Below are 56,939 nucleotides of genomic sequence, written 5' to 3' on the forward strand. Positions count from 1 at the left end.
ATTGCTTTTCGTTTTGGTCGCGCGCCTAAATTTGAAAGTGAGTATTTTACGCAATTTATTGGTTGTGATGAGCCGAAGGCGGCGGCCAAAGAAACTCGTAAGTTGGTGGATTTAACCTCGGCGTTTTGCCAATCCGAAGGCTTGCCATCAAAGCAGGCAAATGATTTTAAGCGTGTGGTATCAGAGCATTGTCAAAGTAAAGCGGAAGAGCGGGAGCCGTTGGAGATTAAGGACATCGCCCATGAAGTGGAAACGCGCTTTTCTGTAGAACAGGCCAATAAGTTTTTGGAGATCGCTGATTCAGACAGTTTTAAAATGGAAAAAGAGATTTTCGTGGAGAAGGCTGGGTTGAAAAAACTAACGCGCCTTTCAGGGAGTTCACGAGCACTCACCATGAGTTTTGACAGTGATCTGCTTGGTGAGACGGTTCACTTTGATGCAGACACTGGCACTCTTACTATTAAAGAGTTGCCAAAGAGTCTGCTAAAGCAATTAAAATCCATGAGCTAGTCGGTCTTGTTACTGGTTTGGCGAGCAATAATCGCTGTCAAGCTAGTGCAAACCGAGCAGCTTTTCGAGTTCTTCCATGGTATCAAAACAAACCGTTGCGCCAGCGGCGGTTTGTTTGTCAGCGGATAGCGTTTCGCTAAAGGCAAAAACACGCATACCGGCGCCCCGCCCTGCGGTAATCCCCGCAATCGAGTCTTCAATGACAATGCAATCTTCTGGGGCAACCCCCAATGCTGCAGCGGCCTTTAGGTAGAGGTCGGGAAAGGGTTTGCCTTTGCTCACGTCATCAACGCTAAAACGGGTTGCAAAGCGTTCCGCTAGGCCAATTTTGTGGAGTTTGAACTCCATTTCATCCCGTCTTGCGTTTGTTGCCATGGCGATGGGTACGGTTATTTTGCCTAATAGCTGGCGCACACCATGAATGGGTTCTAAGTGATGATTAATGGTGTGTTGGAACTCTTCTCTGAATTCTCTTTCAAATGACTCCGGTAAAGCCTTGCCAAGCATTTTTTCCGCTGTCTCAATGTTTTTTTTGTTGGTAAAGCCTGAGAAGCGTTCGTGTAGCAGGGCATCGTCAACGATGAGACCATATCGAGCAAATTGTTTTTTTAGTATTTGGTTAGAAATATTTTCTGTGTCAACAATGACACCGTCGCAATCAAAAAGAATGGCTTTGTATTGGTCAGTCATAAAAACAATTTAGGTTATGTGTGAGCTTGGATGATAGCGAATTTCAAAGTATGAAAGAAGGTGTAAGGTTAATATAAAAAGGTGTGGTAATGGTGTGAGGGTAACGAAGAGGAAGGGAGGGGGTTTTATTGTTTTTCTCCCCTTAAAATGTATCAAATAGGTTATACTGTTGCCCGATGATTGGGTCTAAGTATTATTATTTGTTTCAACGTGCTGTTCAGCACTAGTGGCTTGTTGCGTGTGAACGTGGTTTGCGAGCGTGAAGAATCATATCCTTACAGACAGATAAGACAATTTTGGCTGCGCGAGCAATTTTTGCACGACGTGCTTGGCGTTCTACACTGCGGTCTTCAAACCCCCATGCTTTTAATAGTGCTTCGTATTGGTCTTGAGAATCCATAATGGTACTCCTTTATTCAGTATTTTTAATGAGCTCTTGTTCGTGCTCTTGGTTGAAAATGTTGTTTTATTACAACATTTGTAATGATAGAGGTGGATGGGGCGGGGAACAAACGATCCTTTTTCATCTATTTGGTTACTTTTTTTCATCTTTCATGGTTTACGAAGGAAATAATGGCATACACATCGTTAGACAGTTTTTCAAAGAATTGGATTTTTAAGCGTGAAGACCCAAAGGTCACGACGCAGGACCTGGCTGAGATTCGCTTGCTGGATGAGCAAGGTGCGGCGTCAGTATGGCGTGACTATATTAGTGATAATCAAATTCACCCTGATCATTTTACGGAGCAAGACTGGCCGAACAAGGCTGAGTTACAAGTGATGAAGGTGGCGTGGGAAAAACGCTGGGACTCCACAGAAGAGGCGTTGCCTGAGGAAGTTCTGACCCATGTCACTACTTGGGGGGAAGAAGCGAAAGTCTTTTTTTGCTGCCATAATGAGTTGGTGTTTGAGATGCCTTGGGGAGTATTTAAGCGCACTTGGAAAGCGTTCTTGTTTCTCGATAATGGTCCGATTCTAGTGGGACGCAAAAAGAGCCAAGCGGTACAATTTCATTCTGATGGCATGGTCACCATGCTATTTCGTCGTTAGGCTGTCTTTGAGTGCATTAGGTGACTATATCTAATGCTCTTTCCTCTCTTTTTATATCGTTTTGATCAAGTGTTTGCTCACTCTGCCTGTCTGCTAACTTCTCCGTTTTCGGCTATTAAGACAGTGGGTATTGAAGAGGCTGTTATAGGCTAACAGATGGTTGGCCTCTTGTTGGTGCCCTAGGCTGTCCATCAGTAATGCGACGACTTCAGCAGTGGCAAATTGCATGCTGTGACTGGAGTGCCTGACTAAAAACGATCGCTGTGCTTCGCTGTTAATTTCCAAATGAGGGATGGCCTTTAGCCATTGGCTTTGATGAAACATTTTGCTGGCCTGTTTCCAAGTGCCATCTAGCACAATAAAGGTGTGTTTGTTGTCTTCTGGTGTTGTGGGCAGTGGTAAGCTTTGTGGCTGTCGGTTTTGTGATTGCGCGGTCGGGGTGTTGGGAAACAAGATGGAGCAATGCCCTTGGACGGCTTTAAGCTGCTTCACAAGGGGCTCTGGCGGCTGTGTTCTGTCCCAAATAAAGGCTTGTGTGTCGTTGGGGTATAAGTCGGCGATCAGCCTACCGCTATTGGTCGGTTTATGTATTTCATCACGATGGAAGAGCAGAATGAACTGGAAGGGGGGTTCGCTGGTTTTTCTGTGTTGGCAAAAGCAGGCAAATTCCGCCATCAAGCAGGAGGGGCAACGAATGGTATTAGAGCCACGAGCGATGAAAGGACGCAATGCGTTTTGCTGACATTGTTGACGGAGTTTATCGACACAGTGTGGTGGGTGTTTTAGGAGCATAATGTGTTCTTGATCGGCATAGATGAGTTTTTTTGAGGGGAAACATTCTAGCGCACTTTTCGACAGAATCATTGAAAATCAATGAGTAGGAAGCTCTTTTGGCTGTAATTTGCGCATATATTGACGAAAAATAAGCAAAAATTGAGGAATAAGATCTAAAGGTTAAGGGTTGTTCTGTTCGCGTCGGCGTTAGCAAGCTAAGGTGTGAGTTATATATCTGTTATCTGAGTATTTTATGAGTCGCTACATCTCGCCCGTGTTATACGTACTCCTGATGTTGGTAGGTTGCTTAGCTTTTATATCCATAGCCGGTGTTAGAGTGGGTGTGTTTGACCCTGTAACGGGGTTTGCGTTATTGAAAAAGAGCGTTATTGCTTCTCTTGTGTTGTCTTTATTAGCGGTGATTTCCTTGATCGTCTGCCGTAAAGAGTGCAATGCAGCGACCGCCCGTTTCTTCTATTTGGTGCTGGTGTTAACCCTGTTATACAGCGCTATGTGGATTATCTTTTATGTGCAGCGTTCTGGGCTGCCTGAAATTAACGATATCACGACGGATATGGTGACGCCTCCTGCTTATATAAACGTGAATTTTTTGCGTCATTCTGGTGAGAACAGTCTTTCTTACCATAAAGAATGGGCGAGTATTCAGAAAAAGTTTTATCCCAATGTAAAGCCTCTTTTGACCAACAAGAGCAAAGAGGTTGTGTTTCAAAAGGCATTGAAACTGGTGCAGGATAACGATTGGGTGTTGGTTGCCTCTTATCCGGAAGTGGGTTTGATTGAAGCGACGGCAAGAACGCCCGTTTTTGGTTTTCGTGATGATGTAGTGATCCGCCTTATGACGACAGATAATGGCAAGACTCGTGTGGATATGCGTTCTTGTTCTCGAGTCGGTAAAGGGGATTTTGGCGTCAATGCAAAGCGTATTATTAAGTTCATGTCCTCGTTATCAGAGAGCCTGAATTCCGATCAAATGAAGCGGCTGCGTTTTCTTAATTAAGGGCTGGATTCTGCGTGGAACGGCTTTTGTGGTTTTTTAAGTGAAAATAGACTCGTGTTCATAATTGGGACAAGATAAACTCCAAAACGTACTGTTACCAAGAGGATGTTTTGTGAGCTCGCGTCAAACTCAAAAGGCCAATACTCGTGCCAAAATTAAGCGTATCGCCAAGCAAGCGTTTTTAGACAATGGCATCGAGAATACGAGCACGCGTTATTTAAGCGCTCAGGCTGGCGTGTCTGTAGGTACTTTATTTGTTCATTTCCCAGATAAACTCTCCCTTGTAAAAGATATTTTCTTCGATGAAATGGACGTTGCTCTTCGTGAAGCGGCGGACGCACAAACACATTCCCTATCCCCAACCGATTATTTGTTGCAAATGGCTCAAGTTCTCTTTGCTTTTTATGATCAATACTCTGAATTTGCCCGTTTGGCTTTGTTTGATAGTTTGGCTCATGGGGGTTACCACAGTAAACAGCTTTCCGTGATGACGGAGGGAGTCACTAAGCGTTTTAAAGCGGTAGGCGTCGATGAAAAAACGGCCGTTATTTTTGCCGAAAACATGGCGGCGAATTTTTGTATGGTGTTGTTTGATGGTCTGCCTTCTGGTGTGCTGGGAGTGAAAGCAATTGAGCGTTTGAATAGTTTAAACTTGCCTTTTGATGTGTCTTTTAAAAATGCACAAAAGAAGACGGGTTAGTGGGTCTCGTTTGCTTTTCGATAAGGCCCTTGGTAATCAAATAACCGTTCACTTACCTGCCAGTAGTTTTTTTGTTTCTTAGCGATGACAAAATCTGGCGCAGGAAAGTAGGACTCAAACTTCATGGCGTCTTCTGGGGTATCAAACGTCAATGGATGAGTGCCATTGGCAATACGTCGACCAAACTGCTCATTAAAGCGCTGTCTGGATTTTTTCTGATTAAAAAAGAAAGATTCACTGAGCGTGCTGCCGTCTTCGTCGTGGTAGGTCACTTTGATGGCTTGCTCAGCCTTTAATAAGGTGAGTGTGATGCCGGAGCAACGTAGGACCTTGTTATTTTTTAAGTTGAGTGCGTTACGCAGCTGGTCGTCTGGGTCGATCAATCGCTCATGGCAGTGGGTGCAATGGCGTGCGGCGATGTCGTTTTCTTCATTACAATGTGGGCAACGTTTGAAGGTAAACCGATAGGTGCATTCTTCTTCGCCATGAGGGGTGTCCATCAAGCCGTGGCAGCGACGTCCAAAATGCTCAATAATATTGCCCTCACTGTCTTTTCTGCCCCAAAATATGTTGGCAAAGTCGCATTCAGGGCAATGTACTAAGACGGCTTCTGAGTCTTTGGTGGGTTTCTTTTCGCCCACTTCAGGTTGGAATATATTGTAGCCATTGTTGGTGTAATCCAAAATCAAGCAGTCTTTTTTGCCTGGACTTAAGCGCAAGCCTCGGCCGACGATTTGTTGAAATAAACTAATGGATTGGGTCGGACGTAAAATGGCGATGACATCCACATGGGGAGCATCGAACCCTGTTGTTAGTACCGATACGTTCACCAAATATTTAATTTTTCTGGCTTTGAATTCATTGATTAATCTGTCCCGCTCTTTATTGGGTGTTTTACCTGTAATAAGGGCGATGGACGATTCTTTTGTCGTGTCTGCTTGGTTGTGTTCTAGGTGTTTTAAATAGCCTACGATCTCGGTGGCGTGCTCAATGGTGGAAGCAAAAATCATTACGCCTTGGCGCTTCTGGCTTAGCTGCACGATCTGTTCCGTAATAGCTTGTGTGACTCGCGGGTGTTTGTGAATGAGTTCGTTTAACGCAATGGCATCGGTGTCTTGTTCACCATCTAAGCTTTCGGTGAGCAAGCTAAAGTCATAATGGGCAATGGCAGCATCATAGTGAATAGGTTTGGTTAAATAGCCGTTTTTCACCATATGTTGAAGCGGTAATTCGTAGATGCAGCGTTTAAAAAATGTATTGACGGCATCACGGACAAAACCATGATAGTGGCTGTGATAAATCCAACCAGATCCTAATCGGTAAGGGGTGGCGGTTAACCCCAATATTCTGGTGTTGGGGTTTAATGCTAAAAAATGAGCGAGGGTTTTTTGGTATTGGCTGCCTTCTTCCATTTCAACACGATGACATTCGTCAATGATGATGAGGCTAGCAGGCTGTTGAAACGCATCCAAATGAGCCGAAATAGACTGAATACTGGCGAACGTGGTTTTTTCCGTGGCGCTCTTTTGATTGAGTCCTGCGGAGAAAATGCCTGCTGATAAGCCCGTCGCGAGAAATTTGGCGTGATTTTGCTCGACCAATTCTTTTACATGGGCTAAGCAAATTACGCGACCGTGTGCTAAGCGGCTTAGCTCGGCAATGACTAGGCTTTTGCCCGCGCCGGTAGGTAAGACGATGACAGCTGGATCGGCACTTTTTCGAAAATGGGATAAGGTCGCGTTAACCGCTTGTTGCTGATAATCGCGAAGAACGTAGGGCTGTTTCATGGCTGCGAAAAATAGCACGACTCAATGTTGTTGGGAAGCATGACGCCAGTCACTTATCGGTAACGAAATTCGTGTGTTATGGCGTGTGCTACAGTATCATAATGCTTTGGCAATAATGCCGTTTTTAATGCGAATGAAATTGATATGACTTGTGATACGACCCTTTCTCAGCTTGATGCGGCTGAGCTATTGCCTGATGATTTGCCTGAACGATTATTGCCTGCGTTTAGCCGCATTGAGCCGTTTGCCCTGTTACTGAACGATTTGCAGACCAAAGGCTGGAGCATTCAGGACGACTTTTTTTCGCAGGCGTTTACGGAAAAGCTGATGGAAGAGGCGCAAAGTATTCGCAATGCCACCATGTTGCAAGCGGGTATTGGCCGTAAACAGGATCACCAAGTCGCCTTGGATGCGCGCCGTGATTATATCCAATGGATTGACCCAGTAACCCCCACCCGTAAAACCTTTTTGGATGAAATGGAAGCATTGCGTGTTGTGTTGAATCGTCAGTTCTTCTTGGGGCTGTTTGATTACGAAGCCCACTTTGCTCGCTATGAAAAAGGCGCGTTCTATGAAAAGCATCTTGATGCCTTTAAGGGGAAAAGCAACCGCGTGTTATCCACGGTTTTGTATCTTAACGATGATTGGCAAGACGGGGATGGTGGTGAGCTTGTGGTGTACGACGAGCATAATCCTGATGTGGAAATAGGGCGTTTTTTCCCGAAAAAGGGTCGGCTGGCAGTGTTTTTAAGTGAGAATTTTTACCACGAGGTCAAGGTGGCGAAGCGCACTCGCCACAGTATTGCCGGATGGTTTCGTGTTAATAACACTACTGCGAAGACTCTCGACCCAGATCAATAATCACTTTCTCTGCTATGTCGTTTAGGTCGCCCCGTGTACGAAGCCGCAAATCAGACTCGAAATGTCCTGAAAAAATCTCTATAATGCGCCGCTTGTTTAATTGCTCTGGTTTTACGTTCCAGACCGCATAGGAGAAAGAAAGTGTCTAAAGTTGTTGTTTGTGCACTCTACAAATTTGTCGAGTTGCCCCATTTTGAATCTTTACGTGAACCGCTACAGGCGGTGTTAGAAGACAACGGCATTCGCGGTACCTTATTGCTGGCTAGTGAAGGCATCAATGGTACGGTGGCTGGGTCGCGCGAAGGTATTGATGCGATGTTGGCGTGGTTGGATCAACAGCCAGGCTTAGAAAACATTGGCTATAAAGAATCTTTCGATGACGCTATGCCTTTCTATCGCACCAAAGTGAAATTGAAAAAAGAAATCGTCACCATGGGGATTGAAGGTATCGATCCTAAGCGTGTGGTGGGGACGTACGTCAAGCCAACGGAATGGAACAATCTTATCTCTGATCCAGATGTGGTGTTAATCGATACCCGTAACGATTATGAATACCAAATCGGTACCTTCAAAAACGCGGTGAACCCTAAAACGGACACTTTCCGTCAATTCCCAAGTTATGTGGAAGAAAATTTAGACCCGACTAAGCACAAAAAAGTGGCCATGTTTTGTACTGGTGGGATTCGTTGTGAGAAATCTACCGCTTTCTTAAAAGAGCAGGGTTTTGAAGAGGTTTACCATCTTGAGGGCGGTATTCTTAAGTATTTAGAAGAAGTGCCACAGGAAGAGTCCATGTGGGAAGGCGACTGTTTTGTGTTTGATAACCGTGTATCGGTAAACCATAGCTTGGAAAAAGGACAATATGACCAGTGTCATGCTTGTCGTATGCCAATCACCGAAGAAGAAAAGCAAGACGAGCGCTACCAGCAAGGGGTTAGCTGCCCACATTGTTTTGATAAATACACGGATGAACAGCGCCAGCGTTTTATTGAGCGTGAGCGCCAAGTGCAATTAGCCAAAGAGCGCGGCGAAGCCCATATTGGGGCAGAAGTCATGGATGCCGTGGAAAAACACCGTCGTGAAAAAGAGCTAGAGCGTGAGCGCCAGCGTAAAATTCATGAGCAAAAGGTAAATTAATTGCCTGTGACTCACTCAGGGCCTCTGGGTGAGTCGATTGATTAAATGCTAACCTACTGATCTATAAAATGATATTTTTAGTATTATCCCCATCTTAACGCTGCAAAACTTGAGTTTGAATGGTTTCGAAATTGCTCGGACTGCCGTACAATAAAAAATCGCTTTTTATTAGCCAGTATCTATCATGAGTTATCAAGTTTTAGCACGTAAATGGCGTCCGCAGACGTTTCTTGAAATGGCTGGGCAAGACCATGTCCTTCAAGCATTGGTCAATGCTTTGCGCCAGCAGCGTCTTCATCACGCTTATTTATTTAGTGGTACACGCGGTGTGGGGAAAACCACCATCGCCCGTATTTTTGCTAAATGCTTAAACTGCGAAACCCATGGTATTTCCCCTGAGCCTTGTGGCACCTGTGACAGTTGTGTCGAAATTGCCGAAGGGCGTTTTGTCGATTTGATTGAGGTTGATGCGGCGTCTCGAACCAAGGTCGAAGATACCCGCGAACTTCTGGAAAATGTGCAATATGCGCCCACTCGTGGCCGCTTTAAAGTCTATTTGATCGACGAAGTGCACATGCTATCGACCCATTCTTTTAACGCCTTGTTAAAAACCCTGGAAGAGCCGCCGCCACATGTTAAATTCTTATTAGCGACGACGGATCCACAAAAGCTTCCAGTGACGATTTTGTCGCGCTGTTTGCAGTTCAACCTGAAAAATATGTCGCCACAGCGAGTGGTGGACTATCTACAAACGGTGCTGAATTCCGAACAAGTTTCCTTTGATATGCCTGCGTTATGGCAAATCGGTCAAGCCGCGAACGGCAGTATGCGTGATGCGCTAAGTTTGACGGATCAAGCCATTGCCTTTGGTAACGGCACGATTACGGAAACCGGTGTAACGGCCATGTTAGGGTTGGTGAATCAGTCCCAAGTGATGGATTTGCTGGAAAGTGTGGCCGCTAAGAATGCCGCTGACGTGTTACAACGAGTGGAATTGCTTGCCGATTATCAACCGGATTTTTCCGCCATTTGTGGCAGTTTGCTGGACGTCTTGCACCGAGTGGCGATTGAGCAGCAAGTGCCAGGTGCCTTGTTGGATCAGTTGGGCGACCTTGCTCGTATCCAACATATCGCCGCGACAGTGAGCGCTGAAGAAATTCAGATGATGTATCAAAGTTTATTGATCGGTCGTCGTGATTTACATTTGGCGCACACGGCACGTTCTGGCTTTGAGATGTTGATGCTCCGCTTGATCGCTTTTCGTCCGGCCCCCCCGATGAGGGTGAGTCATGCCACGCCACCGCAATCGTACCAGACAGAGGTTGGCCAGCCGACAGCCGTTGCCGATGGGCCGACTCAAGCACATTCGTCAGTCTCTCCAGAGGCTGAATTGTCTGAACAGAGTACTGTACAAACTGAAGACAGAGCTGAGTTGACTGGAAATAGCCCTGAATTGACCGAAGACAGTTTTGAATCGGCTAGAGACGACGCTGAGTTGTCCAATCCTATCAGAGAGTCAGTACCTGAATCTGAGCGTCCCCCTTGGGAAGATTCTCCTGAACTGGGGCCGATGGTCCCGCAAGCCTCACAAGATGATGAGGTTTCGCCGCTATCCGCTGCGGATAATACGACCAATGAGCGCGCTCAAATAAAAACAGATTCCTCCTCTGAACCCGTAACGGAGCCAGAGCAGGAAAGTAGGACAGATGAAAGTCAGCCGCAAGATGTCATACCGCCATCGAGCAAACATATTGAAGCGGTCGTTGAAAAAGTAAAAGCCGCCGCTATAGAAGAGGATGAGGACGACGAAGAGGATGAAGAAGAGGCAGAGGAACGAGCCATTGCCGATGTGTCTGATCCTTTTAATCCGGCGGCGGATTTGGTTGAAGCCCTTGGTCATTCAGATAGTGATGAGCCTTCTACTGAGGAAGAGGCCGCTCCGGAAGAAGTCGAGGCCAATGTGCCTGCTCACAGAAAGCAGGATACAGTGTCTCAGCCAGCATTGGGGATGCCGTTGCCTGAAATTGCCCACTATCAAGATCTTACTATGGAGCTTTGGTGGCTGGTGGCCCCTAGGTTGCCATTAACGGGGCTAGTACAAAATATATTAATGAATTCGAGTTTGGTTGACGCAAGCGAGCAAGGGGTTCGTTTGGAGGTGCCATTAGAGTATGGCCATATGTTGAACCAAACACGTTATGAGCAAATACAAGGCGCCTTAAGCGACTTTTTCTCTCTGCACGTACCTTTGATCATCGATACGGTTGAAGATACAAGGGGCGTTACCGCTGAGGAGTTTGCCGCCAGCAAGCGCGCGGAAGCGTTGCAAGTGGCGATTGATCATCTTAATTCGCACCCAGTTGTGCAAGCTTTATCGCAGACGATGGGCGCACAACTGATTTATGATACTGTTAAAGTGAAAGCTTAATTGGAGACGACTATGTTTAAAGGTGGAATGGGTAACATGATGCGCCAAGCGCAGAAAATGCAGGAAAATATGCAAAAAGCCCAAGAAGAAGTGGCCAATATGGAAGTTGAAGGCCAAGCAGGTGCAGGTCTTGTAAAAGTGGTTATGACGGGCCGTCATGATGTCAAACGTGTTTCCATTGACGACTCTTTGTTTGAAGACGACAAAGAAATGCTAGAAGATTTGGTGGCGGCTGCGATGAACGACGCTGTTCGTAAAATCGAAGTGGGTCAAAAAGAAAAAATGGAAGCGGCGACGGCTGGCATGTCTCTTCCACCTGGTTTCAAAATGCCGTTCTAGGAGAAGCGCTTGTTTAGTCCCTTAATTAAAGAGCTGATTGAGTCGCTCCGGTGTTTGCCCGGTGTTGGTCCCAAATCGGCTCAAAAGATGGCGTTATATCTTTTGGAGCGAGAGCATCAAGGGGCGGATAGGTTAGCAAGTGCACTACGTAACGCTTTGGATAAGGTCGGCCGCTGTTCTAGCTGCCGTACCTTAACTGAAGAGTCCGAGTGCAGTATTTGTCGTGATGAAGAGCGTGATGCAACAAGGCTGTGTATAGTGGAAACACCAGCCGATGTGATTGCGATTGAGTCGGCAGGTACGTTTGATGGTCGCTATTTTGTCTTACTTGGGCATTTGTCTCCCATTGATGGTATTGGGCCGGAAGAGCTGGGGCTTGAGCACCTGGAAAAAATGGTCGAATACAATCAAGTGGAAGAAGCGATTATCGCAACCAATTCAACGGTCGAAGGCGAAGCAACCTGTCATTACATCGCTGAAAAACTTAAATCCAAAAACATCAACGTTAGCCGTATTGCCCATGGTGTGCCTATGGGGGGTGAACTGGAATACGTGGATGGCAACACTCTGGCTTTGGCGCTAGAGGGTAGGAAAAAACTCTAGCATGGATAACCAAGAACACGCTTTAAATATTATCTGGGTGGATGACAATGAGTCGCTGGCATCATGGTGCCAGTATTGGACTGAGTTGCCTGTTATTGCTGTGGATACGGAATTTATCCGTCGTACGACATACTTTCCCATAACAGGACTTATCCAAATCAGTGAAGGGGATAAGGCGGTACTGATCGATCCGCTCACGATTGATGCGTGGGAACCTTTGCGGGAATTGATGGTCAATCCGTCTGTCATGAAGGTGTTTCATGCCTGCTCTGAAGATTTAGATGTGTTTGATCGTCTATTAGGCGTTTTGCCTGCACCGTTTTACGATACACAAATTGGTGAAGCCTATGCGGGAGGGCAATGGTCTCTTAGCTATGTGAGGTTGATCCAAGAATATTTGCAAATTGAAGTGGCAAAAGATGAGACTCGTTCTGACTGGATTCAGCGGCCATTGACGGAGGCTCAAAAACGTTATGCGGCGTTGGATGTTGTGTATTTGGCCGAGGTCTATCCTTTACAAGTGGCTCGTTTGCAAGAAAAAAATATGCTTGATTGGGTGCTTGAGGATTGTGAATCCTTGAAATGGCAATACCAAATGAACGCCGATCCTGAGCAAAACTGGGACGGTATTAAAGCCGCTTGGCGTCTTTCGCCTGAAGGGTTAACGTTACTGCGCTTATTGTATATATGGCGAGATGAACAGGCACGTAAAGAAGATATTCCTAAAGGTCAGATTCTGAAAGACAGAACCTTGTGGGCGTTGGGGAAAAATTTACCCGATCACCATAAGGCGATCGCCAATACGGAAGAGTTGACTGGGCGACAACATCGACTCTATGGCGAGGAGATTCTCAAAAAAGTCGCTATGGTGAAAAGCCTTTCCAGTGACGAGCTCCAATTGCCTTTAGAGGTGCCGCTGCCTTCTCAAGCTGGTGAGCTGACCAAGGAGATTAAGGCCTTTGTACGAGAACGAGCCACAGAGTTACAGATTGCGCCAGAAGCGATGATGAAACGAAAATTGTTGGATCCTATTGTGCGTCACTTGTTTGATGGAACACCAATTGATTGGCACAATCCTGCGATGACCGGATGGCGTCGTGAGGCGATTATTAATCCAATTCTAGAACGTTTTAAATCCGAAAAACCGTAACCTTGAGAACACTATGAAACAGCACTTGATCGTTGAAGTATTTCGCTCCTCTAAAAAGGATGGCATGTACTTGTATGTGGAAAAACGCGTTGGCTTAAAAGAGATTCCAGAGGATCTAATGACGCGTTTTGGTTCAGGCATCAGTGCCATGACGATGCTCTTGACCAAAGAAAGTAAATTGGCACGAGCCAATGCTGAGAGCGTCATTAAAGACATTAAGGAAAAGGGCTTCTATTTACAGCTGCCACCAGCGAAAGAAGACTATTTATTGGATTTGTATAAGACGCCGACAGAGGCGGTTTATTAACTATGATTGCCAAGCGTTATGAGCCATTTTGGCGAACCACTTCGTTGTTTGATATGTCTAAAGACGAATGGGAATCCTTATGCGATGGGTGTGGTAAATGTTGTCTGCAAAAGTTAGAAGATGAGGACAGCGGCGAAGTTGTGTATACCAATTTGGCTTGTGAACAGCTTGATATTGGCCAGTGTCAGTGCACAGTCTATGCCACTCGACAAGAGAAAGTGGCCTCTTGCATTACCTTGACGCCGGAACAAATTGACGAGTTCGATTGGCTGCCAGATACTTGTAGCTATCGAGTATTAAAAGAAACAGGGGATTTGCCGAATTGGCATCCCTTGGTGGTAGGAAGTCATCGTGAGATGTTGCGCCAAGGACTGACTGTTCGTGATTATGCGATCAGTGAGAATAAGGTAGAAGAAGATGAGTGGGAAACCCATGCGATTAAATGGGTCCATGGTATGCCGAAACCTTATGATGTCGCCTGATGGTGGCGGCTCACTGTATGCTGGCACGCAGTGTCTTAGTGCTGTTCGATTCGTACACTGACTTGGTTATATGTGATCTAGTCACAACTTGCTAGTACGGTTTAATCAGTTCTGTTTTTGAGATCAGCGACTCAGCGAAATGATACGTTTATTGTGTTCATGCTTAGGAGTTATCAGACGTGAAATGGTTTAAAGTCTATGCAGTATTGACTCTTGTTGTTGTCTCGACGTGGTCTTCTTTTAGTCAGGCAGAGACACAGTTTCGTGTTCTGGTTGACGCCTCTGGTAGCATGCAAACCAGCGACCCCGACAGAATTACCCCTGAAGCAATTCAGCTTTTATCTCAACTTGCACCAGAAGGTAAAGCAACGATTGGTGTTTGGCTTTTTGGCGAGCAGCCAAGGGTCTTGTTTCCTGAATCTGATGTGACGGAAGCCAGTCGGATTAAATTGGCGAATTATCTTAAAAGCTATGTGACACAAGATTTAAAAACGGATGTGGAGTCGATTCTCAATCTTTTATTGAAGACGCCCGCTGCAGGCTCACTCAAACCTGGGTTCCGGCAAGATTGGATTTTAATAACCGATGGTAATGTCGATTTAAGCTTGGATGAAAGTGTGAACCAAGCGTCCCGTCAACGTATTTGGACAGGGATAACAAAACAGCTAGAAGAGCGAGGTATTCATCTTCATACCATTTCTCTAACGGGGTATTCTGATAGAGCGTTATTGAATCACTTGTCTTTTAGAACCAACGCGACCCATACAGAAGCCGCTGTGCCCGAAGATATGCTGGATGCGTTTGATCGTATTTTTTCGCAAAGCATGCCTTATCAAGAGCTACCGCTCGTAGATGACCACTTCAAAGTGGATCCATCTGTCAGTCAAATTTCCATTGAGTCGCTGCACGAAGCGGGTGCTTTGCCAACGATTGTGCAGCCCAATGGTAAGAATTTAGTGTTATCAAACCATTCCGATGTTTCGGTGAGCGAGGGGCCTCACTTTACGGTGATTACCATTACTAATCCCGCTGCAGGTGAGTGGCATGTGGATGATGTGAATTTGTCCCGTGTGAAAGTGCGTGCTATCTCGGATTTGAATTTAAGAGTGACCAAAATCGCTCCCGTAACCTTTGTTAACGAGCCCATTCATTCAACGGTGTCTTTGTTCCGAGATAATCAGGCTTTAAAAGGTGCGCAAATTCCTGAAGGGGATGTTGAGCAGGTTTTAACTCGCCTGACCGGTAGCAGTAAAGACGTTATTGTTAAGACGGATTTAGACGCCTTAAAAGGTCGCTTTAAAAATCGTATAGAAGGTCTGACACAACCGGGTGAGTATGTTTTGACAACCGACTTTCTCGGAAAAAATCTCGATCGTAAAATGAGCCAATACTTTACAGTTCGCCCGCCTATTAATTTTACGATCAAAAGCAGCAGCGATAGCCTAGTGACGGTTTCTGCTTCCCCCTCAAATGGCAAACTGGATATTAAACGTTCCAATGTGCGTTTGGAGTTAACGTTCACGGATGGCACCAAGCAATTTGATCAAATGGCTAAATTGAAGGACGGTGATTGGAATAAAGTGATTCCTGTCGCAACCAATTCCAGCATCAAGGCGCGAGCAAGGTTAATGGGCATTACCCAGTCTGGTGCGCGTATTGAGTACTGGACGCCCACTTGGACCATTCATCGTAATGGGTCAGACCCTGTTTATGTGGAAAAGGGCAGTATTGCTTCGTCTACGCCTCCAACCTCGACCGTTTCAGTTGAGTCTGAGCAAAATGTGGCGCCTGTTTTGGTTGAGCCGAATGTTGAATTAGTAGGCAATACTCCGACAGGGAATAATCAACAAGCGGCCAATGATACAGGCGGTAATAACCAAGGGGATGACAGTGCACAAGATGCAGAAACCTTTGGTGCAGACAGTTTGCTACTCTACTTAGGTATTGCAGGTGGGGTTGTCTTATTATTAGCGGTGATAGTTTTCGTCATTCGACGTAGCCGTCGTCGCAACCGCTATGACGATTTCCAGGATGATGATCTAGACGATGTGTGAGTTATTAGGCATGAGTGCCAATGTCCCAACGGACATTTGTTTTAGTTTTTCTGGCTTACGTGCTCGGGGTGGTCGAACGGGGCCCCATAAAGACGGCTGGGGCATGGCAATGTATCGGGATGGACAAGTCTGGTCCATTCATGATCCGCGCCCTAGTGCCGATTCAGACATGGCAGAAGTGATGAGTAAAACGTCGCTTAAGTGTGACATCGTTATCAGCCACATTCGTCAAGCGAACGTGGGCATGGTGAGTTTGCCCAATACCCATCCTTTTTGCCGTATCTTATGGGGGAAAGCATGGTCCTATGCTCACAATGGACAATTAGAGGGTTTCCAAGGCTTACCCGTTGGCATTCATCAACCCCTTGGCAATACCGACTCAGAGCGAGCCTTTTGTTGGATTGTAGAACAGCTTTCCCAGCAATTTGGCGATACTGAGCCAGCACTGGATGTATTAAGTGTCGCCATCTTTGAACTTGCCTCACAGCTTAAAGACAAAGGTGTTTTTAATATGATGCTGTCTGATGGTGTGCGGCTATATTGCTTTTGTACCACGAAGCTACACTGGATCACTCGACGAGCTCCGTTTAGAAAAGCGACCCTATCCGATGAAGATGTGATTGTTGATTTTAAAGAGGTTACCACGGACAAAGACGTTGTTACCGTGATCGCCACACAACCCTTAACCCATGATGAAACTTGGCAACAAATGCTAGAAGGGGAATTATGCGTGTTTAAAGGTGGTGAAGTGGTTAGTCAGATCAAACCGTATTGATGCAGGGGTAAAGAAACAAATTTTTAAATGTCTTTCCCTTATGTTGAAGGACTAAGATGGGGTTACCATACAACGAAGGAGATATGTATGAGACGAGTAGAACTGGATAGCCTTCCTAAAGAGACTATTCAACTGATAAACGAGAAAAATCCACTGTCTGAGGATATCGGGATTTATGACAAAAATGGAGATCTTTCTTCAGTCATTATTACTCCAGCAGCATATGCTTACTTTCTAAAAAAAATTGAGGAAGATGAAGATAAGCAGGATTCTGAGTCCCTTACTGGATTTGATAGTGCAAAAGAACTTGAATCTGCCAAGTCTATTGATGACTTCCTAAATGAGGATAAGTGACGATGCCTATACATTATAAAAATGACACAGACTACAATATTAAAGGCGAAGAAGAGCAAGATAAAAGAGACGCGACACTTGCAAAACTTGAATCGCTAGATGAGAAAAACATCATGGATTTTGATGAATTTGTTCAAAAAGAGGGAATTGGTAATGACTTACGCAGTCAAAATCGCAAGTAAAGCCCAGAAGGAATTAAAAAAGGTATCTTCCCCCTATCAAAAAAAGATTGTTAACGCCATTAAAGAGTTGGCTGTTAACCCTATGCCTATAGGAGTTAAGAAGCTTAAGGGGCAAATTAATCAATACCGCATTCGTGTCGCAGACTATAGAGTTATTTACGAGGTTCATGGTGCAGAAATGATTATTTTGGTTATTAAGGTTGGTCATAGACAATCCGTATATCAAAGATAGACCTTAATAACAAGGACATTAAAAAAACATGATGAAACGTGGCAGCAAATGCTAGAAGGGGAATTGTGCGTGTTTAAAGGTTGGGAAGTGGTTAGTCAGATCAAACCTAACGACCTGTCAGATACTGCATAATCTAGGTTTTTTGTCCTTTTTTAGGGGGAGGGATGGGGTTGTTTGGTGTTGCAGATCTTCTGATTAGCTTGGTGCTTGCGAGTTCAGTTCCGTTTTGCTGAGCGGGTTAATTTTGTCAGTTGTTAGCTTCCATTCAATGAAAGAACTTCCTGGATTAATCCGCACTTAACAAGCGCATCAAAAATCGTTCCTCTATAAATTAATCTGTGTAGTGGATGATTGCTTTCGCTGTTAAAAAATATCGACCAGAGCTAGCCATTTATTGCGGAAAAACAAAACACTTCAGAAGATCCTGATTGTAGGGCGAAAACACTATATGACAAACAAGCATTTCCAAGGTAAGTATGAAGTGGAGCTAAAGTTCTGCTTACACTCAAAAGCTGAATTTCTAAAGACATTGAGTGGCATTCATCATGACGTTATGCTGCAAGACAATATTGAAAGTGACTGGTATTTTGATCGACCTGATAAGTCGTTAGAAGCGGATAATAAAAGTATCTGCATCCGTACCATGGAGCCGTCCGGCATTAAGTTATGGATTGTTAAAGGGCCAGAGCCCGATAGGTGTGAAGCCACCAATATTACAAATGCCTCAAATGCCATCAGCATGTTGGAAACCATGGGCTTTGAGGTTGTGTTAAAAGCCCAGAAAACTCGCAGTATTTACTTTGTCGAAGCGTTTCATATTACGGTGGATTCATTAGCGGGTATCGGGGATTTTGCGGAATTTGCCATTATGACAGACGATGAGTCAAAGTTGCCAGTTTATAAATCTCAGCTCGAAGCACTGGCGCAGCAATTTGGCTTAACCAAAGAGGCTTTACAAACCAAATCTTACAAGCAGATGTTTACGGAAAAAGCCGCACTTAATCACGGCGGCCATAGCTGTTATGCTAGTGCCATGATTGATGTTATAGAGTAGTAATAATGATTAATGATAATGATGTAATCGAAACCTTAGATGAGCTTGAGGCGTTTTTACGTTTGGTTGAATCGGGCGGTTTAGCGCTTGAGAATGCGGCGGGGGTTGCTTTGGCGACTAACAACGCGAACGGTCGTCCATTTGTGGCCGTGCTGGATGATAATCAGCAGCTGGTGTTGGGGCGTTGGGTAACCAATGAGGTATTTGAAAACGGTAAGGATATGGTTCGCTACGGCCTTAAAAAGCCACATTAACAGGAGACAGTAACCCCTCCCTAGCCCTCCCCTTGAAAGATATAGAGGAGGGAACTGTTTGCCCCTCCCCCTTGTCAAGGGGGAGGCTGGGAGGGGGTATGACGGTTAGCGATTATTGAACCAATTCATTGTCAGTGAATTCGCCTTCGAAAAGGGCAGTAGAAAGGTAACGTTCACCGGAATCAGGCAGTATCACGACAATCTTTTTATCAGCAAATTCGTCCAGTTTGCTCAGGCGTTCTGCAGCGACCACAGCAGCACCGCAAGAAATACCACACAATATACCTTCTTCTCGCATCAAGCGACGTGCCATTTGAATGGCGTCGTCGTTTTCGACTTGCTCAACACGATCTACCAAAGAAAGATCTAAGTTTTTGGGAATAAAGCCCGCACCAATGCCTTGGATTTTGTGAGGCGCTGGTGTCGGCGTGACACCATGAAGGGTTTGACTGATAACAGGCGAGCTAGCTGGTTCAACTGCAACGCTGGTAATGGGCTTATCTTGGACTTTCTTAATATAGCGTGTGACCCCTGTAATGGTACCGCCTGTGCCTACACCGGCCACAAAAACATCGATGTCGCCATTGGTGTCTTCCCAGATTTCTGGTCCAGTGGTTTTCTCGTGAATTTCTGGGTTGGCAGGGTTTTCAAATTGTTTTAGTAGGACGAAGTTGTCGTCCTGTGCAATTTCTTCGGCTTTTTCGATGGCGCCTTTCATGCCTTTGGCGGGCTCAGTCAGGACGATGGTCGCCCCTAATGCTTTCATTACTTGGCGGCGCTCAACGCTCATGCTGGATGGCATGGTGATGGTAATAGGATAACCGCGCGAGGCAGCAACAAAGCACAATGCGATCCCTGTGTTACCACTGGACGCCTCAACGATGGATTTGCCTTTGGTTAAAATGCCTTTTTTTTCAGCATCCCACACCATGTTCGCACCAATACGGCATTTTACCGAGAAAGCAGGGTTGCGAGACTCTAGTTTCGCCCAAATATTACCCTTACCAATATGGTTGAGACGAACGAGTGGGGTGTTACCAATAGTCAATGAATTATCGTCGTATACTTGTTGAGACATGATGCTTCCTTATTCGTTGATCTGGTTATGGATGTGACACCGTAATAGATGTGCCCTTAACTCTGTTCACTATAACCCTTACTTAGCGATTGATGTTAGAATTTACAACTATATAGATAGAAACGGCGCGCCTTATTCACTGTTTTTGCAAGCTTTGTTGCTTTGCAAATTATTATCTGCGCCCAGCAAAAGGATACTAGTTTACTTATCATGCCGACAAATGACGTAATGACGCGTGATCGTCATCTTATTGATCAAAAACACGCTCAGCTTTTAAAGCGCCAAAAGGACGGTTTGCCTTTTGACCGGATGCAAGCTGAATTGAATACCATGATTGAGCAGTCAGAAACCCTATACCAAGCTCGCATGGCTGCTTTACCGAAGGTCACCTATGACGAATCCTTGCCCGTGGCGGCGCGTTCTGAAGAGATTATTGAAGCGATCCAGAATAACCAGGTGGTTATTATTGCAGGGGAAACGGGCTCCGGTAAAACCACGCAGCTTCCTAAAATGTGTTTACAGGCTGGGCGCGGCATTGCGGGCTTGATTGGACACACACAACCAAGGCGTATTGCAGCACGCAGTGTGGCGCAGCGTATCAGTGATGAAATGCAAGTCTCCTTGGGTGAGCAAGTTGGTTTTCAGGTACGCTTCAACGATGAGAGCAATGATAAAACCCTGATTAAATTAATGACAGACGGTATTTTGTTGGCAGAAATCCAACAAGATCGCCTGCTTTACCGCTACGATACCATCATCATAGACGAAGCCCACGAGCGAAGCTTAAACATTGATTTTTTGTTGGGCTATCTTAAGCGTGTGCTGGCTCAGCGTCCTGACCTTAAGGTCATTGTGACCTCTGCCACGATTGATGTGGAACGCTTCTCCAAGCATTTTAATAACGCGCCGATTATTGAAGTGTCAGGCCGGACTTATCCGGTAGAAATCCGTTATCAGCCTTTGTTGAGCAAATCCGACTCAGAAGAGTTAGACGAAGACCAGAGTATGGAGCAGGGCATTCTTGATGCGGTGGAGAGTTTAATTCAAGAAGAGCGTCAATCCGGTTATCGAGGGGCTGGCGATATCTTGGTATTTTTACCGGGTGAACGTGAAATTCGGGAAACCGCAGAGATTTTGCGCCGCGCTGAGCTACGCAATACGGAAGTTTTACCTTTGTATGCGCGTTTGAGTGTGAGCGAACAACAGCGCATATTTAAGTCCCATTCTGGGCGTCGAGTGGTGTTATCCACCAACGTGGCGGAAACCTCTTTGACCGTACCAGGTATTCGTTATGTGATCGACCCAGGTTTAGCGCGCATTAGCCGCTACAGTGTGCGTTCAAAAGTACAGCAATTACCCATTGAGAAAATCAGTCAGGCCAGTGCGAATCAGCGAGCAGGGCGTTGTGGTCGTGTTGCGGATGGTATTTGTATTCGCTTATATGACGAAGCTGACTTTGCTACTCGTGCAGAGTTTACCGACCCGGAAATTTTCCGTACCAATTTGGCCTCAGTCATTTTGCAAATGGCGAATTTACGCCTTGGTGCAGTGGATAAATTTCCCTTTGTTGAAATGCCAGAAAAACGCATGATTAACGATGGTTATCGTGCGTTGACCGAACTGGGAGCGATCAAAGGCGATAAAATGACGCCTATTGGTCGTCAGCTTGCTAAGCTGCCGATTGATCCCAAACTAGGACGAATTTTGATTGCCGCTCAGCAGCATTCGGTGCTCAAAGAAGTCTCGGTGATCGTCAGTGCTTTATCGATACCAGACCCGAGAGAACGTCCGCAAGATAAAAAAACGCAATCGGATCAAGCGCACGCTCAAGACAAAGATGAAGACTCGGATTTTGTCGTGTTCTTGAATCTCTGGGAGCGCTATGAGGAGCAACGTCAAGCCCTCTCACAAAATCAACTACGTCAGTATTGCCGTAAGCAATTTTTGAACTTTTTGCGAATGCGTGAATGGCGCGATATTCACCGTCAGATCATTATCGCCTGCAAGCAATTGGGCTTTAAAGAAGTCAGCCATGAGAATCGAAATTACGAAGCCATCCACCGTTCTTTATTAGCGGGTTTGTTTACTCAGGTGGCGAACAAAATGGATGACAGTAAAGAAATGCTTGGCTGTCGTTCCCGGAAAGTGTCGATTTTTCCTGGTTCCATGTTGTTTAAAAAGCCACCGCAATGGATCATGGCAGCGGAGTTGGTCGAAACCAGTAAGTTATATGCTCGCGTATCGGCGCGTATTGATCCCGCTTGGATCGAAGAGTATGCAGAGCCTTTTGTGAAGCGCCAATATTTTGATCCCCATTTTGAGCGTAACCAAGGCCGAGTGATGGCCAGTGAGCAGGTGTCGTTATACGGGCTGATTATTGTTGCCAAGCGTCGTGTTGATTACGGTCGTGTTAATCAGCCAGAGGCCCGTGAAATTTTGATCAGACAAGGCTTGGTAGAAGGCGAGATGCGCTCCAAACAAGCCTTTTATCGAAAAAATAAGGCGTTAGTTGAGCAGTTAGAAACACAAGAGGCCAAACTGAGAACTCGCGATATTCTGGTGGACGATGAAGCCGTTTTTCAGTTTTATGATCAACGCATCCCCAAAGATATTTATAACCAAAAAGGCTTGGAGTACTTTGCAAAAACCTCGCCTGAGGCCTTGGTGATGACCCGTGAGGATCTGATTAATCAGGATGTGAACGTTGATGATATGGCGTTCCCAGATTCTTATGGTCTTAATGGCGTGGCCTTACCGATTGATTATCGCTTTGAACCGGGCCAAAAAACCGATGGCGCCACACTAAAAGTGCCCGTTGGTTTATTACGTCAGTTAAGTTTAGAGGATCTAGGTTGGGCGGTGCCTGGTTTTATCAAAGAGCGCTGCGAAGCCCTTTTGAGAGCGCTGCCAAAAGCCTTGCGTCGACGATTTGTCCCCATTCCACAATTTGTCGAACGAATTTATCCCAATTTGTCTAAAGATAAGGGAGATTTGCTAGAACAGCTCAGTTTGCAGATAAAACGTGAAACCTTGATTGACATTCCCCTTAATGAGTGGAATTCGGATAAGCTGGACACACACTTAACCTTGAACTTGGAAGTGGTCGATGAGCGGGGGAAAGTGCTTGGTATAGGCAAAGACCTCGCGCAGCTGCAAACGAAATTTGGTGATTTGGTAGAAGAAAGTTTTGCTAAGTTCGGTACCAAACAGCACGAGCAAGAGAATTTAACCCATTGGCCTGATCAAGATATCCCTGAACGACAAGAGATCCAGCAGGCGGGGATTAAAGTTACCGCCTTTCCTGCCTTGGTGCCTCAAGGGGAAAGTGTGGCGCTGAAAATGTTTGACGATCAGCAAACGGCGGTCGAAACCCATCGCAAAGGGGTGATTACGTTACTCAAGCTCACTTTGTACAAAGACGTGCGCTATTTGCAAAAGAATTTGCCTAAGCTAAAAGAGTCCATGTTGATTTTTGCACCCATTGGTAAAAAAGAGCTGCTATTAGACGATCTACTCAACGCCATTCTGGATAAAGTGTTTTTAGATGGTCGAACACTGCCGCGGCGTAAGAGTGACTTTGAAACATGCATTGCCGATAACAAACAGCAATTGGTCAGCGTCGGCAATGAAATGGCGAATCAACTGTATAGAGTGTTGTCATCTTACCAAGGAGTTGCCAAGAAAATGAAAGGCAATATTCCATTACCGTGGACAAGGGTCTATGGTGACATTAAACTGCAGCTCGAAAACTTGGTCTATCCCGGTTTTATCGGGAATACACCCTTATTTTGGTTGGGCCAACTGCCTCGCTATTTTAAAGGAATCGAAGTGCGCTTAGAGCGCTTCCAAAATCATTTGAATAAAGAGAACAGTTACGTGTCTCAATTAGAGGGGCTATGGCAAACCTATATTAAACAAAAGAAAGCCCATGATGAAAAAGCGTTATATGACCCTGAGCTGGTTAAATATCGCTGGATGTTAGAAGAATACCGTATTTCGTTTTTTGCACAATCGGTAGGGACGCTGGAGCCCATTTCGGATAAACGGCTTAGTAAACAATGGCAAGAAGTTAAAAAACTGGTTTAGGAAAGGTTAATGACAAATTCACTTTTACAACGAGTGGGCGGCGTATTGCTCGCTTGCCTTTTGGTTTTCTCGCAAGCTGCCTTTGCTGCGGCCACAGATGAAAGCAAGCAGGATCCATGGGAAAGTTGGAACCGTAAGGTATTTAACTTTAATACCACCCTTGATACCCATTTCTTTAAACCTGTTGCTAGAGGCTATGTGGACTATACGCCTGTGGTTGTACAGCGAGGAGTGAGTAACTTTTTTTCTAACCTTGGTGAAGTCTCGAACATTACCAACAACGCTTTGCAAGGTAAGAAAAATGGGTTTGTGGCGTCGACCTGGCGCTTTGTGATTAACAGTACGATTGGTATTTTTGGCCTGTTCGATGTTGCTAGCGCGTTGGGACTTCGCCAGTATGATGAAGACTTCGGCCAAACCTTAGGATACTGGGGGGTTCCTAGTGGCCCCTATCTCGTTTTACCTTTCTTTGGACCATCCACCGTGCGAGATGCCAGCGGTATGGTCGTTGACTATAGTGATTACCGTCCTCAAGACGAAGTAGGTTTGAACCGTGACCAGCGTTGGGGCTTATTAGGTTTACAGGCGATTAATAAGCGAGCCAGCTTATTAGGGGCTGAAAACTTGATTGTGGGCGATCCCTATACCTTTGTACGTGATGTGTATTTCCAATCTCGAGATCATCAAGTATACGATGGCAATCCGCCGAAAAACTCGAAGCCTCAGGCAACAGACAGTTGGGGTGAGGATTCTTCGACCGATAGTTGGGGCGATTCGAGTTCTTCTGAGCCTCAAGCAACAGATAGCTGGGGCGATCCTATTCCAGCTAAGCCTCAAGCAACGGATAGCTGGGGGGATCCAGTCCCTGCAAAACCTCAAGCGACCGATAGCTGGGGAGATCCAGTGCCAGCAAAATCAGCTGCAGCGGAAACGACCTCAAATCAACCAGTAGAACCCAAGGTTAAGGTTGATAAACAAAGTACTTCGCCAACAAAGACTGATAGTACTCAAAAAACCATCCCGCAAAATACGGATAGTTCAAAAAACACGCAAAAATAAGTAGTTTTGAAGTGTTTTCATACTGAGCAGAGGTGTCTCTACCTGATGGTTAGTCCGTTAGAGACGCCTTAAATGTGCATGTGACTTTACAAAACCTATAAACTTGATGCTCTTGTCTGCGGCGTTCTGGTATTTTATCTTAAAGTTCTAAATACCCCACCCAATGGAATATGCTATCAAAAAGGATGATGTAAATGCCTGGACCATTTCTAAACCAACGCCCCCAAGATGTTATTGCACGCCAAAGATTTAAATCTCGCTTAGAAAAAGATTTCAAACAAAATCGTTGTGATGCCTTTTCGATCACAAAAGAAGAGTTCACCTGCCTTTGGGTTGAAACTCAGAAATTCTTGGAAAAACAGAAACGCAAATCAAAGAGAAGCTCTCCAGCTTAACTGGCTTGTCTGTTACTGATAGTATCTTATCGTTTACTGCGAATTATGGCTCAGCAATTAAAGATAGCTCTTATTTAATCCCTCTTATTAATGATTTTAAACGATCCGGTAATATTCTTGGTAGATATGACATTATCATTAGAAATGGTAGGGAGTATGTCACCTTTAAAGGAAACCCTAGATTGAGAAATATTATCAGAAGATCAAGATAGCTTTTGAATCATACTAAAATGATAGAAATTGGTATTGGTAAAGAGGGGGTGAAAAGTGGTGCAATAGGTGGCTTTTACATTGCTGTCTTCTTTTCTATTACGCTTGATATGATAAACTGGATTTTTAAAGATAACTATCGTTGGACGAACTGGCTAGGAACGGTTAGTACCGATATTGTTAAAGCAGCGATAAGTATTGCTGCTACACTTATAGCTGGCACATTAGTAAGTGTTTTTTCCTTAGCAATAGTTGAGGTTATTGTTGTTATAGGTACAGGGTTATATGTTGGTTATGAATTAAACAAGCTCGATGGCAATTATCATATCACGGATTCGGTAATAAAAGCTTTAAACCATATAGATAAAAAGACCTCTAAATTAGCAGATGAAACTTATAAAGTTTCTTTTAACTCTGCTAGAGAAGTCATTTCTTTAGCCAGAGTTGATGTAAATAAAATAGGTCTTTTTTATAATAACGTTGTTAGTCAGGGGTTGGTGTTTTGAAAAGTAAGCAACATAAAGTTGATTCGAAATATATATGGTCTCTTATTGCTTTTTTCATAATGGCCCTATTTTTTTCATGGTCTATGGATGATACATTTAATGAGCTTATTCAAGAGGTATTATATCCTTACAGTAAATACCCTGTTGTGGTGCATACTAGTGGAGAGATAATAATTCTACCAGGTTTCGTGTTTATGTGGATTATAGTAATAAGCGCCATTAATCATATTCTACTTACAACATTTGAAAAAAAATCTTTAAAATTTTTAAAGAAAAACTAGTGTTATTTCTTGTTGGTACGTTTATTATAATGGGTATTGTATTTGTTTTAGATATTACTGCATGGCCAATTGCGGCTAAAGCGAATGGCTATTCCTCTTGTCCATATGATACGCTGTTATTTGGTGAAAAGATATCGACCGCTTGGTCTAAAAAAGAAGCCTATTGTTATGATAAAGGTGTACAAGCTAGGCTGACAACCGGAACCTTTGAGCAAGTGGTTGATGTGGCAAAGTATTTAGAAGGTAAAAAGCAGTAAGCTTCTACAAAGTGCTGGCCTATTAAAGTATTTCAGTAAAACACAATGATAAACGCTTATTGGTCTGAATCATTGTAGAGGCGTGACTTCTAATAACATGCCTGAATCCGTTCCAATATAGAGGGCGCCATCTTTGCTTTCTGCCATGGAGTGTCAGCGTTCATCTAATAGATTTCAAACAAAATCGTTGTGATGCATTTTCGATCACAAAAGAAGAGTTCACCTGACTTTGGGTTGAAACTCAGAAATTCTTGGAAAAACAGAAGAGCAAATCAAAGAGAAGCTCTCCAGCTTAACTGGCTTGTCTGTTACTGATAGTATCTTATCATTTACTGCGAATTATGGCTCAGAAATTAAAGGTAGCTCTTATTTAATCTCTCTTATTAATGATTTTAAACGATCCGGTAATATTCTTGGTAGATATGACATTATCATTAGAAATGGTAGGGAGTATGTCGCCTTTAAAGGAAACTCTAGATAGAGGAATATTATCAGAAGATCAAGATACCTTTTGAATCATACTAAAATGGTAGAAATTGGTATTGGTAAAGATGGTATGAAAAGTGGTGTAGTAGGGTTTTTTATATCACAGTATTCTTTTTATTACGCTTGATACGATAAACTGGATTTTTAAAGATAACTATCGCTGGACAAATTGGTTAGGAACGGTTAGTACGGATATTGTTAAAGCTGCGATAGGTTATGCTGCGATACTTCTAGCTGGTGCCATCACAGCATTTCTTTGTCCTGTAGCAATTGTCGCGGCGGGGATTGGTATAATTGTAGGTGTAGGTGTAGGTGTAGGTGTAGGTGTAGGTGTAGGTGTAGGTGTAGGTGTAGGTGTAGGTGTAGGTGTAGGTGTAGGTGTAGGTGTAGGTGTAGGTGTAGGTGTAGGTGTAAAATATATATTAAATAGAATAGATGAAAGTTATCATATTACAGATACAGTAATAAATGCTTTAAAACATATTGTAGAAAAGGCACCCTTATTAGCAAGCGAAGCTTATAAAGTTTCTTTTAACTCGGCTGGAGAAGTTGTTGATTTTGTAGGGGGTGGTATAAGTAAAGTTGGCAGTTTTTATAATGGTTCTGTTAATCAGGGGTTGATATTTTGAAGAATAGGCTTAGTAATATAAAGTCAAAAGATATATGGGTCGTTATTGCCTTTTTGATTATGACTCTAGCCTATACATGGTTTATGGTCGCTATCGGGTTTAATGAGGTTGTTCAAGAGATAATGTACCCTTATAGTAGTTACCCTGTTGTGTTACATACGGCTGGAGAGTTAATAATTTTACCTATCTGGATACTTATGTGGGTTTTAATATTGGGTGGTGTTAATCATCTATTATTAACATCATTTGAAAAAAATATCTTTAAAGTATTCAAGAGAAAGTTGATGTTATTTCTTTTTGGTGTAGCTATTATAAGTGTTTTAGTGTTTGCGTTAGATGTTCTTATATGGCCAATTTCGGCCAAAGCGAATGGTTATTTTCCTTGTCCATATGATACATTGTTATTTGGTTCAAAGATTTCAACGGCTTGGTCTAAAAAAGAAGCTTATTGTTATGATAAAGGTGTACAAGCTAGGCTGACAACCGGAACCTTTGAGCAAGTAGTGCAAGTGGCAAAGTATTTAGAAGGTAAAAAGCAGTAAGCTTCTACAAAATGCAGGTCTATTAAAGTATTTAAGTAAAACACAACGATAAACGCTTATTAGCCTGAATCATTGTAGAGGTGTGACTTCTAATAACTTGCCTGAATCCGTTCCAATATAGAGGGCGCCATCTTTACTTTCTGCCATGGAGCGTAAGCGTTCATGTAATGACTCAAGGTAGCGTGTTTCCTTTGTTTCATTATTGTCTTTCATCTCAATGCGATTGAGGTGTTTCAGCACTAAGGCTGTTGATAAAAAGCTGCCATCCCAGTCGGCGAATAATTTCCCGCGATAGCGAAGCAGTGAGCTAGGGGCGATAGAGGGAATATAGACTTTGAGTGGTTTGACAATGCCATCTTTTTCCTTGGCCTCACCTACGGGATTATTGTTGATGTACTCTTTGCCATGGGAAACAATCGGCCAACCATAATTCGCTCCGCGACGAATTAAATTGATTTCATCACCGCCTCTGGGACCATGTTCGTTTGACCACAGTTTCTGATCTTTTGTATCGTAAAAAATCCCCTGAGGATTACGATGTCCATAGCTCCAAATTGCATTTCTCACTCGGCTGTTGTTTATAAATGGATTGTCTGCCGGAACTTTGCCATCTAACGTTAAACGTAAAATGCTACCGGCATCGTTGGTTAGGTCCTGTGCGTTCTTTCTTATACCGCGATCACCAATGGTGAAAAAAACGTGCCCTGCATCATCGAAGGCAATCCGCCCACCAAAGTGTCGGTTGGTTTTAGTGGCCGCATCGGAGATAAAAATATCTTGCCAGTTTGTTAGCTTATTCCCAACTAATTTGGCACGAGCCAAAGTCGTTGTTGCGCCTTTTGGTGTGGGTTTGGCATAAGTGAAATAGAGTAACTTGCTTTGTTCAAAGTTAGGTGCTTTCGCCACATCGAATAAACCACCTTGGCCTCGATTATCCACCTTTGGCAATCCACTGAGTATCTGTTTGTCACCATTTTTTAGGTCAACTCTGTAAGCTTTCCCTTTTTTGATGGTGACAATGGCTTCTTTATTGCTAAGTAGGGTGACTCCCCAAGGAATACCGTTAAACTGGGTGACCTGCTTTACTTTGAGTGGTCCACTGGTGGTGACCATTTGCGCATCTACTTGCAAGCTCAATAAAAGTGAAATGCATAACAGCCAAGTTTTCATAACAAGTTAATCTCTTAAACATGTTCTTTGAGTATATATAAAAAATGTCATTATGCTGATTACAGAGTTGGCGTTCCTCAATCATTGCCAATTACTTGCCTAGTAGTGAAATTTTTCATAGAGAAGGCGTCACCCTATATAGCGTTCGTTTGCTAAAATATCACGTCTTACCACGGCATTTGCTGCGATAATAGCATTATCGCCGATGTTTACCCCTGGAAGTATTTTTGCTCCCCCACCAATCCAGACGTTATTGCCAATGCTAATCGGCTTGGCAAAGCATTTTCCGTCGGCTCTTTCTTGGGGGGCTCGTGGGTGATCCACCGCATAAAGGTGGCAGTCTGGGCCAATCAGTACATCGTTGCCGATATAAATGGCCGCGCTGTCTAAAAACACACAATTGAAATTAATATAGCAACGCTCACCGATGTGAATTTGCGTCCCATAATCACATTGAAAGCCAGGCTCAATGACGACGCTGCCAAACTTAGCAAAGAGGCGGGTGATATGACGTAAATTGCCTTTGCTTGGGTGAGTGTTGTATTTGGCGCAGGCAAGGCGAGCGGCTTCTCGACGCAACCTAAGGTCTTTATCTAGGCCATTAAATGGCTCCCCGCTTTTCATCTTTTCAAATTCTGTCATAGTTGGTTGATTACTCCCTGAGTAGGGTTACTCATTGTTATAGAGATTGATAAATGGGACACATAAAAAACGCGACCGAAGCCGCGTTTTAGATAGTGTTATCGTTAAGCCGATTGCTTACAGCATAGCTGCCAGCGTTTTTTCTAGCTTACGTTGGTCGGCCGCAAAGTTGCGGATACCTTCCGCAAGTTTTTCAGTTGCCATAGCGTCTTCGTTCATTGCCCAACGGAATGCCTGTTCAGTAATTGCTTCAGGCGCTGGTTTAATCTCTTTAGCTGGGATCAATTTACGCTCTAGCTTCCCTTCGTCTTTTTTCAATTCTTCAAGTAGAGCAGGGCTAATGGTCAATCGGTCACAGCCCGCTAGCTGTTCGATCTCACCAATGTTGCGGAAGCTCGCGCCCATCACAACGGTGTTGTAGCCGTGGTCTTTGTAGTAGTTATAAATTTCAGTAACAGACACAACGCCTGGGTCCGTTTCAGCGGTGTATTCTTCGTCAGTAGACTTTTTGTACCAGTCAAGGATACGGCCCACGAATGGCGAGATCAGGAATACACCCGCTTCGGCACAAGCTTGCGCTTGAGCGAAAGAGAACAACAAGGTTAGGTTACAGTTGATGCCGTCTTTTTCCAATTGCTCTGCTGCTTTGATACCTTCCCAAGTCGACGCGGTTTTGATCAAAATACGGTCACGCGACACGTCGGCTTCTTCGTAGAGTTTGATCAAACGATGGGCTTTTTCGATAGTGGCGTTGGTGTCGTAAGATAAACGTGCATCGACTTCTGTCGAAATGCGGCCAGGTACGTATTTTAGAATTTCCGTACCGACGATAACCGCTAGCTTGTCGCTGGCGTCGATCAATTGTTGCTCTTTGTCGTTACTTTGCTCTTTAGCCCATGCAACGGCTTGATCTAGAAAAGGTGCGTATTCAGGAATTTGAGACGCTTTTAGCATCAAAGAAGGGTTCGTAGTGGCATCTTCTGGCAAATACTCTTTGATTGCCGTGATATCACCCGTATCCGCTACAATGGTCGTGAACTCTTTTAATTGAGATAACTTGTTGCTCATTGCTCTTATCCTTTACGTTGGTGTTGTTTGACCAAGTCAATGGCCTCTAATAATACGTCTATATTTGCGTCCGCTTTATGACCTTTCTCAGAAAGGTAGCGTCGAAATTGTTTACCGCCAGGTTCGCCTTGGAAAAGGCCTAAAATATGGCGAGTGATATGCATCAAACGCTCACCTTTGGCGAGTTGCTGTTTCGCATAAGGCACAAAGGCCATCAATGCATCAAAGCGGTTATCAAAACGGTCATTTTGGCCGAATAGGCGGCTGTCTACTTGGCTCAGTAACCAAGGGTTTTGATACGCCTCGCGACCCACCATGACACCATCGACAAATTGTAAGTGCTGTTCGCATTCCTCTAGTGTTTTAATGCCACCGTTTATAATGATTTCAAGGTTTGGGAAATCTTTCTTCAACTGGTACACATAATCGTACTTTAATGGAGGAATCTCTCGATTCTCTTTTGGGCTTAAGCCCGCCAAAATGGCATTACGAGCGTGGACAATAAAGGTCTTAACGCCCGTTGTCGCCACATCACCCACAAAATCTCGCACCACACTGTATTCTTCTTGATCATCGAGCCCGATACGATGCTTTACCGTGATCGGTAGGCTAGACGAATCCTGCATAGCATGCATGGCGTCTTTTACCTTGTCTGGATAAGCCATTAAACAAGCGCCAATTAAACTGTTTTGCACTCGATCACTCGGACAACCGACGTTTAGATTGACCTCATCGTAGCCATAGTCTTCCGCCAACTTCGCGCATTTGCCCAGCGCCTCCGCATCAGCACCGCCAAGTTGTAAGGCGATAGGATGCTCACATTCATCATAATGTAAGAATCTTTCAGGATTATTGCCCTGTAATAACGCCCCTGTGGTAACCATCTCAGTATAAAGTAGCGTATTCTTGCTTAATGTTCTCGCAAATACTCGGTAATCGCTTGTGGTCCAGTCCATCATGGGGGCGATCGAGAAGCGTCTATCTACTGTATCCTTTGATTTTACTGGCTTAGCGCCTATAATTTCTGTAATTTCATTTAGCATTTGTATGGTCATTTTGGGTTAAAATATGGCGTTTTAGGTATTGCAGTGCTAACAAAGTGCTAAAAATTTTTTTTAGCACTGGGGCCTTTAATCGCCAAATAACGCAGTTAAAAAGTGATAGCCCTATTATGTCATAAAATTACAGGTTCATGGTATGGCTAGTTACAGGAAGCGACAAAAGAAAGATGGAACTTTAGTGTTTAAAGGTGTTTGGTCAAGCGGGGGACTTGGTATGTACTAATCGAGGACGATCAACTCGTCTCATCCCTCATTGTTTTTGGCCTCAAAGAGACTTGCTTTGGAGTGGGGGCAGTCTCGACGCCACTAGATCTAAGAGGACGAGCGTACGCGCCTCGCTTGGTATCTTTAGTAAAGGTTGAATTGTTCGCTCATCACCAGTGTCATGCCATATATTTATATAGCGACATTGGCCATCAGTTTTATAGCAAGCTTGGCTTTGATCCTTTTTTACATTTTTGTTCTGGTTAGGATAGTCATCCCTGAATAATTCTCAACCTATTGAAATACAATGCATTTTGTATAATGCTAAGGACTAGAATCTCGCCAATAATGGCGCTTTAGCCCCAAAAAGTTGCAGAATCAGTGAGTTTTTATGAAGCCTCGTCAAACAAAGCAAGATCCGCAGAAGGATTTATTCCGACCTCAGCTAATCGATATTATTAACCCCAACCATGCACTCGTTCGGTTGGCTAAAGTGCTGGATTGGGATCGGTTGGATACCAAATTGGGGACGCATTTCGCGACAGTTGGCGCAGCGGCTCTGCCGACTCGCTTGATGGTAGGGCTACTGTATTTACAGCATTTGTATAATTTGTCTGATGAAATGGTCTTAGAGCAATGGCTTGAATCGCCTTATTACCAATACTTTTGCGGAGAAACCTTTTTTCAACATGACTTCCCGTGCCATCCAACCAGTCTTGTTAAATGGCGCAAACGTTTAGGAGAAGAAGGCTGTGAATGGCTGCTTACTCAGACGATACAAGCAGGACTAAAGCTAAAAGTGATCAAGTCTGCGAGTCTAAAGCGTGTGATTGTTGATACCACGGTACAAGAAAAAAACATCACCTTCCCAACCGATGCCAAACTCTACAGCAAGGCACGACAGCAACTCACTCAAGTGGCAAAAGACCTCGCTATCACGCTAAGACAAACCTATGACAAAGCCTGCCATGAGTTAATGCCAAAGATTGGACGCTATGGGCATGCCAAACAATACAAATGAATGAGAAAGGCGATTAAGCAAGTCAAAGGCTTCTTAGGGCGGGTATTGCGGGACATTGATCGGCAAGTAAAGCGACAAGGATTAACGCTCACCCAAAAGCAAGAAGACACTCTCAACCAAGCTTATCGATTACTAAAACAAACGCGTCAGAGTAAAAACAAACTCTACAGCCTGCATGAACCCAATGTGGACTGTATCTCCAAAGGCAAAGCGCATAAACGCTATGAGTTTGGTGTGAAAGCCAGTATCGCGGTGACGGCTAAAGAATCTTTCATTGTGGGCGCAAGAAGCTATCCAGGTAATCCTTATGATGGACATACCTTGAAAGATCAACTTCAACAAGTGGAAACCCTGACAGGAAAAAAACCGGAAACCTGTTTTGTTGACCGAGGGTATAAAGGGTCGGGCGTGGAAGACATTAAAGTCTTGGTTACAGGTCAAAAACGCGGTGTGCCCAAGAAAGAGAAGCGCTGGATGGGGAGACGAAACAGTGTAGAACCCATCATCGGGCATCTCAAATCCGATGGAAAACTCAGACGATGCTTCTTAAAAAGCATACTAGGCGATGCGATGAACGTGATCTTAAGCGCCTGTGGCCAGAACCTACGTAAGCTACTGAAGTGGCTTTATTGCGCCCCATATATTGGGCCATTTTTAAGGCGATTATGGCTGAAAATAATTTTTCCAACGGAAAGACCTAAAAATAGCATGGCGCTTCTTGCTTGAAACGCCATTATTCAGGGACGACTAGGATAGTGAAAACATTTTACTATTTCTGTCGATGGCATCCGTCAGCATGCCATCAACAGGGGAAGTAAGACAGTAATAGATATTAGCAAATTTGGTTTTTAGCAATATCATAAGGGAGGATATATGAAATTTGATATGTCACGAGAAGATAATTTCGCCTCGTTTTTTGACGCGGAGAAAGAGAAACATATTTTTGTTGAGAGTTTTGATAATGAAACGTTTGAGGTTCTCATTGGCACAGTTGAAGATTCTGCATCAGTTGGTAGTTTTGTCGCTTCCAATGACGAAGAACTCAATTCAAAGATAATGGAGTTGTATAATAAGCACATTGGAGGTAGATAATGATTACCCCAGCATAGATATTAGCACTTGAAAACTCAGTTAATGAAATCCTTTATCATCACAATATGTCTTTTAAAATGTCTAAACATGTTGTGAAAGATAGAGTAAATGACCCTCGAAATACTCCTCTAATCATGATTGCTGAACTGAATAGCATATTTAATCGTTTGACAGCGTCACATAAAGTTACAATTTTGAATTTAAAACACAATGATACTTTTAATATTAGGTGTACCGTTTCTCATATAAATATGCCTTGTGCGGTAAATGTAATTAGTAATCATTATGGTGAGCATCGTGAGAATATTATTACTATAATGAGAAAGTCGGATTGGAAATCAAAAGACTCAGTCGAGTTTATTGTTTAGCTATAGATGTTTAGTGTTAAAGGATTAGACAAACTGCTCTTAATCCTTATCTATGCTAAATTTTTCGACCTCAACCGACACCACCGCGCTGAAAGTCGAGAGCGATTCCCTCCAAGGAAAGTAACTCATCAACAACATCGTTACTTCCATGAAACGGGAAAGCAACCCCGTCGTCCTCGCCGCCAGCGACTTAAACGACATGGTACAAGCCATCCGTACTTTACTTGAAAAAGTAAGCAACCCTAAATCGTTCAGCTTTCTTTCTAATTCAGGTAAGCCGACTGGGTCAATAAAAACGTCGAATGCATCAAGGAATACGCCAACTGTCAACCGCACTTTCCTAGACGACTGGCCAATACCTAAGTACAAATAACAAACACAAAAAGCCCACGAGAGTGGTTTTTTTAGTTCGTGTAACGAGGTGTAATTGCCATGTTTAAATTAAATGACTAATTTGGGTTTTGAAGGCTGAAGTTACTTTTGTTTAGAGGTAGTGATGTTTTAGATATATAAAAAGGCGATAAAAAACTGCTACTGATAAAGATATGATCTTAATTTAAATAACTTATAGGTGAGAATTATGGGTATTAGCAACATGGTTAGTAATATGGATGATGAAGATTTACTTATTGGAGTGGGGGCAAGTGGTTATAATGAGGCTACAAAATCACGTATTTTAAAAAGTATTCGAAATAGTGATTCTCGTACCAAATCAGCCAAGAAAAAGTATGGGAATGGTATCAGTGTTAAAGGTATTATTGTTAATATTAGTGGTGAGCACTACCTTCGACTCAGAGAAAAAAAGCGGGAGAGCGGTAAAGATTGGAGTGATCCAGAAGTCCTTGCTCCAGATAACGAGATCGGGCCATGTCAAGCTGGTGCTTTTTTTCATGCAAAACGAGATGCCGCTGCTACAGGTACTAGGGGTGGGTTTGTTTATGAAGTTCAAGATAATAAGAGCTTTATTAAAGGAAAAATAAGTATAGCTTGGGAGAACCCTTGGGATCACGTTAGTGGTGGGCCTTTTGTTAGCTGTATTCGTGTATCTCGAGATACTAATCTATTGCCAGAGTGTTTAGATTGGTGTGCTAGCAATAGAACAAGTAAACTGGATTCTGACCTTACGATACCTGAAGGTAAAGAACTTAAACGTTACATTGACGTTTCAGTACTTCAGGAGAACAAAACTACTGCATATTTAGTTGTGTCTATACAAACAAATGATTTGGTTAAGGAGGTTTTTGAAGACTTCGGGTGACTTTGAAGAGCCTAGTTACAGTCTAAGGGGAGGTTTGGGATTAGATGAAGGAGTTTGAGGCGAAAAAATAGCACCTAGCCTTCATCGACCCCAAACAACTCAACAAGCAAAAACACCTTCCCGTCGACACCATCGCGCTGGAAGGCGAGAGCTATTCCCTCCAAAGAAAGTAACTGATCAACAACATCGTTACCTCCATGAAACTAGAAAGCAGCCCCGTCGTCGTTCCCGCCAGCGACCTAAACGACATGGTACAAGCCATCCGTATGTACCAAACCCAAATCGCCCAGCTACGTACCCCCGATTGGGTCAATAAAAACGTCGAATGCATCAAGGAATACGCCAACCGCACCTTCCTAGACGACTGGCCGATACCGAAATACAAATAACAAGCACAAAAGCCCACAAAAGTGGGCTTTGCATTCACTTTGCTTGCTATAAGCAACAAACTCAATCTGAAATGCTATCGCCTACAGGTGTTTTTGTTGGCGATAGCGGTAGTTTGAAAGGAGTGGGTGAAAGTAAAAATAATGCAAAGAGATGAAGACTGCTTTACTTAAAAAAAAGCCCATAAGGTATATTCCTGTACCAATAAAATGTCATGGAGTGATTATATGTTCCAACAAAAGGAATATCTTACCTTATTTAGTGACGATCTCTACAGAATGGGAACGTCCAAAGTCTCTAAGATCAATGTGGTTCGGCCTATTGATATCCAAACGCTAGAAGTTAATGGAATTGTTCATGTTATCCCTGGTACTGGGGGGATTTCATTGATGGATTCTGTCGGTCTCAGCAAAACACGAATGAGTGGATGGGCTTGGAAAATCGAAAAGAATACCAAAATACCAACTGGTCTAAAGCTGGTAAATGATAAAGTAGGCCACTATTCTCTTATGCCTGCAAAACAAATGACCATGACTCAATACATTGCTCTGCTTGAAGAGCTTGTTATTCATTGTGAAAGGTATCAAAAAGTATGAGTAAAATTAATCTACAACTCGACCAAAAAAGCGCTTATGTTTTGCTTGAAGCAATGACAAATGAAATTGCTAGATGGCGAGCAATGACCGAAGAAACTGTAGGCGAAGATGCTTTAGCAGACTACGGCAATGACATGATACATTTGTTAGATACTTATGAGCAGTTGAAAGATACAGCTGTTAAAGAATTCGGTGAGCATATTCTGGATTTCACTAGAGGAGAGTAATTTCTTCTCAGAGTTCGGGGTCAGATGAAAAATAGCGCCTAGTCTTAGAGTCTTGAGACAGATAAAAACACCCCTTAACCTCTCAAACCCAAACCAAACACCCCAAGCCCATCCCTGATGGGCTTTTTCGTTTCTGTCCTTCCATTTTTATCTAAGGAGTAATCATGCGTCAGATGATGTCGCTCGGTGGTTTTGTGTTTTCGCTGAGCGAAGGCACGCCATACGAGGGGTTGCAGCGCACTAGCGACGGCGGTTGGGTCGCGGTGGCGCGTTACGGTCAAAAGCCCATGAGCCAAAACACGGGCCAACAGTTGGAGAACATCACGGTCACAGGCACGTGGTTTCAAGGCGATGGCATGGCGAATCTCAATGCCTTACGCACCTTACAAAACCAGCGAGCGCCCTTGGTGCTGGCCGATGGCTACGGCAATAACTTAGGCCAATGGACCATCAAACGCTTGCAAGAGAAGCAAGACAAAATCATCGACGACGGCACCGCCTTCGTCCTCGCGTTCACCATCGAGTTAGAGGAATACGCCAATGACCACCATCCGTAGCCGCGACGGCGACACCATTTCCAACATTCTGTGGATCGCCCTAAAACGCAACGACGACCAAGCGGAAGAAGCCTTGTTCGAACTTAACCCCGGCTTAGAAGCCTACGGGCCAGTGCTGCCCGCTGGCGTCATTATTGACATCCCCACCTTGTCAAACAAAGCCCCCGAGACGGTAACCAACATATGGGACTAAACAACCAATCCAACTACTTGCCAAGCGTGCGCGTGAGCGGAGCAGGGGAAAACACCATCAATGCGCGTCTCACCTCGTGGGAGCGCATCGACGCCGCAGGCACCCAAAGCGACCAACTCACCATGCACATCGACACCACAGGGCAAACAGGCTTGCCAAAAGAGGGCGCGGTGCTCACGTGGCTAGAAGGCTACGGCGACAACCTGATCGACAAAGGCCAGTTCAAAATCACCCGCATCGTGCCGAAACTGTTTCCGCCCAGCGTCACCATCGTCGCCACAGCCGCGCCGTTTCAGGTCGAAGACAAGACGGGCTTTAAAGAGCGCCGCACACGCACCTTCGAAAACGTCAGCCTTGCTGACCTGTTCCGCCAAGTCGTCACGCCCCACGGATTCAGCCCACGGGTGGCCAAAGAGTTTGAAAGCATCGTCCTCGAGCACATGGACCAAACCGACGAAACCGACAGCGCCTTCCTAACCCGCCTCGCACGGGAGCGGGACGCCATCGCCAAACCCGTCAACGACCTGTACGTCCTCGCCAAACGCGGCCAAGTGAAGACCATCACAGGGCAAACCATGCCCCCCGTCGTCAGCTTACCCAGCCAGAACACACCGAGCGAAGGCCAATTCATCAACTGCCAACTCGACCGACCCAGCCGAAGCGCCATCACCGGCGTCAAAGCCAACTGGACAAACCACAACACAGGAGAAGAACACACCGTACACGTCGGCACCGCACCGTTCAAATAACTCCGCCAAAGCTACGACAACCCAACCACCGCCCAACAAGCCTGCCAAGACGACCTCATCAAAAGCCAACGCCAAGGCACCAGCGTCACACTCGACGCTCTTATTGACTAGGTAGGGGCAACCCCAAACTCGTTGCAGAAGGCATCCTCACCCTAAACGACACCTTCCCACCGGAAATGAAAGGCAACTGGTCCATCGACAAAGTCACCGCACGAGGCGACAGCAAAGCAGGGTATAGGTGTACGGTTGTCGCGAGTGAGGTGGTTTGAGGCAGGGCGAGAGCGTGAACATTTTTGAATAGTAAAGCTCAATATTGTTGCTCATAAAACAGACAAAAAGATGAGAATTTAACTGATACGCAATAGATTCATTCAAAATTGAGCTGTAATTTCCGCCCTAACGCATCCAATTAGGTTAAAAATCAAACAGTTCAGTTGGTTATAAAGTATTCACGCTCTTTCCCTAGTTTGAGGGGGAATAAGAATATAGTGGAAAAGGAGTAATTATTAATACATAGGAATTAAAAATCAGATAGTAAGTCGTAGCTGACTTCTATCTGATTCAAAATATTTAATCTATTCTATTCAGGGTAGTATATTGAAATTGTTGCAACGGTTCCTTTAGCATTAGTAAATACGATTCTTGCATTATTAGCTTGTTGATCTTTTATTTCATTAAGGAATTTTAAGACTTCACTGTAAAGGCTAGTGTAGTTTGATCCTGATTTAAATATTTTTGAAAGACATTTGCTTTCTGCTGGTACAAATGAAGTAGTTGTATTGGCATCATAAAACAATACTGCTCTAGCATCTTTTCCTTGCATATCACTTATAGCAATTTTATAAGTCGTTCTTTCAATGTTAGTAAGCTTATTAATCTCACCAAGAGCCCACTTTTCAAGTGTGCTTGCATCTTTGTCATTTTTTTCTTTAAATGTCCATCCCATTTTAATTTCCTCTATTTCAACTTGTATAAAATAATTTTCTTATAAACTCAATCATTACAAATCAAAAATTAGTCCATTTATTTCGAATTGTCGATTACACGGTGTTACACTAAATATTCAAACAATAAGGAAGGGCATGAAGTAGGTAGTTGGATTTTCTTTATTGACCCCAGCTCAATCTTGGTCTAACACTCTCCTTGCACTGGCAAAATCCAGTGCAAGGAATCTCACCCCGTTTTAACCAAAGCGGCTTAAAACACGCACCGCGTGTTTTTTTGTGGCCGGAGTCCACCTGTTATGGTGGGTCTTTTTTGGGTCTAGCTTTTATTTCTTGGGTTGCGAAAACACCCCATCAAACAAAAATGTCTCTTCACTAGTGATGTAAACGAAGTAGTGCAAGCCATCATTATTGAAAAATGGCTGTCAGATCATCTAATTTCCTTAAAAAGCCGATTTGATTTTACTCGGCCCCCATCTATCACGGATAATTCCCGCTAATGACTCACCCTAGCCGATAAACGGTGTTGGGTGAGCAACTCGTATACAAAAAGTGGAAACCCTGTTTAATGGAAATCAAAGTTAATTTTCTCGACAATTTGAGACTTGAAGCCAAGTTTGATGATTTTACCGTGATCACCGATCAGCCAATTCGCTACAAAGGGGATGGTTCTGCGCCAAGCCCATTTGATTACTTTTTAGCGTCATCGGCTCTGTGCGCGGCGTATTTCATTAAGGTGTATTGCAAAGCGCGTGATATTTCGACGGATAATATCCGCTTGTCACAGAATAATATTGTCGATCCAGAAGACCGTTACAATCAGGTTTTCCAGATTCAGGTTGAGTTACCAGACGATATATCCGATAAAGATCGCCAAGGGATTTTACGTTCTATTGAGCGCTGCACCGTTAAGAAGGTGGTGCAAACAGGGCCAGAATTTAAGATTGAAACCGTTGCCAATCTGGATGCTGATGCTAACGCGATGTTAATGGGGCAGCCTGATGGTTCGTCCAACACCTTTATTCCTGGGAAAGACTTACCGCTAGAGCGAACCATTGCCAATATGACGGCGCTGCTGGCAGACCTTGGTATGAAGATTGAAATCTCATCATGGCGTAATATCGTGCCCAATGTGTGGTCGCTGCATATTCGTGATGCGGCCTCGCCAATGTGTTTTACCAATGGTAAGGGGGCATCGAAAGAGAGTGCATTATGCTCGGCTCTTGGTGAATTTATCGAGCGTTTGAACAATAACTTTTTCTACAATGATCAATTCTTTGGGCTGGAAATCGCCAACAGTGAATTTGTCCATTACCCCAATGAAAAATGGTTTGCACTAACAGAAGACGATGTCCTGCCAGAAGGCATCTTAGATGATTACTGTCTGGACATTTATAACCCAGATGACGAACTGCGTGGTTCCCATTTAATTGATACCAACTCAGGCAATAAAGAGCGTGGTATTTGTGCCATTCCCTATACACGCCAGTCTGATGGCGAAACGGTGTATTTCCCGTCAAACCTGATCGAAAACTTGTTTTTAAGCAATGGCATGAGCGCAGGTAATAACCAACAAGAAGCACAAGTACAATGTTTATCGGAGATTTTAGAGCGAGCTGTTAAGCGCCAAATTATCGAAGATGAAATTGTCTTGCCTGATGTGCCTATGGAAGTCTTGGCGAAATACCCAAGTATCTTGGCAGGAATTCAGGCTCTGGAGGAGCAAGGCTTTCCCATCCTAGTGAAAGACGCTTCCCTGGGGGGGCAATTCCCGGTAATGAATGTGACTTTGATGAATCCTAAAACGGGCGGTGTCTTTGCCTCGTTTGGAGCGCACCCAAGTTTTGAAGTGGCTTTGGAGCGTAGCCTAACGGAATTAATGCAAGGCCGTAGTTTCGAAGGTTTGAACGACGTACCTAAACCCACATTCAACAGTATGGCGGTGAGTGAGCCAGAAAACTTTGTTGAACACTTTATCGATTCTACTGGTGTGATCTCTTGGCGTTTCTTCAGTGATAAGCAGAATTACGAGTTCTGTGAATGGGATTTCTCTGGTACCAGTGAGGAAGAGGCCAGTGCACTGTTTGGCATCTTGGAAGGCTTAGGCAAAGAGGTGTATATCGCAGAACTGAACGACTTGGGTTCGTCCGCTTGCCGTATTTTGGTTCCAGATTATTCTGAAGTGTATCCAGTGGAAGATCTAGTCTGGGATAACACCAATAAAGCTTTGGATTATCGTGAAGATATTCTCAATCTGCATTCGTTAAGTGACAAACAACTTGCTGGCTTAGTGACGCGTTTAGAAGACAGTCAGCTCGATAACTACACCGACATTGCTACCTTGATTGGTATTGTGTTTGATGACAATACGGTGTGGGGCCAGTTAACCATCATTGAACTGAAGATACTGATTTATTTGGCCCTGGGTGAACACGAAGAAGCGTTAGAGTTAGTTGGTGAGTATCTACAATTTAATGACAACACCGTAAAACGCGGTCTCTTCTATCAAGCCATGAATTGCGTGTTAGAAGTGACGTTAGACGATGAGTTAGCGTTGGAAGACTTTATTCATAGTTTTAATCGCATGTTTGGCAAAGAGGTGATGGAAAACGTCGTTGGCTCTGTGACGGGTGAAGTACGCTTTTATGGCCTCACAAAAACCAGCATGCAGCTTGAAGGTATCGAGCCTCATTTACGCTTGATTGAAAGCTATAAAAAACTTCATCAAGCTCGTAATGACAATACAGCCAAACATTAATTTTTGATTTTTAAGGCTCGGTAGTGTGGGGGGCGTACAGTCCCCCTACAATAAGCTGACTAGGTAATTGTGCGGTACTCTTATTATATAAGGAGTTCTAAATTAATGCTTTAATCAAAAATAAAACCCCAAGAATAGTTAAGATGCTTCCTGTGAAAAGCTCTATTTTAGTCTGAATTTTTCTATCATTTATTATAATGTTGATTTTGTTTATTAAACTTACAAAGATTAACCACCAAAAAAAACCTATTATTATATCAATGATTCCTAATATCAAAATTTGATGTGCAATATTGCTATTTTTATCTACAAACTGTGGGAGAATACTGAAGAAAAAAATAGCCGCTTTAGGGTTTAGGACATTGGCAATGAATCCACTTAGATAAGCAGAGTGTCTACTTTTTGAAGAGCTTTCATTAATATCTTCAGTTTCAATTGCTTTATGTTTTTTTAATGTATCTGCAATAGAGGAATAACCAAGCCATATGATATACAGTGAGCCAAGCAGTTGAATTATAATTAGAGTTTGTTCCGATGCTAAAAGAACTGCATAAGCTCCTACAACGCTGAGGATCATATGAAAAAATAGCCCTGATTGGACACCTAAGGCTGAAATGATTCCACTTCGTTTATTCTTTAAGGTATTTTGAGATATGATTAACCAGTCAGGCCCAGGAGTGATATATGATAAAAATGCTACAGATATATATACCGTTATAATGCTAATAGATATCATTTATTCCTACTTTTTTATTAAGAAACTTGAGTGTGTATGATCAAGAAATTGCTGTCGATTTCTATTTTTGCTGAAATATTTTTTAGATTTCTTATATTGTCTATGTGTGTACCCCCACATGGAATGGATACTTCTGTGGATTGAATTTTAGTCTTCCATAGTCGGTTTGAATCAATAAATGGTTCTTCAGAATCAATATAGGATCTTGAGTTTTCTTTCGTCCATTGAATTAATAATTCATTGACTTCTTTTTCAATCGTTTTAGGGTTTTCTAATATGTAGTTTGTGTCGATTCCTTTGCGTTTAGCTGACTTATTTAACCGATATGTATCTATTGATTTCACCGGTTCTATTTTAGAGCTAAATATCGCTGCTTGATCAAAGTTGTAGCTTCTTAGACAATCTTTTTTATATTCTTTAGACCAGTGGCTAGATAGTGCTTTATTTAACGCAAGAGACATAAGATGGGCTGCAGTATGAGCTTTTGATAAAGAATGTCTATATTCTTTATCAACAAAAACATTAATTTTATCGCCACACTTTATATTGTGATTTTTGTCTATTAGGTGAGCTACTCCAAATAGACCTATAGAATGATCTGGTTTTGATTTATTTATTTGTTCATCAAAAACGAAATTTTTATCTTTAGAGTAGAAGACAATTGCTTTGTTGACAGCAAATTTTTTATCGCCATACATTATATATCCTTTATCGGATGGTTGATCTTTCCACTTATAGTCTTCTGGATGAAAAGGTGTTTTATCAAGTATAATAGCGTCTTGATAGGTGTCGGCCTCCACTATATCTACGATGACAGATTGAGATTCTGTGGCTCCTGATGGAAATAATATTTCTGTTTTCATTCTTAAACCTCGAAAGTTGTTTCAATTTTTCTTGGCGACTTTAAGTTTACAGCGTTACGAAATGAGTTAATGCTTTGCATAGCGCAAGTTCTTAAAATCCATCGATCATATCCATCATATAGAGGGTTAAACTCTGATCTACCATGAATTACCTTATTGTTATCGATAACAAGTAAGTCACCTTTTTCAAGTTTGATTGAATATTTACATCTATTGGCCGCTAATCTTAAATTATATAAAGATTTCCTTGCTGTTTCTGTTAGGCCGACCATTAGATCTAAGTCATAGCAAATGAAATCATCTATTTTTTCATCAAGTATTTTTAGTGTAGGGCCATTACCTTTAGTGTTATTTGGACTGCCAAAAGAATAATCTACTCCAGTTCTAAATAGAGGTTGGCATAATGTTTGTATGTCTTACTTTGAAAGTTGACTTCTTATCTCTTTCGCGCTTGAGATGAAGGTTTCTGCTTCCTTGTTATGATCCTGTCTTAAACATAAAAGAATGACATAATCCGTTTTCTGAGGATGAAAGGCCACCTCAGTATGGAAATCCAGTATTATTTTCGAACTTTCTGAGGATAACTTATCTTCATTCTCTTTTACCGGAATAAGGTTTTGAATAAGTTGGCCATTTTTTTCTTGCTTGTAACTAATAGCATGACCTAAGTTTTCAGCAACAGCAGCTATCCATTTTTCACTTAAGAAACTACTCTTTTCTGGTATATTTAAAGGGTCTTTTGGGGTGAAAGGAATGTACGAATCCAGCGGTAAATTTTTGAAAAGTAAAATGCCTTTTCTATTTTCGTTGTTCTTGAATTTATATATTGCTTCATGAAACTCTTGTGGGAGTTTTTTTGAGTCAATATATGATTTCTTAAGAAAAAACTGCAGGTTTTTATGGGGGGATAAATTTATCTTATCAATAAATTCACTCTCAATAATCTTTTTTCTATCTAAAGAAATAGAAAACTCACTTTCAGGTATTAGGGTGTTTTCTTTTATTTTTATAGCTTCCATAGCTTCCATAGCTTCCATAGCCTCAAGGAGTGTTAAAATCTAAACCTCAATGAGAAGTAAGTCATTTTTTCTCTTTGTTATTGCCTTATTCTATATGAGGGTGGGTAAGGCTATTGTATGAAAAACTGAATGTCAACTTCCTGGTTTGTAAGTTTTTGTGTTTTTTTTAGGGAGGCCATGAATGTTATTTAATCTACTACTTAACCTTGAATAGATACTCATCATCCCAGCCACAAGCTTTTAAGTTATTTTTTAATGTGTCCACATTGGGATCGATAAACCAGTTGCCTTATTGTGCTCGCGGGATTTTACAATTGTCTATTGATTAAAGCTTCATCAAGCCCGTCAAGCGAACGAGGGAAGGCATCGTAGCGATTAAATAGCTTTGTGTACAAAAAGCGTTTCAAATGGGACGCTTTTTTGTGTGCTGGTGAAATATTGACTTAGATCGCATCAAAGTAGAGGATGTATGAGAGACTCAATTATGTAAACAGCTAAGGCTCTAAGACTAAAGTTTAATAGACCTTCTCTTTTTATTGGCTATAGTTGCTCTTAGCATCCTCAAAACAACTTTAATAATGGAGCGGATCATGGAGTCATTGTCACCATCGCATTCAGTCGTAAAGAACGCAAACATCAGTGAGTCGGAGTTTAACGCTCGCTATCAAGAGTCAGTACAGAACCCAGATGCGTTCTGGGCAAAAGAAGGCCAACGTCTAGATTGGTTTACTCCCTACACCAAAGTAAAAAATACCTCCTTCGCACGTGGCAACGTGAGCATCAAATGGTTTGAAGACGGCGAGTTAAACGCGGCTTACAACTGTATTGATCGTCATTTGGAAAAGCATGCCAATAAAATCGCTTACTACCTAGAAGGGGATAGCGAGAATGCCGATAAGAGCGCCATTACCTATCAAACATTACATGATGAAGTGGGTCGACTTGCTAATGTGTTGAAACGTCAAGGCATTAAAAAAGGCGATCGAGTGGCCATTTATATGCCGATGATTCCGCAAGCCGTTTATAGCATGTTAGCTTGTGCCCGTATTGGGGCGATTCACTCCGTTATTTTTGGCGGCTTTTCAGCCAACGCCATTGCAGATCGCTTGAATGACAGTAGCGTTAAACTGGTGATGACATCAGATGAAGGCCGTCGTGCGGGCAATACTATACCTCTTAAGCATAATGTCGATGCCGCTCTTGAGAACAATAAATGTCCTTCGGTTGAGTGTGTTCTGGTTTATCGTTATACCCAAAAAGACGTGCCTTGGTTGGAAGGGCGCGATTTGGATTGGGCCGCAGAAGTAGCAAAAGAGTCGACCTTATGTCCGGCTGAACCTATGAATGCGGAAGATCCTTTGTTTATTCTGTACACATCTGGTTCAACGGGCAAACCAAAGGGCGTCGTGCACACCACAGGCGGCTATTTGGTGTACGCTTCTTTGACCCATGAGGTCGCCTTTGATCTAAAACCAGACGATGTTTATTGGTGTGCTGCGGATGTTGGTTGGATTACTGGCCACAGTTATATGGTTTATGGTCCGCTTGTTAATGGGGCAACCAGCGTCTTGTTTGAAGGGGTACCCACTTACCCTGATTCTGGTCGTATTGGTCGTGTCGTGGATAAATACCAAGTGTCGCTTCTTTATACGGCGCCAACGGCCATTCGTGCCTTGATGGCAAAAGGGGATGAGCCAATCAGCAGCAGCCGACGTGATTCGTTACGTGTGCTGGGCAGTGTGGGTGAGCCGATTAACCCTGAAGCTTGGTCTTGGTATTTCGCTCAGTTTGGTAAAAGCAATTGTCCGATTGTCGATACTTGGTGGCAAACAGAAACGGGTGGTATGATGATGACGCCCCGTGTTGTACAGACCAATGCGAAACCTGGGTCATGTACTGGGCCTTTGTTTGGTGTTCAGCCTGCTCTTGTCGATGCTCAAGGTGAATTACAGCAAGGCAACGGACCTGCTGAAGGCGGCTTAGTTATTGTCGATTCTTGGCCTGGTCAAGCACGTACCGTGTATGGTGATCATGAACGTTTTGAACAGACCTATTTCAGTACCTTTGAAGGCATGTACTTCACTGGTGATGGCGCTTCCCGGGATGAAGATGGTCACTATTGGATTACTGGTCGTATGGACGATGTATTGAATGTCTCTGGCCATCGTCTTGGTACCGCTGAGATAGAAAGTGCGCTGGTCGCTCATCCATCGGTTGCAGAAGCCGCACTGGTTGGTTATCCACACGACATCAAAGGGCAGGGTATCTATGTGTATGTCACCTTGGTCGACGATGTTCAGCCAAGCGATGACTTGATGAAAGAGCTCAAACAGTTTGTGCGAAGTGAGATCGGCCCCATTGCCACGCCTGACTTGATTCAGTGGGCGAACAAAGGGTTGCCAAAAACTCGCTCAGGCAAAATTATGCGCCGTATTTTGCGTAAGATTGCGGCCAATGAACAGGATCAATTAGGAGACACAAGTACCTTGGCAGACCCAAGCGTGGTTGATGATTTAATCGATAACCGTTTAAATATGAAATCCTAATAACCCTTTACAAGGATTGTGAGTGATTTCACTTATTATCGCAGATGATCATCCTCTGTTTCGGAGTGCGCTAAGTGGTGCGCTTCGTGCAGAAATAAACGGTATTACCATAGAAGAAGCAGACGACTTAGATTCGACATTACGCTGTTTAAGCGAGATGAAGGAGGTCGATCTGCTTTTGTTGGATTTAAAGATGCCTGGCAGCGGCGAGCTGTTTGGCTTGATACGCATTCGTACTGATTTTCCTGATGTGCCTGTAGCGGTGATTTCTGGTAGCGACGAGGGTGCCATGGTTGCGCAAGTCATCGAAGCCGGTGCGTTGGGGTTTATTCCCAAAACCAGTGAACCTTCGGTTTATAGCCGTGCGATTCACGCCATTTTAGCGGGCGATATTTGGCTGCCCGATTATCTACAATCTGCATTACAAGACCAACCCACCCCGGATTTGAGCATGCAACACCGAGTGGCAGAGCTCACTCCTCAGCAATATAAGGTGCTTTGTTATCTTCATGAAGGGCTGCTTAATAAGCAAATTGCCCATGAATTATCCATATCCGAAGCGACGGTAAAAGCCCACATTACGGCTATTTTTCGCAAGCTTGATATTAATAACCGTACACAAGCAGTACTAGTGGCCAGTGAGTTAAAGCTGCAGATGTGATGCGAATCTGGAGTTGATACGTTACGAGGGCTGATTATGTCTTATTCATTGAGCTTTCTCACTGCTTTGTATCATATGGGGTAATCAATATGTTCAAGGGCTTAGGTAAAGGTGTTTGCTTGGCTCTCTCTTTGTTTATGGATGTGTTGAATCAGGGCGCGTAATTTTGCTGGTTTAGCCGGCTTAGCCATATAGATCACGTTATTCTCTTTACAGTGATCCACAAGCTCTGGTTCTCGCTGTGCGGTGATGAGTACCGCTGGGATGTCTCTATTGGCCTTGTGGCGTATCTCACGAATAAGCGATAAGCCGTCTTGCCCCTGTTCCAGTTGATAATCGACCAATAACAGTTCTGCCTCTCCTTCTGCTTGTCTGGCATCCGCCGCACTTTTAAAGGTTTGGCAGTCACATTGCCAGTGACTTAATAAAGAGGTCATCGCCGTGAGGTTATTTGGATCGTCGTCGATGCACCAGACGTAACAGTGGGCGAGATGAAGAGGCTTGTCTGTTGATGTTAAGGGCGGGTTAAGGGCGCTTTTCTGTTTATGGATGGCAAGAGGAATGCGAATCGAAAAACAGCTGCCTTTTGTTGGAGTAGAGCGTAACTGAGTTTCCAGACCTAATTTACTTTGTAAGCGTCGAACAAGTCCCAATCCTAATCCCATGCCTTGTTCTTTGGTGTTTTCCCAACGATAAAAATCATCAAACACTTTTTTCTGTTCCGCTTCGGGAATACCAATACCCGTGTCCCACACTTGCAGTAATACATGATCTTTGCGCTTACGTGTGCATAAGAGAATTCGTCCTTTGGCGGTGTATTTTACTGCATTGGAGACAAAGTTCTGAATGATGCGGCGCAGGTAAATCGGATCACTATGGATATGTAAGGGTAAAATACGAGTGGATAAGGTGAGGGATTTATTGTCAGCAATAACGCCAAACTCCGCAATAATAGGTGACAAGATTTCTTCTAAATTGCAATCGACTAAATTGGGTTTTATGGCCCCTTGATCTAAGCGTGCGATTTCCAATAGGGTAGAAATCAGAGATTCGGTCGATTCGAGGGAATCGGATAATTTATCAACAACGTTTGCGGTATTGGCAACCAGCTCGCTGGATTGCAACACCCCCATGTAGAGTTTTGCTGCGTTCAGTGGTTGGAGAATGTCGTGACTGGCCAGGGCTAAGAATTCGGTTTTCGAGGCGTTAGCATGCTCGGCTTCCGCTTTGGCTTTTATCAGGGCTTTTTCCGCGATATTACGACGTTCTATCTCTTCCATTAATGCTTGATTGATCCCTTGTACTTCTACTGTACGGGCTTTAACGCGTTTTTCTAGGTCGATATTGGCTTCTTTAAGAGCTTGTTGGCTTTCAATGTGTTCAGTGACATCAGTAAAGCTGGTGACAAAGCCTCCGCCAGGTAGTGGGTTTCCGACCATTTCAATCACTTGTCCGTTAGCACGGCGTCGCAAAAAACGATGGGCGCAGCCTTTGCGAAGATAACCTAAACGTTTGTTGACCAGATCTTCCACTTCGCCTACTCCGCATTCTCCGCGCTCAGCATTATGGCGTATCAAGTCTTCAACGGGTAAGCCAATTTTCAGCAGCCCCTCTGGATAAGGATAAAGTGTTAAGTAGGTTTTGTTCCAAGCTACCATGCGTAATTCTTTGTCGATCACACTGATGCCGTGGTCTAAATTGTCCATCGAAATAAACAATAAATTTTGATTAAACTGGATCGCCTGAGTGGTTTCATCTAGGTAGGTTACCATTTCTTCTACCTTGATACGCTTATCCACCAAGACCGAATTAATAATGGTTCTTGCCGATGAGCCACCTAGAACACCGCCTAAAATACGCTCGCAATAATCGATAAAATGGCTATCAGGGGGCACATTGGCAGAAAGGTGATGAGCGTGCTCAGTCTCAAAGGTGTTTAATACTTGCTGGCACTTTTGGGAACCTAGGAAGGTCTCTAATAGGACAAAAAGATCACTGTTCAGCGCTTTGCTCTTAGGCTTGAAAAAACGGTGCTCAATCTCCGCAGTGGGGCTGACAAATGCGGTGGCTTGTATCCGATCAATTAAGCGCTCTGTCGATAATAGAGAACCGACTATGTATCCTATGATGTTGACGATTAAACTAATAAAAGCGCCATAACTGAGTAACATGGACCAAGATTTTTCATCATTCAGTGTCCAGTTCATGTTGCCTGTTAGGGGCATCATGAGTAATACACTCCAGCATAAAAAACCTAGAATTAAGCCCGTGTAGACACCGTACGCATGACCCCGTTTCCAATAGAGTCCACCGATGACGGAGGGGAGTAATTGCAGTACCAAAGAAAAAGCAATTAAACCGATTCCCGCTAGGGATTCGCTGTTTGCCATTTTCTGATAATACAGAAAAGACAGGGTTAAAATTCCTGTCATAGCGAGGCGTCGGATGATTAAAATGCGACGTCTATAAAAAGGTAAGGCTTGTTGGGCGTTGCTGCGCGCCAGCATTAAAGGCAGCACCACATCATTACTGATCATGATGCTTAACGCAAAGGTTGAAATAATGACCATCGCGGTGGTGGCAGACATGCCGCCAAGAAAAATCAGCATCTTCAGCGGTAGATTATCCGATGCCAGAGCAAATTGGATTACATAGGTGTCAGCATTGATGTCACTCGAAAATAAGCTTTGCCCGCCAATCGCAATGGGAGGAATAATCAGCGCAAAAATTAATAAATACAAAGGAAACAGCAGACGCGCCATATTGGATTGACGTTTATTCTGATGGTCAACGACTGTGACATGGAATTGTCTTGGTAAACAAATCACAGCGGCGGCAGACATGAGGGTCTGCATGACAAAGGAAAAAGAAATAAGCTGATTCGAGTGCCATGCACTTAGGTCGAGAGTGATATGGCTTAGTTCTGGTAAGTTTTTTTTCATCGCTACGACGGCCACAACCCCCACGCCGACAATCGCAACCAGTTTAAACAAAGACTCCGCGCCTATGGCCAGCATCATACCTGAGCGATACTCGGTCACTTCCACTTTGCGGGTGCCAAACAACATCGCAAATCCGCCAATTAAGATGGTCGCGATCAACACAACAAGATTTGCCGAGGGTTCATCTTGGTTGACAAACAAAGCGAAGTTAGAGCCCAGTGCTTTGAGTTGTAAAGCGATATAAGGAATGATGGCCACCATGGCAATTAAAATCACCAGAGGTGCCGTTAATGGCCGTTTACCATAACGAGAAGAGATAAAATCAACAATGGAGGTGATATTCTGCTTATGACTGACGGCAATCATTTTGCGGATAAATGGAAAGGCAAACAAGTACAGCAAAATAGGACCAAGTAGAACGGGTAAATAATTCCAACCAGAGCGAGACGCTTCGCCAACCGCACCATAAAACGTCCAAGCGGTACAATAAATAGCCAATGAGAGGCTGTAGACAACAGGATGTCGAGTTAGCTTCTTCGCGGTTGGGCTTTCCTTATCTCCCCATAGAGCGATCCAATACAAACCCAGAATATAAAGTATGGCTAAGAGGGCCCAAAAAAGCGTCATCGATTAGATTACCTGTGCTAAGACTCATTGTGATAATACGCCAATGTAACATAGCTTATTCCAGAATCCTCTACGACTTAGGTCGTGGTTGGGCGCTCTTTAATGGGTGGAGTAAAATGGGTTAAAACAAGGATGGATGAGTGGGTATGATTGTATGCCCACATAGGGTATGCGGGCATCAGAGAAAGTGTTAATACTAAGGCGTAGGGTGGTTAGCTACTTTTGGTAGATCTCATCCCAAATTTGGGACATCCCTGCATAAACTGCAGACGCTCCACAGATAAGTCCTTCATAACCAGCTAGGTGTTTGATGGTTGTGCTTCCGGTGTAATCACCCAGTGCAAGTAGGAAAAACAGAATGGTTAAAGTGGCAAAAACGACTTGCAAGGATTTGCTTAAGCGTAAGGTGCCAATAAATAGACCACCCGTAAACACGCCCCATAGCACAAGATAGGCGACCATCGATGCACCTTTGGGACCATCAGACAATCCCATTTTGGGTAAGGCAATTAGGGCGACCAAGGTTAGCCAGAAAAAGCCGTAAGAGATAAAAGCGGTGGTACCAAAGGTGTTGCCTTTTTTCCATTCCATAATGCCTGCAATGACTTGTGCCAAGCCACCATAGAAAATCCCCATGGCCAGTATCATCGAGCCTAAAGGAAATAAACCAGAGTTGTGTAAGTTTAACAAGATGGTTGTCATACCAAAAGCGAGCAACCCCAATGGGGCTGGGTTGGCTGACAAATCGACTGTTTTGATTGAAGACGTGACGTTTTCCATAGATACCTTCTTATTATATTTATTTTAGTGATTGTATTTTTACCTAAAAACGTTTTGGCGCCACAATCAGTTTTCGGGGGCGATTGTGTTGCCGATAGCTGATGCTGACGTTTAATCTATAGTGTCTGGTTTCTGGTTGTTCGTCAGTTCGACTTTAGTCGTATACAAGCTTGCTGATAGGTTACAATCCCAATGGCTAACTTAGTTATTATGCGAGGTTTCGTTGTAGCTACTAATGCTTTTTACGATCATTCATAATGACTAGGAATAACAGATTAGGAGAATGTGCTAATGCTTGGTCGGTCTATTTTCTGTTTGTTGCTGATGTGTTGTTTATCTTCGTGTGCTATCCGAGATGCTTACCCTAATGCGCGTAACCCGATCGATGTGAGTCAGGTCATTGTTTTTAATAAGCCGCCACGTTTTTCTTATGAAGTCATTGGCTCGATTCGGTCGCCAGCTTTGGATACGTTTGACCGACAGACTATTGTAGCGAGTGCCGTAAAGGGCCTAAAAGAAAAGGCGGCCGCTCTGGGGGCAAATGGGGTGATTGTTGGCGATACGGATATGTTCTTAGCCGCCTATATACGAGCCAGTACGGGAACCTACTTTTTTAGGGGGATGCCTTGGATGTGGGGAAGGAGTGAAATGGACGGATTTTATCGGGGAGATGGCTTCCCCCCAGTGCAATTAAGTGGAGAAGCAATTTTTTATTCTAAGAAAAAAGTACCCTCAAAAAATGATGAGTAAAGAATGGAAACCTTTCTGATGATTTAATGGTGTATTTGTCTCTTTTCGACGATGTTAGCCCTGAGAACATAGAATGACATTTTTGCAAATAGGATCTTCATGTGATGGATGATCTTTGTGATGAAAAAAATTCGCTTGGCTATTCCCTATAACTGACTTTATTCTGAAAGAATAAAAAGTACGAGTGATGCTGTTATGCGTGTATCTTATCTTGGCTCTTCCGAATCTGCGTCTGTCCTTGCTATGAGCAGGGCTGAAGCGTTGCTTCATTCTCAGTTCTCTTTCGTTGATGAATCCGTTATGCAAACAACGAGTCCACACTCGATGACGGTCTTCTTTGTGCGTGCTCAAGGCAGTACTATGGAAGAGTTTGGTATTCAGTCAGGTGATATTTTGGTAGTGGATCGATCTTTAACCGCTCGCAGCGGGGATATTGTTCTGGCACGTGTGAATGGAGAAATAACGGTACAGACTCTCATGTTACACCCCGATGTTTTGCTGCGACCCAAAAATAAGGCTTACCCAGCGGCGGCATCTGTGAAGGCATCTGGGTTTGAGTCTCTTGGTGTGGTTGTTAATGTCATCCATCAGTCAGCTCTAGAAGAAAAAGCGGTGTTATAGGGAGAAAACTTAGCTCTCTTCTTTAGAGAATATTCTGATACACTTGTTTCTGAAAAGATGGTTTTCGGATAGGTTTTTGCTGGATGGTAGTTTATGTTTGAGGTTAGTCATGGAAGAGATTGTCAGTAAGTCAATGTGCCGTTTAGAGCGGGCGGTTGAGTTGCTAAAAAATGGTCAATTGGATCGATGTGAGTTTAGGCGGTCGATAGATGATATCGCCTATTTAAACTTGGTCATAATATCAGGCCATGGTGGGCAAAAAGAATATATTATCGAAAATGATCAGGGAAGTTGCTTGAATATTCTCACATACGATCAGGCACTTAGTATTGCCTTGAAAATTGGTTTTGCTCCCGAGCAAATAAAGATTAATTTATTTTAGACTCATTTTTTATCTTAAATGTCTTTTAATATTCGATAAAAATCCCGACCTTTTACCTGTTATGAAAGACAGAAGATAAAAGATCGGGATTTTTTTAGCCCGTAGGGGCCATTGAGAATCAATAAAAAGCACTAAAAGCTTATTTTTGCCTTTTATGATGCGGTTTTCTATTGCTCCCCTTTCGTTGTTTACCGTCCTGCTGCCACCTTTTTGTGATGGTAGCAGGACGATCTAATCAACTATGACTCGAGTGTTTCCCCGGCGGCTCTTGAATAAGCTCGTTTGTATCTTGGTTGACATCTTTTGAGCCAGACAATGGACGAATTTGGCCATTTTCACGGTGAAAACCAATATCTTTTAGAAAGTGGTCATCGAGATGGCGAAATGCTTGTTTGGTTCTGCGAGCTTCTAAGTATTCTTTTGCTAGGTTAAATAGGGCGATAATACTCATTTTAATTCTCCAAAAATAATATTTTGGCGGAATTTACGAGGTTTAATATTTTCCTAGAGGTATAGACCGCGTAAATTCCGCGGTCAATGTGATATTACATAGACATTGAACGCGTGGAGTGCAAAGCTTGCTTATTGTTACGAGGCAAACGGAATGCAGCTGAGGACGAAACGTTATTACGTTGGGTGTTCATCATCATTGCGTCCTCCATTTCTACGTATTAATCCAGCAAGTTATGCGAAAAACGTTAACAGTATCGGGTTTCTCGATTGACTGTTGAGGAAGTAAAATGATTATGGTTAGTAATGATCATAATAACTTCCTCCGTTTATTTGCGTTAAACTCTATGTAATGTTTGATATTCTATTTAGGCTAAAAAACTGTGTTGATTTTAGGACTAAATAGAATAAAACCTATTACGCCTTAATCTTTGCTTTATGTCAAATAAAAATAAATAAATAACTGAAAAAAATTTTAAGGGGCGTTGTGCCTTAATTGGCAATTCCTTATAAGCCATGGTTTTAGGCGACTTATTCGTACTTTATTTAACCATTTGGTCAGGATTTTTGTATCTCATTTTGATGGTATTGTGTGTGGTAATTTACCGGAATAGCATCATTTGCTGTATAATACCCGCATCTTCTATTGGCAGAGCATGGTTGATCCGCTCAAGTGCTCTGTTCTTGTCTATTTCCACTTTTAGCAGTAAGTGAACAAGCATGGCAATCAAAGCAACAGTATATAAAGCCTCCCTTCAAGTGTCTGATATGGACCGTCATCATTACCAAAGTTATGACTTAACCTTAGCGCTTCATCCTTCTGAAACAGAAGAGCGCATGATGGTGCGTTTGGTTACCTTTGCGTTATTGGCTGATGAAAAGGAAGGGGCGGAACAGTTAAGTTTTACGAAGGGAATTAGCACGGAAGATGAGCCAGACCTGTGGCAGAGGAGTTTTTCAGACGACATTTTAATATGGGTAGAATTAGGTCAGCCAGATGAGAAGCGACTGCGTAAGGCATGTGGTCGTGCTCAGCAAGTGGTGGTCGTGAACTATAACGATAAGTCTGATATTTGGTGGGAACAGAATAAAGGTAAAAACAGCCGATTTGATAATCTACGAGTATTGCAATTTGCCGAATCGCAGGTGCAAAAGCTGGCAGCCTTATGTACCCGCTCTATGCAATTAAACGTGACGGTGCAAGATGGTGATATGTGGGTTTCTAGTGATGTAGGTGAATGCACCCTGCGCCCAATATGGCGAGGCGGGCAATAAGCCGACCTCGCGTCTTGATTAGGCTTTGTGCAGGGCTCTTTGAAATAAGGCTACCGCTTTTGTATAGCATTCCAGAGCCAGAGCGGGATCATAGCGATCACCTTCGTCGCGCATAAAGGCGTGCTGAGCATTAAATTCATGCCAGCTAAATAAGCGATTGGTATCGATCAATTGTTGATAAATTTTCTGCCGACCTTCGGTGGGCACGTGAGGGTCTTGCTTGCCCCACACCATGACAATTTCCCCTTGAATCTCACCTGTGCGAGTGAAGGAGTCATTACCTTCACCACAAGGGATGGTATTCGAGTGGATGTCGGTTGCATACAGGCAGAAGGTCGCTTGTATATGCGGATTAAGTGCGGCGCGGTAGGCAAGGTGGCCGCCTAAGCAAACCCCCATGCTGCCAAACTGTCCGTTGCAATACTCTGCGTTAGCAAAAAAGTTCAAGATGGCAATGGTGTCACTATCATGAGATTCTAGAGGCTTGGTAAATTTATCGGTGTTGCCTTTGTCTTTGCCTTGATCATCGTAACCCAATACAGTGCCAATTGGGTTTAGTTCATGAAAGACTTCCGGCACGATAACCACGAAACCATGCCCAGCCATCATCGCTGCAGAGCGAGCAATGGGAGCTGTTTGCTGGAAAATTTCAGAGTAAAAGATAATACAAGGGAATTTTCCATCCGCTTGAGGGCGATAGACAGTGCAGCACATGGTTCCTG

At 43.5% G+C, this 56,939-nt stretch carries 58 protein-coding genes and 1 pseudogene (2 of these 59 cut by a window edge); 40 read left to right on the forward strand and 19 right to left on the reverse strand.

Translation table 11 applies throughout. The features are described 5' to 3' along the window. On the forward strand, window positions 1–510 hold the end of the coding sequence (locus MSP8886_RS13610) for a nucleoid-associated protein (protein ID WP_067017324.1). The gene continues 516 nt to the left of window position 1, outside the view; 510 of the gene's 1,026 nt are visible here — the last part of the coding sequence; its start codon lies off the left edge, out of view; it ends in the stop codon at window positions 508–510. 42 nt (window positions 511–552) lie between these two features. On the opposite strand, the gene MSP8886_RS13615 is transcribed toward MSP8886_RS13610, so the two are convergent. Both MSP8886_RS13615 and MSP8886_RS22355 read right to left on the reverse strand, forming a co-directional pair. Beyond that, entirely contained in the window at window positions 553–1,200 is a 648-nt protein-coding gene (locus tag MSP8886_RS13615; RefSeq protein WP_067017326.1) for an HAD family hydrolase, read from the reverse strand. Between the two features lie 223 nt (window positions 1,201–1,423). Continuing rightward, window positions 1,424–1,600, reverse strand: coding sequence for a hypothetical protein (locus tag MSP8886_RS22355; protein ID WP_175365309.1), 177 nt, complete (start codon window positions 1,598–1,600; stop codon window positions 1,424–1,426). A 173-nt stretch (window positions 1,601–1,773) separates the two neighbouring features. On the opposite strand from MSP8886_RS22355, the gene MSP8886_RS13620 reads away from it, so the two are divergent. Beyond that, window positions 1,774–2,250, forward strand: a complete 477-nt coding sequence (locus tag MSP8886_RS13620; RefSeq protein WP_067017327.1) for a DUF2947 family protein — start codon at window positions 1,774–1,776, stop codon at window positions 2,248–2,250. Between the two features lie 93 nt (window positions 2,251–2,343). Here the strand turns inward: MSP8886_RS13620 and MSP8886_RS13625 are convergent, their stop codons facing one another. Further along, a complete protein-coding gene (locus MSP8886_RS13625) occupies window positions 2,344–3,042 on the reverse strand; it encodes a tRNA-uridine aminocarboxypropyltransferase (protein WP_067017542.1) in 699 nt (232 codons plus the stop codon). 235 nt (window positions 3,043–3,277) lie between these two features. Here MSP8886_RS13625 and MSP8886_RS13630 point away from each other — a divergent pair, with 235 nt between their 5' ends. Together MSP8886_RS13630 and MSP8886_RS13635 are read left to right on the forward strand one after the other, a co-directional pair. Further along, window positions 3,278–4,042: a DUF1499 domain-containing protein gene (locus MSP8886_RS13630; protein WP_067017329.1), complete on the forward strand. Its 765-nt coding sequence runs from the start codon at window positions 3,278–3,280 to the stop codon at window positions 4,040–4,042. Window positions 4,043–4,154: 112 nt separating this feature from the next. Further along, complete coding sequence (locus MSP8886_RS13635) at window positions 4,155–4,742, forward strand: TetR/AcrR family transcriptional regulator (protein WP_067017330.1); 588 nt, start codon at window positions 4,155–4,157, stop codon at window positions 4,740–4,742. On the opposite strand, the gene radD is transcribed toward MSP8886_RS13635, so the two are convergent. Beyond that, window positions 4,739–6,529, reverse strand: a complete 1,791-nt coding sequence (radD, locus tag MSP8886_RS13640; RefSeq protein ID WP_067017335.1) for a DNA repair helicase RadD — start codon at window positions 6,527–6,529, stop codon at window positions 4,739–4,741. The genes MSP8886_RS13635 and radD overlap by 4 nt on opposite strands. 144 nt (window positions 6,530–6,673) lie before the next feature. On the opposite strand from radD, the gene MSP8886_RS13645 reads away from it, so the two are divergent. The 15 genes from MSP8886_RS13645 (at window position 6,674) to MSP8886_RS13715 (ending at window position 18,741) form a co-directional block, all read left to right on the forward strand. After that, complete coding sequence (locus MSP8886_RS13645; RefSeq protein ID WP_083200957.1) at window positions 6,674–7,390, forward strand: 2OG-Fe(II) oxygenase; 717 nt, start codon at window positions 6,674–6,676, stop codon at window positions 7,388–7,390. Window positions 7,391–7,531: 141 nt separating this feature from the next. Further along, window positions 7,532–8,527: an oxygen-dependent tRNA uridine(34) hydroxylase TrhO gene (gene trhO, locus MSP8886_RS13650; RefSeq protein ID WP_067017337.1), complete on the forward strand. Its 996-nt coding sequence runs from the start codon at window positions 7,532–7,534 to the stop codon at window positions 8,525–8,527. Between the two features lie 184 nt (window positions 8,528–8,711). Further along, a complete protein-coding gene (gene dnaX, locus MSP8886_RS13655; RefSeq protein WP_067017339.1) occupies window positions 8,712–10,955 on the forward strand; it encodes a DNA polymerase III subunit gamma/tau in 2,244 nt (747 codons plus the stop codon). Window positions 10,956–10,967: 12 nt separating this feature from the next. Beyond that, window positions 10,968–11,294 carry a YbaB/EbfC family nucleoid-associated protein gene (locus MSP8886_RS13660; RefSeq protein ID WP_067017341.1) on the forward strand — a complete coding sequence of 109 codons (327 nt, stop codon included), beginning with the start codon at window positions 10,968–10,970 and terminating at the stop codon, window positions 11,292–11,294. 9 nt (window positions 11,295–11,303) lie between these two features. After that, window positions 11,304–11,897: a recombination mediator RecR gene (gene recR / locus MSP8886_RS13665; RefSeq protein WP_067017343.1), complete on the forward strand. Its 594-nt coding sequence runs from the start codon at window positions 11,304–11,306 to the stop codon at window positions 11,895–11,897. Between the two features lies 1 nt (window position 11,898). Then, on the forward strand, window positions 11,899–13,047 hold the full coding sequence (gene rnd / locus MSP8886_RS13670; protein ID WP_067017348.1) for a ribonuclease D: 1,149 nt from the start codon (window positions 11,899–11,901) through the stop codon (window positions 13,045–13,047). 13 nt (window positions 13,048–13,060) lie between these two features. Next, window positions 13,061–13,354 carry a YcgL domain-containing protein gene (locus MSP8886_RS13675; protein ID WP_067017349.1) on the forward strand — a complete coding sequence of 98 codons (294 nt, stop codon included), beginning with the start codon at window positions 13,061–13,063 and terminating at the stop codon, window positions 13,352–13,354. A gap of 2 nt (window positions 13,355–13,356) precedes the next feature. Further along, on the forward strand, window positions 13,357–13,836 hold the full coding sequence (locus tag MSP8886_RS13680) for a YcgN family cysteine cluster protein (RefSeq protein WP_083200958.1): 480 nt from the start codon (window positions 13,357–13,359) through the stop codon (window positions 13,834–13,836). A 179-nt stretch (window positions 13,837–14,015) separates the two neighbouring features. After that, window positions 14,016–15,890, forward strand: a complete 1,875-nt coding sequence (locus MSP8886_RS13685; protein ID WP_067017350.1) for a vWA domain-containing protein — start codon at window positions 14,016–14,018, stop codon at window positions 15,888–15,890. Then, window positions 15,883–16,665, forward strand: a complete 783-nt coding sequence (locus MSP8886_RS13690; protein ID WP_067017351.1) for a class II glutamine amidotransferase — start codon at window positions 15,883–15,885, stop codon at window positions 16,663–16,665. Before MSP8886_RS13685 ends, MSP8886_RS13690 begins: the two co-directional genes overlap by 8 nt. Window positions 16,666–16,752: 87 nt before the next feature. After that, window positions 16,753–17,019 (forward strand): hypothetical protein, encoded by a 267-nt coding sequence (locus MSP8886_RS13695; protein WP_067017353.1) that lies wholly within the window; start codon window positions 16,753–16,755, stop codon window positions 17,017–17,019. Window positions 17,020–17,021: 2 nt separating this feature from the next. Further along, complete coding sequence (locus MSP8886_RS22360) at window positions 17,022–17,201, forward strand: hypothetical protein (protein ID WP_067017355.1); 180 nt, start codon at window positions 17,022–17,024, stop codon at window positions 17,199–17,201. Continuing rightward, complete coding sequence (locus tag MSP8886_RS13705; protein ID WP_067017357.1) at window positions 17,173–17,433, forward strand: type II toxin-antitoxin system RelE family toxin; 261 nt, start codon at window positions 17,173–17,175, stop codon at window positions 17,431–17,433. Before MSP8886_RS22360 ends, MSP8886_RS13705 begins: the two co-directional genes overlap by 29 nt. Before the next feature lie 448 nt (window positions 17,434–17,881). After that, window positions 17,882–18,487 (forward strand): class IV adenylate cyclase, encoded by a 606-nt coding sequence (cyaB, locus tag MSP8886_RS13710; protein ID WP_067017359.1) that lies wholly within the window; start codon window positions 17,882–17,884, stop codon window positions 18,485–18,487. 5 nt (window positions 18,488–18,492) lie between these two features. Next, window positions 18,493–18,741: a hypothetical protein gene (locus MSP8886_RS13715; protein ID WP_067017361.1), complete on the forward strand. Its 249-nt coding sequence runs from the start codon at window positions 18,493–18,495 to the stop codon at window positions 18,739–18,741. Window positions 18,742–18,853: 112 nt separating this feature from the next. On the opposite strand, the gene cysK is transcribed toward MSP8886_RS13715, so the two are convergent. Beyond that, window positions 18,854–19,819, reverse strand: coding sequence for a cysteine synthase A (gene cysK / locus MSP8886_RS13720; RefSeq protein ID WP_067017363.1), 966 nt, complete (start codon window positions 19,817–19,819; stop codon window positions 18,854–18,856). 210 nt (window positions 19,820–20,029) lie between these two features. Here cysK and hrpA point away from each other — a divergent pair, with 210 nt between their 5' ends. From hrpA to MSP8886_RS13755, 5 genes are all read left to right on the forward strand, one after another. Next, a complete protein-coding gene (hrpA, locus tag MSP8886_RS13725; protein ID WP_067017365.1) occupies window positions 20,030–23,905 on the forward strand; it encodes an ATP-dependent RNA helicase HrpA in 3,876 nt (1,291 codons plus the stop codon). 9 nt (window positions 23,906–23,914) lie between these two features. Further along, window positions 23,915–24,964, forward strand: coding sequence for an MlaA family lipoprotein (locus MSP8886_RS13730; protein WP_067017367.1), 1,050 nt, complete (start codon window positions 23,915–23,917; stop codon window positions 24,962–24,964). A 610-nt stretch (window positions 24,965–25,574) separates the two neighbouring features. Then, window positions 25,575–26,075 carry a hypothetical protein gene (locus MSP8886_RS13740; protein ID WP_139063147.1) on the forward strand — a complete coding sequence of 167 codons (501 nt, stop codon included), beginning with the start codon at window positions 25,575–25,577 and terminating at the stop codon, window positions 26,073–26,075. Between the two features lie 280 nt (window positions 26,076–26,355). Then, complete coding sequence (locus MSP8886_RS13750) at window positions 26,356–26,613, forward strand: hypothetical protein (protein WP_067017376.1); 258 nt, start codon at window positions 26,356–26,358, stop codon at window positions 26,611–26,613. 1,111 nt (window positions 26,614–27,724) lie between these two features. Next, on the forward strand, window positions 27,725–28,270 hold the full coding sequence (locus MSP8886_RS13755; RefSeq protein ID WP_139063148.1) for a hypothetical protein: 546 nt from the start codon (window positions 27,725–27,727) through the stop codon (window positions 28,268–28,270). Between the two features lie 69 nt (window positions 28,271–28,339). Here MSP8886_RS13755 and MSP8886_RS13760 read toward each other — a convergent pair whose 3' ends face one another. From MSP8886_RS13760 to dusA, 4 genes are all read right to left on the reverse strand, one after another. Next, window positions 28,340–29,440, reverse strand: coding sequence for a PQQ-dependent sugar dehydrogenase (locus MSP8886_RS13760; RefSeq protein ID WP_067017379.1), 1,101 nt, complete (start codon window positions 29,438–29,440; stop codon window positions 28,340–28,342). A 129-nt stretch (window positions 29,441–29,569) separates the two neighbouring features. Then, window positions 29,570–30,082 (reverse strand): sugar O-acetyltransferase, encoded by a 513-nt coding sequence (locus MSP8886_RS13765; RefSeq protein WP_067017383.1) that lies wholly within the window; start codon window positions 30,080–30,082, stop codon window positions 29,570–29,572. Window positions 30,083–30,199: 117 nt separating this feature from the next. Beyond that, window positions 30,200–31,150, reverse strand: coding sequence for a transaldolase (tal, locus tag MSP8886_RS13770; protein WP_067017385.1), 951 nt, complete (start codon window positions 31,148–31,150; stop codon window positions 30,200–30,202). A 5-nt stretch (window positions 31,151–31,155) separates the two neighbouring features. Next, window positions 31,156–32,193, reverse strand: a complete 1,038-nt coding sequence (dusA, locus tag MSP8886_RS13775; protein WP_067017387.1) for a tRNA dihydrouridine(20/20a) synthase DusA — start codon at window positions 32,191–32,193, stop codon at window positions 31,156–31,158. 613 nt (window positions 32,194–32,806) lie between these two features. Between dusA and MSP8886_RS13780 the strand changes: the two are divergent. Both MSP8886_RS13780 and MSP8886_RS13785 read left to right on the forward strand, forming a co-directional pair. After that, a pseudogene (locus MSP8886_RS13780) lies at window positions 32,807–34,162 on the forward strand (IS5 family transposase). Between the two features lie 147 nt (window positions 34,163–34,309). Then, on the forward strand, window positions 34,310–34,528 hold the full coding sequence (locus MSP8886_RS13785) for a hypothetical protein (RefSeq protein ID WP_067017389.1): 219 nt from the start codon (window positions 34,310–34,312) through the stop codon (window positions 34,526–34,528). 407 nt (window positions 34,529–34,935) lie between these two features. Here the strand turns inward: MSP8886_RS13785 and MSP8886_RS13790 are convergent, their stop codons facing one another. Continuing rightward, the gene (locus MSP8886_RS13790) at window positions 34,936–35,226 is read right to left on the reverse strand and encodes a hypothetical protein (RefSeq protein WP_067017394.1); all 291 of its coding nucleotides are present in this window, start codon (window positions 35,224–35,226) and stop codon (window positions 34,936–34,938) included. Between the two features lie 250 nt (window positions 35,227–35,476). Here MSP8886_RS13790 and MSP8886_RS13795 point away from each other — a divergent pair, with 250 nt between their 5' ends. The 7 genes from MSP8886_RS13795 to MSP8886_RS13825 all read left to right on the forward strand — a co-directional run bounded on the left by MSP8886_RS13795 (window position 35,477) and on the right by MSP8886_RS13825 (window position 38,863). Next, on the forward strand, window positions 35,477–36,154 hold the full coding sequence (locus MSP8886_RS13795; protein ID WP_067017395.1) for a hypothetical protein: 678 nt from the start codon (window positions 35,477–35,479) through the stop codon (window positions 36,152–36,154). A 197-nt stretch (window positions 36,155–36,351) separates the two neighbouring features. Continuing rightward, a complete protein-coding gene (locus MSP8886_RS13800) occupies window positions 36,352–36,543 on the forward strand; it encodes a hypothetical protein (protein ID WP_067017397.1) in 192 nt (63 codons plus the stop codon). A 225-nt stretch (window positions 36,544–36,768) separates the two neighbouring features. Continuing rightward, on the forward strand, window positions 36,769–37,137 hold the full coding sequence (locus MSP8886_RS13805) for a Tse2 family ADP-ribosyltransferase toxin (protein ID WP_067017399.1): 369 nt from the start codon (window positions 36,769–36,771) through the stop codon (window positions 37,135–37,137). Further along, window positions 37,134–37,364 (forward strand): hypothetical protein, encoded by a 231-nt coding sequence (locus MSP8886_RS13810; protein ID WP_067017405.1) that lies wholly within the window; start codon window positions 37,134–37,136, stop codon window positions 37,362–37,364. The genes MSP8886_RS13805 and MSP8886_RS13810 overlap by 4 nt, the downstream gene beginning before the upstream one ends. 164 nt (window positions 37,365–37,528) lie before the next feature. Then, window positions 37,529–37,921 (forward strand): phage tail protein, encoded by a 393-nt coding sequence (locus tag MSP8886_RS13815; RefSeq protein ID WP_067017406.1) that lies wholly within the window; start codon window positions 37,529–37,531, stop codon window positions 37,919–37,921. Further along, window positions 37,905–38,114, forward strand: a complete 210-nt coding sequence (locus tag MSP8886_RS13820) for a tail protein X (protein WP_067017410.1) — start codon at window positions 37,905–37,907, stop codon at window positions 38,112–38,114. The genes MSP8886_RS13815 and MSP8886_RS13820 overlap by 17 nt, the downstream gene beginning before the upstream one ends. After that, window positions 38,105–38,863, forward strand: coding sequence for a contractile injection system protein, VgrG/Pvc8 family (locus MSP8886_RS13825; protein ID WP_245659101.1), 759 nt, complete (start codon window positions 38,105–38,107; stop codon window positions 38,861–38,863). Before MSP8886_RS13820 ends, MSP8886_RS13825 begins: the two co-directional genes overlap by 10 nt. A 580-nt stretch (window positions 38,864–39,443) precedes the next feature. Here the strand turns inward: MSP8886_RS13825 and MSP8886_RS13830 are convergent. Next, entirely contained in the window at window positions 39,444–39,809 is a 366-nt protein-coding gene (locus tag MSP8886_RS13830; RefSeq protein WP_067017414.1) for a hypothetical protein, read from the reverse strand. A gap of 566 nt (window positions 39,810–40,375) precedes the next feature. Here MSP8886_RS13830 and MSP8886_RS13835 point away from each other — a divergent pair. Continuing rightward, window positions 40,376–42,565, forward strand: a complete 2,190-nt coding sequence (locus MSP8886_RS13835; RefSeq protein WP_067017415.1) for an OsmC domain/YcaO domain-containing protein — start codon at window positions 40,376–40,378, stop codon at window positions 42,563–42,565. A 97-nt stretch (window positions 42,566–42,662) separates the two neighbouring features. Here the strand turns inward: MSP8886_RS13835 and MSP8886_RS13840 are convergent, their stop codons facing one another. The 4 genes from MSP8886_RS13840 to MSP8886_RS13855 all read right to left on the reverse strand — a co-directional run bounded on the left by MSP8886_RS13840 (window position 42,663) and on the right by MSP8886_RS13855 (window position 45,192). Then, window positions 42,663–43,301 carry a LysE family translocator gene (locus MSP8886_RS13840; RefSeq protein WP_067017416.1) on the reverse strand — a complete coding sequence of 213 codons (639 nt, stop codon included), beginning with the start codon at window positions 43,299–43,301 and terminating at the stop codon, window positions 42,663–42,665. A 17-nt stretch (window positions 43,302–43,318) separates the two neighbouring features. Then, window positions 43,319–44,164 (reverse strand): alanyl-tRNA editing protein, encoded by an 846-nt coding sequence (locus MSP8886_RS13845; protein ID WP_067017417.1) that lies wholly within the window; start codon window positions 44,162–44,164, stop codon window positions 43,319–43,321. 2 nt (window positions 44,165–44,166) lie between these two features. Beyond that, window positions 44,167–44,436 carry a TauD/TfdA family dioxygenase gene (locus tag MSP8886_RS22805; RefSeq protein WP_067017418.1) on the reverse strand — a complete coding sequence of 90 codons (270 nt, stop codon included), beginning with the start codon at window positions 44,434–44,436 and terminating at the stop codon, window positions 44,167–44,169. Between the two features lie 144 nt (window positions 44,437–44,580). Then, on the reverse strand, window positions 44,581–45,192 hold the full coding sequence (locus tag MSP8886_RS13855; RefSeq protein ID WP_067017419.1) for a Fe(II)-2OG oxygenase family protein: 612 nt from the start codon (window positions 45,190–45,192) through the stop codon (window positions 44,581–44,583). A gap of 581 nt (window positions 45,193–45,773) precedes the next feature. Here MSP8886_RS13855 and acs point away from each other — a divergent pair. Together acs and MSP8886_RS13865 are read left to right on the forward strand one after the other, a co-directional pair. Continuing rightward, the gene (gene acs, locus MSP8886_RS13860; protein ID WP_217491350.1) at window positions 45,774–47,729 is read left to right on the forward strand and encodes an acetate--CoA ligase; all 1,956 of its coding nucleotides are present in this window, start codon (window positions 45,774–45,776) and stop codon (window positions 47,727–47,729) included. 22 nt (window positions 47,730–47,751) lie between these two features. After that, window positions 47,752–48,390, forward strand: a complete 639-nt coding sequence (locus MSP8886_RS13865) for a LuxR C-terminal-related transcriptional regulator (protein WP_067017420.1) — start codon at window positions 47,752–47,754, stop codon at window positions 48,388–48,390. 101 nt (window positions 48,391–48,491) lie between these two features. Here the strand turns inward: MSP8886_RS13865 and MSP8886_RS13870 are convergent, their stop codons facing one another. Then, window positions 48,492–51,959, reverse strand: coding sequence for a hybrid sensor histidine kinase/response regulator (locus MSP8886_RS13870; RefSeq protein WP_067017421.1), 3,468 nt, complete (start codon window positions 51,957–51,959; stop codon window positions 48,492–48,494). Between the two features lie 216 nt (window positions 51,960–52,175). Then, the gene (locus tag MSP8886_RS13875) at window positions 52,176–52,739 is read right to left on the reverse strand and encodes an acetate uptake transporter (RefSeq protein WP_067017422.1); all 564 of its coding nucleotides are present in this window, start codon (window positions 52,737–52,739) and stop codon (window positions 52,176–52,178) included. A gap of 291 nt (window positions 52,740–53,030) precedes the next feature. Here MSP8886_RS13875 and MSP8886_RS13880 point away from each other — a divergent pair, with 291 nt between their 5' ends. From MSP8886_RS13880 to MSP8886_RS13890, 3 genes are all read left to right on the forward strand, one after another. After that, complete coding sequence (locus MSP8886_RS13880) at window positions 53,031–53,489, forward strand: hypothetical protein (RefSeq protein ID WP_067017423.1); 459 nt, start codon at window positions 53,031–53,033, stop codon at window positions 53,487–53,489. 195 nt (window positions 53,490–53,684) lie between these two features. Then, a complete protein-coding gene (locus MSP8886_RS13885) occupies window positions 53,685–54,110 on the forward strand; it encodes a LexA family protein (RefSeq protein ID WP_067017424.1) in 426 nt (141 codons plus the stop codon). A 109-nt stretch (window positions 54,111–54,219) separates the two neighbouring features. Beyond that, complete coding sequence (locus MSP8886_RS13890) at window positions 54,220–54,492, forward strand: hypothetical protein (protein ID WP_067017425.1); 273 nt, start codon at window positions 54,220–54,222, stop codon at window positions 54,490–54,492. A gap of 235 nt (window positions 54,493–54,727) precedes the next feature. On the opposite strand, the gene MSP8886_RS13895 is transcribed toward MSP8886_RS13890, so the two are convergent. Then, a complete protein-coding gene (locus MSP8886_RS13895) occupies window positions 54,728–54,943 on the reverse strand; it encodes a YjiS-like domain-containing protein (protein ID WP_067017426.1) in 216 nt (71 codons plus the stop codon). Window positions 54,944–55,662: 719 nt separating this feature from the next. On the opposite strand from MSP8886_RS13895, the gene MSP8886_RS13900 reads away from it, so the two are divergent. Continuing rightward, entirely contained in the window at window positions 55,663–56,217 is a 555-nt protein-coding gene (locus tag MSP8886_RS13900; protein ID WP_067017433.1) for a YaeQ family protein, read from the forward strand. Between the two features lie 18 nt (window positions 56,218–56,235). On the opposite strand, the gene MSP8886_RS13905 is transcribed toward MSP8886_RS13900, so the two are convergent. Beyond that, window positions 56,236–56,939, reverse strand: partial view of a dienelactone hydrolase family protein gene (locus tag MSP8886_RS13905; RefSeq protein WP_067017434.1) — the 3' portion only. It continues 40 nt past the right edge of the window; only the last 704 of its 744 coding nucleotides appear in the window; its start codon lies beyond the right edge, outside the window; it ends in the stop codon at window positions 56,236–56,238.

It is taken from the genome of Marinomonas spartinae, from assembly GCF_900089775.1.
GTDB lineage: Bacteria > Pseudomonadota > Gammaproteobacteria > Pseudomonadales > Marinomonadaceae > Marinomonas > Marinomonas spartinae.

What these genes read in the sequence shown, in the direction of transcription:
- cyaB (WP_067017359.1), top strand. Translation starts at nt 17,882, where the DNA reads ATGACAAACAAGCATTTCCAAGGTAAGTATGAAGTGGAGCTAAAGTTC.
- MSP8886_RS13840 (WP_067017416.1), bottom strand. Translation starts at nt 43,301, where the DNA reads ATGATATCTATTAGCATTATAACGGTATATATATCTGTAGCATTTTTA.
- MSP8886_RS13900 (WP_067017433.1), top strand. Translation starts at nt 55,663, where the DNA reads ATGGCAATCAAAGCAACAGTATATAAAGCCTCCCTTCAAGTGTCTGAT.
- MSP8886_RS13890 (WP_067017425.1), top strand. Translation starts at nt 54,220, where the DNA reads ATGGAAGAGATTGTCAGTAAGTCAATGTGCCGTTTAGAGCGGGCGGTT.
- MSP8886_RS13695 (WP_067017353.1), top strand. Translation starts at nt 16,753, where the DNA reads ATGAGACGAGTAGAACTGGATAGCCTTCCTAAAGAGACTATTCAACTG.
- MSP8886_RS13625 (WP_067017542.1), bottom strand. Translation starts at nt 3,042, where the DNA reads ATGCTCCTAAAACACCCACCACACTGTGTCGATAAACTCCGTCAACAA.
- MSP8886_RS13820 (WP_067017410.1), top strand. Translation starts at nt 37,905, where the DNA reads ATGACCACCATCCGTAGCCGCGACGGCGACACCATTTCCAACATTCTG.
- MSP8886_RS13800 (WP_067017397.1), top strand. Translation starts at nt 36,352, where the DNA reads ATGAAACTAGAAAGCAGCCCCGTCGTCGTTCCCGCCAGCGACCTAAAC.
- tal (WP_067017385.1), bottom strand. Translation starts at nt 31,150, where the DNA reads ATGAGCAACAAGTTATCTCAATTAAAAGAGTTCACGACCATTGTAGCG.
- MSP8886_RS13875 (WP_067017422.1), bottom strand. Translation starts at nt 52,739, where the DNA reads ATGGAAAACGTCACGTCTTCAATCAAAACAGTCGATTTGTCAGCCAAC.
- MSP8886_RS13795 (WP_067017395.1), top strand. Translation starts at nt 35,477, where the DNA reads ATGGGTATTAGCAACATGGTTAGTAATATGGATGATGAAGATTTACTT.
- MSP8886_RS13675 (WP_067017349.1), top strand. Translation starts at nt 13,061, where the DNA reads ATGAAACAGCACTTGATCGTTGAAGTATTTCGCTCCTCTAAAAAGGAT.
- MSP8886_RS13785 (WP_067017389.1), top strand. Translation starts at nt 34,310, where the DNA reads ATGAAATTTGATATGTCACGAGAAGATAATTTCGCCTCGTTTTTTGAC.
- MSP8886_RS13830 (WP_067017414.1), bottom strand. Translation starts at nt 39,809, where the DNA reads ATGGGATGGACATTTAAAGAAAAAAATGACAAAGATGCAAGCACACTT.
- MSP8886_RS13825 (WP_245659101.1), top strand. Translation starts at nt 38,105, where the DNA reads ATGGGACTAAACAACCAATCCAACTACTTGCCAAGCGTGCGCGTGAGC.
- MSP8886_RS13690 (WP_067017351.1), top strand. Translation starts at nt 15,883, where the DNA reads ATGTGTGAGTTATTAGGCATGAGTGCCAATGTCCCAACGGACATTTGT.
- MSP8886_RS13645 (WP_083200957.1), top strand. Translation starts at nt 6,674, where the DNA reads ATGACTTGTGATACGACCCTTTCTCAGCTTGATGCGGCTGAGCTATTG.
- MSP8886_RS13680 (WP_083200958.1), top strand. Translation starts at nt 13,357, where the DNA reads ATGATTGCCAAGCGTTATGAGCCATTTTGGCGAACCACTTCGTTGTTT.
- MSP8886_RS22355 (WP_175365309.1), bottom strand. Translation starts at nt 1,600, where the DNA reads ATGGATTCTCAAGACCAATACGAAGCACTATTAAAAGCATGGGGGTTT.
- MSP8886_RS13815 (WP_067017406.1), top strand. Translation starts at nt 37,529, where the DNA reads ATGCGTCAGATGATGTCGCTCGGTGGTTTTGTGTTTTCGCTGAGCGAA.
- radD (WP_067017335.1), bottom strand. Translation starts at nt 6,529, where the DNA reads ATGAAACAGCCCTACGTTCTTCGCGATTATCAGCAACAAGCGGTTAAC.
- MSP8886_RS13880 (WP_067017423.1), top strand. Translation starts at nt 53,031, where the DNA reads ATGCTTGGTCGGTCTATTTTCTGTTTGTTGCTGATGTGTTGTTTATCT.
- MSP8886_RS22805 (WP_067017418.1), bottom strand. Translation starts at nt 44,436, where the DNA reads ATGGTCGGCCTAACAGAAACAGCAAGGAAATCTTTATATAATTTAAGA.
- MSP8886_RS13810 (WP_067017405.1), top strand. Translation starts at nt 37,134, where the DNA reads ATGAGTAAAATTAATCTACAACTCGACCAAAAAAGCGCTTATGTTTTG.
- MSP8886_RS13895 (WP_067017426.1), bottom strand. Translation starts at nt 54,943, where the DNA reads ATGAGTATTATCGCCCTATTTAACCTAGCAAAAGAATACTTAGAAGCT.
- MSP8886_RS13630 (WP_067017329.1), top strand. Translation starts at nt 3,278, where the DNA reads ATGAGTCGCTACATCTCGCCCGTGTTATACGTACTCCTGATGTTGGTA.
- MSP8886_RS13620 (WP_067017327.1), top strand. Translation starts at nt 1,774, where the DNA reads ATGGCATACACATCGTTAGACAGTTTTTCAAAGAATTGGATTTTTAAG.
- MSP8886_RS13730 (WP_067017367.1), top strand. Translation starts at nt 23,915, where the DNA reads ATGACAAATTCACTTTTACAACGAGTGGGCGGCGTATTGCTCGCTTGC.
- MSP8886_RS13855 (WP_067017419.1), bottom strand. Translation starts at nt 45,192, where the DNA reads ATGGAAGCTATGGAAGCTATAAAAATAAAAGAAAACACCCTAATACCT.
- MSP8886_RS13845 (WP_067017417.1), bottom strand. Translation starts at nt 44,164, where the DNA reads ATGAAAACAGAAATATTATTTCCATCAGGAGCCACAGAATCTCAATCT.
- MSP8886_RS13805 (WP_067017399.1), top strand. Translation starts at nt 36,769, where the DNA reads ATGTTCCAACAAAAGGAATATCTTACCTTATTTAGTGACGATCTCTAC.
- dnaX (WP_067017339.1), top strand. Translation starts at nt 8,712, where the DNA reads ATGAGTTATCAAGTTTTAGCACGTAAATGGCGTCCGCAGACGTTTCTT.
- MSP8886_RS13615 (WP_067017326.1), bottom strand. Translation starts at nt 1,200, where the DNA reads ATGACTGACCAATACAAAGCCATTCTTTTTGATTGCGACGGTGTCATT.
- MSP8886_RS13715 (WP_067017361.1), top strand. Translation starts at nt 18,493, where the DNA reads ATGATTAATGATAATGATGTAATCGAAACCTTAGATGAGCTTGAGGCG.
- MSP8886_RS22360 (WP_067017355.1), top strand. Translation starts at nt 17,022, where the DNA reads ATGCCTATACATTATAAAAATGACACAGACTACAATATTAAAGGCGAA.
- MSP8886_RS13660 (WP_067017341.1), top strand. Translation starts at nt 10,968, where the DNA reads ATGTTTAAAGGTGGAATGGGTAACATGATGCGCCAAGCGCAGAAAATG.
- rnd (WP_067017348.1), top strand. Translation starts at nt 11,899, where the DNA reads ATGGATAACCAAGAACACGCTTTAAATATTATCTGGGTGGATGACAAT.
- hrpA (WP_067017365.1), top strand. Translation starts at nt 20,030, where the DNA reads ATGCCGACAAATGACGTAATGACGCGTGATCGTCATCTTATTGATCAA.
- MSP8886_RS13705 (WP_067017357.1), top strand. Translation starts at nt 17,173, where the DNA reads ATGACTTACGCAGTCAAAATCGCAAGTAAAGCCCAGAAGGAATTAAAA.
- dusA (WP_067017387.1), bottom strand. Translation starts at nt 32,193, where the DNA reads ATGCTAAATGAAATTACAGAAATTATAGGCGCTAAGCCAGTAAAATCA.
- MSP8886_RS13885 (WP_067017424.1), top strand. Translation starts at nt 53,685, where the DNA reads ATGCGTGTATCTTATCTTGGCTCTTCCGAATCTGCGTCTGTCCTTGCT.
- cysK (WP_067017363.1), bottom strand. Translation starts at nt 19,819, where the DNA reads ATGTCTCAACAAGTATACGACGATAATTCATTGACTATTGGTAACACC.
- MSP8886_RS13870 (WP_067017421.1), bottom strand. Translation starts at nt 51,959, where the DNA reads ATGACGCTTTTTTGGGCCCTCTTAGCCATACTTTATATTCTGGGTTTG.
- acs (WP_217491350.1), top strand. Translation starts at nt 45,774, where the DNA reads ATGGAGTCATTGTCACCATCGCATTCAGTCGTAAAGAACGCAAACATC.
- MSP8886_RS13765 (WP_067017383.1), bottom strand. Translation starts at nt 30,082, where the DNA reads ATGACAGAATTTGAAAAGATGAAAAGCGGGGAGCCATTTAATGGCCTA.
- MSP8886_RS13835 (WP_067017415.1), top strand. Translation starts at nt 40,376, where the DNA reads ATGGAAATCAAAGTTAATTTTCTCGACAATTTGAGACTTGAAGCCAAG.
- MSP8886_RS13760 (WP_067017379.1), bottom strand. Translation starts at nt 29,440, where the DNA reads ATGAAAACTTGGCTGTTATGCATTTCACTTTTATTGAGCTTGCAAGTA.